General features: G+C 62.6%; 49 protein-coding genes, 1 tRNA gene and 1 pseudogene (1 of these 51 only partly in view). 17 read left to right on the top strand and 34 right to left on the bottom strand.

Annotated elements, in window-relative coordinates; genetic code table 11:
- Positions 1 to 281: pseudogene (locus tag BMX67_RS13310) on the top strand (IS5/IS1182 family transposase); the annotation flags it as partial.
- A 179-nt stretch (positions 282 to 460) separates the two neighbouring features.
- Here the strand turns inward: BMX67_RS13310 and BMX67_RS13305 are convergent.
- Positions 461 to 1,063 carry a thiamine phosphate synthase gene (locus BMX67_RS13305; RefSeq protein ID WP_090735862.1) on the bottom strand — a complete coding sequence of 201 codons (603 nt, stop codon included), beginning with the start codon at positions 1,061 to 1,063 and terminating at the stop codon, positions 461 to 463.
- Between the two features lie 72 nt (positions 1,064 to 1,135).
- On the opposite strand from BMX67_RS13305, the gene BMX67_RS13300 reads away from it, so the two are divergent.
- From BMX67_RS13300 to putP, 4 genes are all read left to right on the top strand, one after another.
- Complete coding sequence (locus tag BMX67_RS13300; protein ID WP_090735822.1) at positions 1,136 to 1,864, top strand: RNA methyltransferase; 729 nt, start codon at positions 1,136 to 1,138, stop codon at positions 1,862 to 1,864.
- A 40-nt stretch (positions 1,865 to 1,904) separates the two neighbouring features.
- A complete protein-coding gene (gene ctaA, locus BMX67_RS13295; RefSeq protein ID WP_090735819.1) occupies positions 1,905 to 3,050 on the top strand; it encodes a heme A synthase in 1,146 nt (381 codons plus the stop codon).
- Complete coding sequence (locus BMX67_RS13290; RefSeq protein WP_090735818.1) at positions 3,047 to 4,519, top strand: carboxypeptidase M32; 1,473 nt, start codon at positions 3,047 to 3,049, stop codon at positions 4,517 to 4,519. Before ctaA ends, BMX67_RS13290 begins: the two co-directional genes overlap by 4 nt.
- 110 nt (positions 4,520 to 4,629) lie before the next feature.
- Positions 4,630 to 6,096, top strand: a complete 1,467-nt coding sequence (gene putP / locus BMX67_RS13285; protein WP_090735815.1) for a sodium/proline symporter PutP — start codon at positions 4,630 to 4,632, stop codon at positions 6,094 to 6,096.
- A gap of 41 nt (positions 6,097 to 6,137) precedes the next feature.
- Here the strand turns inward: putP and preA are convergent, their stop codons facing one another.
- The 5 genes from preA to BMX67_RS13260 all read right to left on the bottom strand — a co-directional run bounded on the left by preA (position 6,138) and on the right by BMX67_RS13260 (position 11,224).
- Entirely contained in the window at positions 6,138 to 7,436 is a 1,299-nt protein-coding gene (gene preA, locus BMX67_RS13280; protein ID WP_090735813.1) for an NAD-dependent dihydropyrimidine dehydrogenase subunit PreA, read from the bottom strand.
- 14 nt (positions 7,437 to 7,450) lie between these two features.
- Positions 7,451 to 8,809 (bottom strand): NAD(P)-dependent oxidoreductase, encoded by a 1,359-nt coding sequence (locus BMX67_RS13275; RefSeq protein ID WP_090735810.1) that lies wholly within the window; start codon positions 8,807 to 8,809, stop codon positions 7,451 to 7,453.
- Between the two features lie 98 nt (positions 8,810 to 8,907).
- Positions 8,908 to 10,209, bottom strand: a complete 1,302-nt coding sequence (locus BMX67_RS13270) for a sensor histidine kinase (protein WP_090735808.1) — start codon at positions 10,207 to 10,209, stop codon at positions 8,908 to 8,910.
- Positions 10,206 to 10,868: a response regulator transcription factor gene (locus tag BMX67_RS13265; protein WP_090735805.1), complete on the bottom strand. Its 663-nt coding sequence runs from the start codon at positions 10,866 to 10,868 to the stop codon at positions 10,206 to 10,208. Before BMX67_RS13265 ends, BMX67_RS13270 begins: the two co-directional genes overlap by 4 nt.
- Entirely contained in the window at positions 10,868 to 11,224 is a 357-nt protein-coding gene (locus BMX67_RS13260; protein WP_090735802.1) for a PepSY domain-containing protein, read from the bottom strand. The genes BMX67_RS13265 and BMX67_RS13260 overlap by 1 nt, the downstream gene beginning before the upstream one ends.
- A 133-nt stretch (positions 11,225 to 11,357) precedes the next feature.
- Here BMX67_RS13260 and BMX67_RS13255 point away from each other — a divergent pair, with 133 nt between their 5' ends.
- The gene (locus tag BMX67_RS13255) at positions 11,358 to 12,137 is read left to right on the top strand and encodes a hypothetical protein (RefSeq protein ID WP_090735801.1); all 780 of its coding nucleotides are present in this window, start codon (positions 11,358 to 11,360) and stop codon (positions 12,135 to 12,137) included.
- 57 nt (positions 12,138 to 12,194) lie between these two features.
- Here BMX67_RS13255 and BMX67_RS13250 read toward each other — a convergent pair whose 3' ends face one another.
- The 6 genes from BMX67_RS13250 to BMX67_RS13225 form a co-directional block, all read right to left on the bottom strand.
- Positions 12,195 to 13,181: an ABC transporter substrate-binding protein gene (locus tag BMX67_RS13250; protein WP_090735799.1), complete on the bottom strand. Its 987-nt coding sequence runs from the start codon at positions 13,179 to 13,181 to the stop codon at positions 12,195 to 12,197.
- Between the two features lie 24 nt (positions 13,182 to 13,205).
- Positions 13,206 to 14,048 carry an ABC transporter permease gene (locus BMX67_RS13245; RefSeq protein ID WP_090735798.1) on the bottom strand — a complete coding sequence of 281 codons (843 nt, stop codon included), beginning with the start codon at positions 14,046 to 14,048 and terminating at the stop codon, positions 13,206 to 13,208.
- Positions 14,045 to 14,908: an ABC transporter permease gene (locus BMX67_RS13240; protein ID WP_090735796.1), complete on the bottom strand. Its 864-nt coding sequence runs from the start codon at positions 14,906 to 14,908 to the stop codon at positions 14,045 to 14,047. The genes BMX67_RS13245 and BMX67_RS13240 overlap by 4 nt, the downstream gene beginning before the upstream one ends.
- A gap of 12 nt (positions 14,909 to 14,920) precedes the next feature.
- Positions 14,921 to 15,700, bottom strand: coding sequence for an ABC transporter ATP-binding protein (locus BMX67_RS13235; protein WP_245739450.1), 780 nt, complete (start codon positions 15,698 to 15,700; stop codon positions 14,921 to 14,923).
- A gap of 2 nt (positions 15,701 to 15,702) precedes the next feature.
- Positions 15,703 to 17,154: a dihydropyrimidinase gene (gene hydA / locus BMX67_RS13230; protein ID WP_090735795.1), complete on the bottom strand. Its 1,452-nt coding sequence runs from the start codon at positions 17,152 to 17,154 to the stop codon at positions 15,703 to 15,705.
- Positions 17,155 to 17,220: 66 nt separating this feature from the next.
- The gene (locus tag BMX67_RS13225) at positions 17,221 to 18,486 is read right to left on the bottom strand and encodes a Zn-dependent hydrolase (RefSeq protein WP_425438984.1); all 1,266 of its coding nucleotides are present in this window, start codon (positions 18,484 to 18,486) and stop codon (positions 17,221 to 17,223) included.
- Positions 18,487 to 18,712: 226 nt separating this feature from the next.
- Here BMX67_RS13225 and BMX67_RS13220 point away from each other — a divergent pair, with 226 nt between their 5' ends.
- Positions 18,713 to 19,330, top strand: coding sequence for a TetR family transcriptional regulator C-terminal domain-containing protein (locus tag BMX67_RS13220; protein WP_090735793.1), 618 nt, complete (start codon positions 18,713 to 18,715; stop codon positions 19,328 to 19,330).
- Here the strand turns inward: BMX67_RS13220 and BMX67_RS13215 are convergent.
- On the bottom strand, positions 19,327 to 19,908 hold the full coding sequence (locus BMX67_RS13215) for a TetR/AcrR family transcriptional regulator (RefSeq protein ID WP_090735792.1): 582 nt from the start codon (positions 19,906 to 19,908) through the stop codon (positions 19,327 to 19,329). The two genes, BMX67_RS13220 and BMX67_RS13215, sit on opposite strands and share 4 nt — an antisense overlap.
- A 176-nt stretch (positions 19,909 to 20,084) precedes the next feature.
- Positions 20,085 to 20,645 (bottom strand): peptidoglycan L,D-endopeptidase MepK, encoded by a 561-nt coding sequence (gene mepK / locus BMX67_RS13210; protein ID WP_090735791.1) that lies wholly within the window; start codon positions 20,643 to 20,645, stop codon positions 20,085 to 20,087.
- A 304-nt stretch (positions 20,646 to 20,949) separates the two neighbouring features.
- Between mepK and BMX67_RS13205 the strand changes: the two genes are divergently transcribed.
- From BMX67_RS13205 to BMX67_RS13190, 4 genes are read left to right on the top strand one after another with little or no spacing between them, the layout of a single operon-like run.
- The gene (locus BMX67_RS13205; protein WP_090735789.1) at positions 20,950 to 22,539 is read left to right on the top strand and encodes a L,D-transpeptidase family protein; all 1,590 of its coding nucleotides are present in this window, start codon (positions 20,950 to 20,952) and stop codon (positions 22,537 to 22,539) included.
- Between the two features lie 24 nt (positions 22,540 to 22,563).
- Positions 22,564 to 23,664, top strand: a complete 1,101-nt coding sequence (locus BMX67_RS13200; RefSeq protein ID WP_090735787.1) for a UDP-3-O-(3-hydroxymyristoyl)glucosamine N-acyltransferase — start codon at positions 22,564 to 22,566, stop codon at positions 23,662 to 23,664.
- 12 nt (positions 23,665 to 23,676) lie between these two features.
- Positions 23,677 to 23,943, top strand: a complete 267-nt coding sequence (locus BMX67_RS13195; RefSeq protein WP_090735786.1) for an acyl carrier protein — start codon at positions 23,677 to 23,679, stop codon at positions 23,941 to 23,943.
- Entirely contained in the window at positions 23,940 to 25,217 is a 1,278-nt protein-coding gene (locus BMX67_RS13190; protein ID WP_090735784.1) for a beta-ketoacyl-[acyl-carrier-protein] synthase family protein, read from the top strand. Before BMX67_RS13195 ends, BMX67_RS13190 begins: the two co-directional genes overlap by 4 nt.
- Before the next feature lie 76 nt (positions 25,218 to 25,293).
- On the opposite strand, the gene BMX67_RS13185 is transcribed toward BMX67_RS13190, so the two are convergent.
- Complete coding sequence (locus tag BMX67_RS13185) at positions 25,294 to 25,998, bottom strand: invasion associated locus B family protein (protein WP_090735856.1); 705 nt, start codon at positions 25,996 to 25,998, stop codon at positions 25,294 to 25,296.
- Positions 25,999 to 26,462: 464 nt separating this feature from the next.
- Here BMX67_RS13185 and BMX67_RS13180 point away from each other — a divergent pair, with 464 nt between their 5' ends.
- Positions 26,463 to 28,049, top strand: a complete 1,587-nt coding sequence (locus BMX67_RS13180) for a helicase HerA-like domain-containing protein (RefSeq protein WP_090735783.1) — start codon at positions 26,463 to 26,465, stop codon at positions 28,047 to 28,049.
- Here the strand turns inward: BMX67_RS13180 and BMX67_RS13175 are convergent.
- Positions 28,012 to 28,410, bottom strand: coding sequence for a DUF6477 family protein (locus BMX67_RS13175; protein WP_175479901.1), 399 nt, complete (start codon positions 28,408 to 28,410; stop codon positions 28,012 to 28,014). The two genes, BMX67_RS13180 and BMX67_RS13175, sit on opposite strands and share 38 nt — an antisense overlap.
- 306 nt (positions 28,411 to 28,716) lie before the next feature.
- Between BMX67_RS13175 and BMX67_RS13170 the strand changes: the two genes are divergently transcribed.
- Both BMX67_RS13170 and BMX67_RS13165 read left to right on the top strand, forming a co-directional pair.
- Entirely contained in the window at positions 28,717 to 29,766 is a 1,050-nt protein-coding gene (locus BMX67_RS13170) for a DUF6456 domain-containing protein (protein ID WP_245739449.1), read from the top strand.
- 120 nt (positions 29,767 to 29,886) lie between these two features.
- Entirely contained in the window at positions 29,887 to 30,804 is a 918-nt protein-coding gene (locus BMX67_RS13165; RefSeq protein ID WP_090735779.1) for a hydrogen peroxide-inducible genes activator, read from the top strand.
- A 49-nt stretch (positions 30,805 to 30,853) separates the two neighbouring features.
- Here BMX67_RS13165 and BMX67_RS13160 read toward each other — a convergent pair whose 3' ends face one another.
- Positions 30,854 to 31,402 (bottom strand): peroxiredoxin, encoded by a 549-nt coding sequence (locus BMX67_RS13160; protein WP_090735778.1) that lies wholly within the window; start codon positions 31,400 to 31,402, stop codon positions 30,854 to 30,856.
- A 144-nt stretch (positions 31,403 to 31,546) separates the two neighbouring features.
- On the opposite strand from BMX67_RS13160, the gene lipA reads away from it, so the two are divergent.
- Complete coding sequence (lipA, locus tag BMX67_RS13155; RefSeq protein ID WP_090735776.1) at positions 31,547 to 32,506, top strand: lipoyl synthase; 960 nt, start codon at positions 31,547 to 31,549, stop codon at positions 32,504 to 32,506.
- Between the two features lie 69 nt (positions 32,507 to 32,575).
- Positions 32,576 to 32,659: transfer RNA gene (locus tag BMX67_RS13150), tRNA-Leu, on the top strand.
- A gap of 82 nt (positions 32,660 to 32,741) precedes the next feature.
- Here the strand turns inward: BMX67_RS13150 and BMX67_RS13145 are convergent.
- The 15 genes from BMX67_RS13145 to BMX67_RS13075 all read right to left on the bottom strand — a co-directional run bounded on the left by BMX67_RS13145 (position 32,742) and on the right by BMX67_RS13075 (position 39,167).
- A complete protein-coding gene (locus BMX67_RS13145; protein WP_090735774.1) occupies positions 32,742 to 33,767 on the bottom strand; it encodes a tyrosine-type recombinase/integrase in 1,026 nt (341 codons plus the stop codon).
- Complete coding sequence (locus BMX67_RS13140) at positions 33,764 to 33,967, bottom strand: hypothetical protein (protein WP_090735773.1); 204 nt, start codon at positions 33,965 to 33,967, stop codon at positions 33,764 to 33,766. Before BMX67_RS13140 ends, BMX67_RS13145 begins: the two co-directional genes overlap by 4 nt.
- A 1-nt stretch (position 33,968) precedes the next feature.
- Positions 33,969 to 34,232 carry a hypothetical protein gene (locus tag BMX67_RS13135; RefSeq protein ID WP_090735771.1) on the bottom strand — a complete coding sequence of 88 codons (264 nt, stop codon included), beginning with the start codon at positions 34,230 to 34,232 and terminating at the stop codon, positions 33,969 to 33,971.
- 2 nt (positions 34,233 to 34,234) lie between these two features.
- A complete protein-coding gene (locus BMX67_RS13130; RefSeq protein ID WP_090735770.1) occupies positions 34,235 to 34,840 on the bottom strand; it encodes a hypothetical protein in 606 nt (201 codons plus the stop codon).
- Positions 34,827 to 35,045 (bottom strand): hypothetical protein, encoded by a 219-nt coding sequence (locus BMX67_RS13125; RefSeq protein WP_090735768.1) that lies wholly within the window; start codon positions 35,043 to 35,045, stop codon positions 34,827 to 34,829. The genes BMX67_RS13130 and BMX67_RS13125 overlap by 14 nt, the downstream gene beginning before the upstream one ends.
- Entirely contained in the window at positions 35,045 to 35,242 is a 198-nt protein-coding gene (locus tag BMX67_RS13120; RefSeq protein ID WP_090735767.1) for a hypothetical protein, read from the bottom strand. Before BMX67_RS13120 ends, BMX67_RS13125 begins: the two co-directional genes overlap by 1 nt.
- Positions 35,239 to 35,544, bottom strand: a complete 306-nt coding sequence (locus BMX67_RS13115; RefSeq protein WP_090735765.1) for a hypothetical protein — start codon at positions 35,542 to 35,544, stop codon at positions 35,239 to 35,241. The genes BMX67_RS13120 and BMX67_RS13115 overlap by 4 nt, the downstream gene beginning before the upstream one ends.
- Complete coding sequence (locus BMX67_RS13110) at positions 35,544 to 35,792, bottom strand: DUF2312 domain-containing protein (protein ID WP_090735763.1); 249 nt, start codon at positions 35,790 to 35,792, stop codon at positions 35,544 to 35,546. Before BMX67_RS13110 ends, BMX67_RS13115 begins: the two co-directional genes overlap by 1 nt.
- Positions 35,793 to 35,805: 13 nt before the next feature.
- Positions 35,806 to 36,033, bottom strand: coding sequence for a hypothetical protein (locus tag BMX67_RS13105; RefSeq protein ID WP_090735761.1), 228 nt, complete (start codon positions 36,031 to 36,033; stop codon positions 35,806 to 35,808).
- Complete coding sequence (locus tag BMX67_RS13100) at positions 36,030 to 36,302, bottom strand: hypothetical protein (protein WP_090735759.1); 273 nt, start codon at positions 36,300 to 36,302, stop codon at positions 36,030 to 36,032. The genes BMX67_RS13105 and BMX67_RS13100 overlap by 4 nt, the downstream gene beginning before the upstream one ends.
- A gap of 92 nt (positions 36,303 to 36,394) precedes the next feature.
- Entirely contained in the window at positions 36,395 to 37,405 is a 1,011-nt protein-coding gene (locus tag BMX67_RS13095; RefSeq protein ID WP_090735757.1) for a recombinase RecT, read from the bottom strand.
- 4 nt (positions 37,406 to 37,409) lie between these two features.
- Positions 37,410 to 38,375, bottom strand: coding sequence for a YqaJ viral recombinase family nuclease (locus BMX67_RS13090; protein ID WP_090735755.1), 966 nt, complete (start codon positions 38,373 to 38,375; stop codon positions 37,410 to 37,412).
- Positions 38,372 to 38,650: a hypothetical protein gene (locus BMX67_RS13085; protein ID WP_090735754.1), complete on the bottom strand. Its 279-nt coding sequence runs from the start codon at positions 38,648 to 38,650 to the stop codon at positions 38,372 to 38,374. Before BMX67_RS13085 ends, BMX67_RS13090 begins: the two co-directional genes overlap by 4 nt.
- Positions 38,647 to 38,841, bottom strand: coding sequence for a hypothetical protein (locus tag BMX67_RS13080; RefSeq protein ID WP_139206525.1), 195 nt, complete (start codon positions 38,839 to 38,841; stop codon positions 38,647 to 38,649). Before BMX67_RS13080 ends, BMX67_RS13085 begins: the two co-directional genes overlap by 4 nt.
- Positions 38,842 to 38,846: 5 nt before the next feature.
- Positions 38,847 to 39,167, bottom strand: coding sequence for a hypothetical protein (locus BMX67_RS13075; RefSeq protein WP_090735750.1), 321 nt, complete (start codon positions 39,165 to 39,167; stop codon positions 38,847 to 38,849).
- Positions 39,168 to 39,328: 161 nt separating this feature from the next.
- Between BMX67_RS13075 and BMX67_RS13070 the strand changes: the two genes are divergently transcribed.
- Positions 39,329 to 39,751, top strand: coding sequence for a DUF2513 domain-containing protein (locus BMX67_RS13070; RefSeq protein WP_090735749.1), 423 nt, complete (start codon positions 39,329 to 39,331; stop codon positions 39,749 to 39,751).
- Between the two features lie 71 nt (positions 39,752 to 39,822).
- Here the strand turns inward: BMX67_RS13070 and BMX67_RS13065 are convergent, their stop codons facing one another.
- Both BMX67_RS13065 and BMX67_RS13060 read right to left on the bottom strand, forming a co-directional pair.
- Positions 39,823 to 40,185 (bottom strand): hypothetical protein, encoded by a 363-nt coding sequence (locus BMX67_RS13065; protein WP_090735747.1) that lies wholly within the window; start codon positions 40,183 to 40,185, stop codon positions 39,823 to 39,825.
- 1 nt (position 40,186) lies between these two features.
- Positions 40,187 to 40,458, bottom strand: partial view of a Panacea domain-containing protein gene (locus tag BMX67_RS13060; RefSeq protein WP_217645854.1) — the 3' portion only. It continues 205 nt past the right edge of the window; 272 of the gene's 477 nt are visible here — the last part of the coding sequence; its start codon lies off the right edge, out of view — the gene reads right to left on this strand; it ends in the stop codon at positions 40,187 to 40,189.

The following is a 40,458-nucleotide window of genomic DNA, read 5'->3' as shown; positions in this document are numbered from 1 at the left end:
CCCGCAAGAACGCGAAGCCCTGGAAGACGATCACCGCTGGAGCCGTGGCGCGAAACGAGGCCCTGCGCGCGGTGAAATACCTGGGCCGCGCGCTCTGGCGACGATGGAGCGGATACCACCGCCGAAGCCGCGTCGAGACAAAGATGCATTGTGTGAAGTTGCTGGGGCAGCGGCTCGTGGCGCGGGACTTCGACCGTCAGGTCGCTGAACTCCAGGTCCGAATCGCCGTCCTGAACGGATACACCGCGCTCGGCATACCCGTCACGGAAGCTGTGGGATAAGTCCGTCCGGGGAAGGGGGAACCTCGGCCATCACCCGATTTGTGCAACAGAGTCATCTCGCCCGGGAACTGTTCTGGAAGATAGCTAGTCCAGCCCTTGCGCATTACCGAATTCGATCCGCCTGTAACGATAATCCGCATGGCCATTCCTCTATGAATCTTGAGATCAGCCGTGCCGCTTTAGCCCCACAGCGCCGCAAGTGCCGCGATCGGGTCGTCTTCGGACCAGATTTCAGGACCGATGGCGATGAAATCGCAGGCGGGGCTGATGCGGGTGATCAGGTCGCGGGTCAGGGCGCCTTCGGCCACGACGGGGATCTCGATCATTTCGGACCACCACTGGAACAGATCCTGCGGCGCCGGTTCGCCCCGGCCCAGGGCCGAATCGCCGATCGGGCCAAAGCTGACGTAATCGGCGCCCGCTTCGCCCGCGCTCATGCCGTCATGGCGCGACGCGCCGCAGAAGGCGCCGACGATGGCATCCGCACCCAGCTCCGTCCGCGCAAGCCGTACGCCGCGTGAGCCGTCGGTCAAGTGGACGCCGTCCAGCCCGTGGCGCTGCGCCAGCTTCACATGGTCGTCGATGACCACGGCCACGTCGCGGGCATGGGCGATTTCGCGGGTCAGATCGGCGATGCGACCCAACTCATCCTCTTCGGCGCCGCCGCGGATGCGCAGGCAGGAGACCGGAAAGCGGTCCATCACCTCGGCCAGAAGCGGCCCCAGTGCCGAAGCCTGGGCACCGGCGGGGGTCATCAGATAAAGCTGCGGCTGGTCGGACATCATATTCTCCTTCGTCTTGTCCGCAGATAGCGCAGCTTGCCCGCCGCTTCCAGACGGACTATGCGAACGGCCATGTCAGACAATCGCACACCCGTCGTCATCCTCGTGCGCCCGCAGATGGGCGAAAACATCGGCGCCGCCGCGCGCGCCATGCTGAATTTCGGGCTGACCGAAATGCGGCTGGTCGAACCGCGGGATGGCTGGCCCAATCCCAAGGCGGTCGCAATGGCCTCGGGCGCGGCGGGCAAGGTGCTGGACCATGCCAAGGTCTATCCGACGCTGGCCAGCGCGATGGAGGGGATCGAATACGCCTTTGCGACAACCGCGCGCGGACGCGAATTGTCAAAGCCGGTCTTCACCCCGCAGACCGCGATGGACAAGGCGCGCGCATTGGACGGGCGCTGTGCGCTGATCTTCGGGCCTGAACGCGCCGGTCTGGAAAATGACGATGTGGCGCGGGCCAATGCCATCGTGACGGTGCCGGTCAATCCCGATTTCCCGTCGCTGAACCTGGCGCAGGCGGTATTGCTGATGGGCTATGAATGGGGCCGCGACACATTGCCGCCCGAACCGGCCCCGCATGTCCGCAAGGCCGCCGCCGAGTTGCTGGCGGATCGCGTCGAGATCGAGAAGCTGGGCGACCACTACGAAGAAAAACTGAAGGAATCCGGGTTCTTCTTTCCGGAAACCAAGGCTGAAAGCATGCGCTTGAATCTGCGCAACATGTGGTCACGCCTGACCCTGACGCAGGGCGATGTCCGCATCCTGCACGGCGTCCTGCGGCAATTGACCCGCCGCTGAGCCCGACCTAACCTCCGCCCGACGTCAGAGGAGCCCCCAGATGGCCAAGCGCCCGATTTTCGAGGAAGTCTCGGATCAGACCGTCACCCGGCCCGTCACCCGGACCGGCATTATCGACGCCGCCCCCAAGGGCGCGCGCCGCGCGATCCGGTTGTGGCTGATCGTCCTGTTCGCAATGGTGGCCGCGATGATCGCGCTGGGGGGCGCGACGCGGCTGACCGGTTCGGGTCTGTCGATCACCGAATGGGCGCCCGTGACCGGGGCTTTGCCGCCCATGGATCAGGCGACATGGCAGCGCGAATTCGAGGCGTATCAGCAGATCCCGCAATTCACCGAGGTGAACCCCGAGATGGACCTTGCGGGGTTCAAGCAGATCTACTGGTGGGAATGGTCGCATCGCCTGTTGGGCCGGGCCGTGGGGCTGGTCTGGGCGCTGGGTTTCCTGGGCTTCCTGCTGACCCGCCGCATTCCGACGGGCTGGACGCAGCGGTTGCTGGGCATCGGTGTTCTGGGCGGGATCCAGGGGGCGATCGGCTGGTGGATGGTCAGTTCCGGCCTGGTCGAGGGGATGACCCGCGTCGCCTCGTACCGCCTTGCGACGCATCTGGGCATCGCCTTTCTGATCCTTGGCCTGATCGCGTGGTACGCGCTGTTGCTGGGCCGGTCCGAGGCCGACCTGCTGCGTGCCCGCCGCGCGGGCGAGCCCAAGCTGTTCTCGATGTGCACCGGTCTGCTGCACCTGACCTTTCTGCAGATCCTGATCGGTGCGCTGGTCGCCGGGATCGATGCGGGCCGGACCTATACCGGCTGGCCGACCATGGGGGGCGAGTGGATTCCTGCTGCGATCTGGGATGGCACCCTTGGCTGGCGGAATTTCTTCGAGAACCCGGCGCTGGTTCAATTCATCCACCGCATGACCGGCTATCTGGTCGCGATCTTCGCGGTCGTCGTCTGGCTGCGGGCGCGTCGGTCGCCTCATCCGGTGACGCGCGGCGCCTTTACCGTCATGCTGGTGATGGTCGCAGCGCAGATCGCGCTGGGGATCATGAATGTCGTGCATGCCTCGCCGCTGATGCTGGCCCTGACCCATCAGCTGGGCGCGGTGGCCCTGTTCGTGCTGATCATCCGCGCGCGGGCGCATGCCCGCTTTCCGTATGAAACCTCGGTTCGGGGGACCGTGAAATGAGCGCCTTCAACGATCTTCTCGCCTTTCAGCGCCAGACCGAGGCGCTGTCATCCGTGGCCGAGCGTCTGGGATGGGATCAGGAAACGGTCATGCCCCGCGGTGCAACCGAACAGCGGGCCGAAGAAATTGGCGCCATGGAAGAGGTGCTGCATGAACGCCGCACCGATCCCCGCATTGGTGAATGGCTGTCCGTCGCCGAACCCGAAAACGAGGTCGAGGCGCGGATCCTTCAGCTGATCGACCGTGACTATACCCGCACCAACCGCATTCCCGCGCGGCTGGCGGCGGAACTTGCGCGCGTCACCTCGCGTGCGCAGGGGATCTGGGCCGAGGCACGGGCCAATGACGCGCCGCAGGATTTCCTGCCGACGCTGGATCAGGTTCTGATGCTGAAGCGCGAAGAGGCGGCGGCGCTGGCCGATGGCGGCGATCTTTATGACGCGCTGCTGGAGGATTACGAACCCGACACCACCGCCGCCGAGATCGCCCGCGTATTCGATGCCATGCGCCCGCGTCTGGTGGCGCTGCGGGACGACATCATGGGCGCGGACCGACAGCCACAGCCGCTGACCGGACATTTCCCGCAGGAAACCCAGCTGCGTCTGGCAAGGGCCTGCGCAGGGGCCTTTGGCTATGACTGGTCGCGCGGGCGCATGGACATCGCCGTCCATCCGTTCAGCAGCGGTCGCTGGCAGGACAGCCGCATCACGACGCGCGTGGTCGAAACCGACCCCTTCAACTGCATCTATTCGACGATCCACGAAGTCGGTCATTCCAGTTATGAATTGGGTATCGACCCTGATTACGCCTTCACGCCGCTGGGGCGTGGCGTGTCGATGGGCGTGCATGAAAGCCAAAGCCGCATCTATGAAAACCAGATGGGCCGGGGCCGTGCCTTCACCGGCTGGCTGTTCAACCGCATGTCCGATGCTTTCGACGGGCTGAACATCGCCAATGCCGATGATTTCTACGCCACGGTGAACCGCGTCACCCCCGGCTTTATCCGCACCGAAGCCGACGAGGTGCAGTATAACCTGCATATCATGCTGCGCTTTGATCTGGAACGCGACCTGATTTCGGGGCGTCTGGATACGGACGATCTGGTCGAGGCGTGGAACAGCCGTTTCCAGAAGGACTTCGGCGTCGCCGTCGATCGCCCTGCGCATGGCGTCCTGCAGGATGTTCACTGGTCGGTCGGGTTGTTCGGCTATTTCCCGACCTATGCGTTGGGCAATGTCTATGCCGGATGCCTGAACGCCGCGATGCGCAAGAATGTCCCGGATCTGGCGCAGGCGCTGGCCGAAGGCGATGCCGCACCCGGCGTCGAATGGCTGCGCGAGAATGTGCAGCGTCATGGCGGTTTGCTGCCGCCGCGCGATCTGATCGAACAGGCGACAGGCGCCGCGATCAGCCCCGATCCGCTGCTGGATTATCTGGAAGAGAAATTCGGCGCGATCTACGGGCTGTAACTGCCCTCGGCAAGGCGTGACACACCGCGGCCATGCAGGCGCATGGCTTGCACATGCTGCGATGTTCTGTCACGGCAAGGTGATCATAACAGCTTTACTGAGGAGGAAGCATGGCACTTGGTGTCTGGATCAGTCTGATCCTGTATTTCCTGCTGATGCTTGCCATCGGCGTCTATGCATGGCGCAAATCGACTTCAAGCTCTGAGGAATATATCCTTGGCGGCCGCAACCTGCCGCCCGCCGTCGCGGCCCTGTCTGCCGGTGCATCGGATATGAGCGGCTGGCTGCTGCTGGGTCTTCCCGGCGCACTGTATGCCACGGGCCTGGTCGAGGCATGGATCGGCATCGGCCTGTTCGTGGGTGCGCTGCTGAACTGGATCATCGTCGCGCCGCGACTGCGCGAACAGACCGAACGCTATGACAACGCACTGACAATCCCCGGTTTTCTTGCCAATCGCTTCCCGTCGCGTGCGCTGATCCTGCGGGTGGTGTCGGCGATCGTGATCGTCGTGTTCTTCGTGGTCTATACCGCCTCGGGTCTGGTCGGCGGCGGCAAACTGTTCGCCAGCGCCTTTGACGGCAGCTATCAGACCGGGGTCTGGCTGACGCTTGGCGTGGTTCTGGCCTATACCGTCATCGGCGGCTTTCTGGCCGTCAGCCTGACCGATTTCGTGCAGGGCTGCATCATGATGCTGGCGCTGGTCATCATGCCCGCTGTGGTGCTGATGGGGCCGGGCGGCGGCGGTCTGGAACAGGCCCGCGCCACCCTGTCCGAAGTTGATCCCAATTTCCTGTCGCTGACCCAGGGCCTGACGGCTGTCGGATTCCTGTCCGCCGTGACCTGGGGGCTGGGCTATTTCGGCCAGCCGCATATCATCGTGCGCTTCATGGCCGTCCGCAGCGTCCGCGACGTGTCGACCGCGCGCAATATCGGTATGGGCTGGATGGCGATCTCGCTTCTGGGTGCGGTCGGTGTCGGCGTCTTTGGCCGTGCCTATGTCGTGCGCAACGGGCTGACGATCGAGGATCCGGAAACGATCTTCATCGTCCTGTCGAATCTGCTGTTCCATCCGCTGGTCACCGGTTTCCTGTTCGCCGCACTTCTGGCCGCGATCATGAGCACGGTGTCCAGCCAGCTGCTGGTATCATCCTCGTCCCTGACCGAAGACTTCTATCGCCTGTTCCTGAACCGCGAGGCCAGCGAACAGCAGGTGGTGATGGTCGGCCGCATCGCGGTGCTGGCCGTCGGCGTGGTTGCGGCCTTCATCGCGGGTGATCCGAACTCGAACGTGCTGTCGCTGGTGGCCCATGCCTGGGCGGGCTTCGGTGCGGCCTTCGGTCCGCTGATCATCCTGTCCCTGATCTGGTCGCGGATGACGGGTTCGGGTGCGGTGGCCGGTCTGGTCGTCGGCGCAGGCACGGTCATGGTCTGGACCTGGGCCGGGCTGAATGCCAGCTTCATGGGCGGACCGGGGGTCTACGAGATCATTCCCGGCTTCACCCTGGCCGGTCTGGCGATCATCGTGGTCAGCCTGATGACCACAGCCAAGGGTGAATTCCGCCCGCTGTCCCGCTGACCTGAATGAGGCGCGGGGCCGATCCGGCCCCGCGCCACGCCTTATTCCGCGGCAGTCGCCGCGGGGTTGTTCGGGTGGGTCGTCCAGTTGGCGTAATCCCCCCGCGCGATACCGGTCCGCAGATCGGTTTCCCCCGGCGCAAGTTCGCGCATGGTGATGCAGTCCTGAACGGGACAGACATCGACGCAAAGATTGCAGGCGACGCATTCCTCTTCGACGACCTCGAAAACGCGTCCGGACTTCATCGCGATGGCCTGATGGCTGGTATCCTCGCAGGCGGCATAACAGCGGCCGCATTTGATGCAGGCTTCCTGATCGATGACCGCCTTGGTCACATAGTTCAGGTTCAGTTCCTGCCAGTCCTTCACATTCGGCACCGCGCGACCGATCAGGTCGGACAGGGCCATGTCATGTCTGTCCAGATAGTCGTGAAGGCCGGTGATCATTTCCTGAACCACCTTGAACCCATAGGTCATGGCGGCCGTGCAGACCTGCACATTGCCTGCGCCAAGCGCCATGAATTCGGCCGCATCGCGCCATGTGGTCACGCCGCCGATACCGCTGATCGGAAGGCCTGCGGTGGCCGGGTTGCGGGCGATTTCGGCGACCATGTTCAGGGCGATGGGCTTGACCGCCGGACCGCAATATCCGCCATGACTGCCTTTGCCGTCGATCGTGGGTTCGGGTGCGAACAGGTCCAGATCGACCGAGGTGATCGAGTTGATGGTGTTGATCAGGCTGACCGCGTCCGCGCCGCCGCGTCTGGCGGCCTCGGCGGGTTTGCGGACATCGGTGATGTTCGGCGTCAGTTTCACGATGCAGGGCATGCGCGAGTATTGCTTGACCCAGCGCGTGACCATTTCGATATAATCCGGCACCTGACCCACGGCGCTACCCATGCCACGCTCGGCCATGCCATGAGGGCAGCCGAAGTTCAGCTCGACCCCATCGGCGCCGGTATCCTCGATCCGTTTCAGGATGTCGCGCCAGCTGTCCTCGTCGCAGGGAACCATCAGGCTGATGATCAGGGCGCGGTCGGGGTAGTCGCGCTTGACCTGCTTGATTTCACGCAGGTTCACCTCCAGCGGGCGATCGGTGATCAGTTCGATATTGTTCAGGCCCAAGACCCGGCGGTCGGGACCATGCACCACGCCATAGCGCGGGCCGTTGACATTGACGACGGGCGGACCTTCGGCGCCCAGGGTTTTCCAGACGACACCGCCCCAGCCGGCCTGAAAGGCGCGGCGGACGTTGTATTCCTTGTCCGTGGGCGGCGCCGAGGCCAGCCAGAACGGGTTGGGGGATTTGATCCCGATGAATTCGCTGCGCAGATCAGCCATGGCCGTGCCCTTTCTCAACCGGGGATTTCAACGGGACGTCCGGTCAGCCGGGCGTCGATATCCTCGGCCGCATCGCGGCCTTCGGCAACGGCAGTCACGGTCAGATCGTCCCCGCCCATGGCGCAGTCACCGCCGGCCCAGACGCCATCCAGACTGGTGCGACCGGGGCCGGTGACGGCGATCTTGCCGCTTTTGGCCAGATCAAGATCGGCAAGCGGCGCTTCCAGACGCTGACCGATGGCCTTGAACACCTGATCGGCGGGCAGCTGGAAGCCGTTCTCGGACAGATGCAGCTGACCCTCGCGGATCTCGGTATAGGCGAATTGCACGGCCTCGACCTTGCCCTTGCCCAGCACCGCGATGGGGGCGGCACCGTGGATGATCCGCACCCCCTTGCTGGTGGCGTGATCCTGTTCGTGTTCGGACGCGCCCATCTGATCGCGGCTTCGGCGATAGACCATCGTGACGTTTTCCGCGCCCAGCAGCTTTGCCTGAACGGCGGCGTCCACGGCGGTCATCCCGCCCCCGATGACCACGACATCGCGGCCGACGGGCAGGGCCCCGCGATCATCCGCCTGCCGCAGTTCCGAGATGAAATCGACCGCATCGCGAACATTCTGAAAGCTCTCGCCCTCGGTCCGCAGGGCATTGACCGCGCCCAGCCCGATCCCCAGAAACACCGCGTCATATTCGGCCCGCAGGGTGTCCAGCGTCAGATCGCGGCCAAGCGCGCGCCCGGTTTCCATGGTGATGCCGCCGATGCCCATCAACCACGCGACCTCGGCCTGTGCGAAACCGTCGACCGTCTTGTAGCTGGCGATGCCATATTCATTCAGCCCGCCGGGTTTTGCCCGCGCATCGAAGATGGTGACGTCATGGCCCTTGGCCGCAAGGCGATGGGCGCAGGACAGGCCTGCCGGGCCCGCGCCGACGACCGCGATACGCTTGCCGGTCGGCTCGGCGCGGCGAAACGGGTGGGCGCCGTCAGCGATCAGACCGTCGGTGGCATAGCGCTGCAATGCGCCAATGCGGACCGGCTGACCCTCGGCGTCGTTGCGGACGCAAGACCCCTCGCACAGGTTTTCGGTCGGGCAGACACGGGCGCACATGCCGCCAAGGATGTTGGCGTGGAAAATCGTCATGCCGGCCGCATCGGGCGTATCGGTCGCGATCTGGCGGATGAACAGCGGAATGTCGATGCCGGTCGGGCAGGCCGTGATGCAGGGCGCATCATGGCAGAAATAGCAGCGATCGGCCTCGACATGGGCTTCGTGCCGGTCCAGCGGCGGGGCGACATCGGCGAAATTCACCGCCAGCTCATCCGGTGTCAGTCGACCCGGAACGATTCCGGGCGACAGCGTTGCTTGGGACATTTTCGTCTCCTGGCTCACCTGTTGGTAAGAATCAGGCTGGCACAGGTCCAAAATTTTATCAAATGGTAAAATCAGGGCGATCGCAGTTTGCCAAGATTTCAGGCGGGCAGGTCCAGTATTGCGGCAAGTCCCCCGATATCCGCCCGTTCCAACCGCAATGCGCCACCGTGAAGCGCGGCCAGATCAGCCACGATGGCCAGCCCAAGCCCCGCGCCGGGGGGGCCGTTCTCGTCCAGCCGTGCGCCGCGGATCAGCGCGCGGGGCGTATCGGTTTCGGCCATGCCGGGGCCGTCATCGGCAATCTCGATGCGCAGGCGGTCTGCGTGGCTGGTCACCGAGACCCGCAACTGGCTGCGGCCCCATTTGGCGGCATTTTCGGACAGGTTGCCGATCATTTCCTCCAGATCCTGCCTTTCGCCCGCAAAGCGCGCATCATCGGGGCAATTGATCGCGGTCATGATCCCCTTGTCCTGAAGGGGACGGCGCAGCACCAGAAGAATGTCCTCGATGACCGGGCGGACGGCGCTGTACTGACCCAGAACGCGCGGTTGCGCAGATCGGGCGCGGCGCAGATGCCATCCGATCAGCCGGTCCATCCGCGCAATCAGCGTCTGACCTTCATGTTCCGAGGGCAGCGCATTCGACAGCGCGGCCAGCGGCGTTTTCAGTGAATGTGCCAGGTTGCCCAGATGTTGCCGCGAGCGGGTCAGCAATTCCGCGTTCTGATCCAGGGCCGCGTTGATCTCTGCGGCCAGCGGGCGAAGTTCCCGGACATCGGGACGGGGCAGGCGGTCGGACCTGCCGGCCCGCACGCGGCGCAGATCCTGGCCGATGCGGTCCAGGCTGCGCAGCCCGATGGCCACCTGAATGACGCTGGCCACTGCCAGCCCAAGTCCCAGGACGATCAGCGACACGGCCAGCGGGCGGCGCACCTCGCGCAGGCTGGCGCGGATCTGCTGGGCGGGGGCAGTCACGGTGACGGCGATGGTCGCGTCGCTGTCGGGAATGGTGATTTCGCGGCGCATCACCCGCAGCGGCGCCTGATCGGCCCCGCGCCCCGCGCCGCCATCGTAATTCCCCGTGGGTCCGGACAGCACGCCATCCAGCAAGGACGCCGACCGCGCGATCACCCGATCATTCGCCGCGATCTGCCAATACCAGCCGCTGAAGGGCAGGTTGAACCGGCTGTCGGGCGGCGTCGCCCCGATTACGATCTGACCTGCCTCATCCGCCGAGATCACCGCAAACAGCGCATCGGTGATCGCCGCGCTTTCGGCGTCAAAGCGGCTGGTGACGAAATCGTCCAGAAGCTGCGAGATGACCAGAAACGCGGCCAGCAGCGCCGCCGTCAGCCACGCCGCAGCCAGAATCAGCAATCGCGCCCGGATCGAATGGATCACGCGCCCACCCGCAGCACATAGCCTTCGCCCCGGCGGGTCTGGATCAGCCCGTCGCCCAGCTTCTTGCGCAGCCGCCCGATCACCACCTCGATGGATTTGAAATCGCGATCCGTGTCGGCCTCGTACAGATGCTCGGACAGTTCGGTCCGGCTGACGATACGGTTCTGATGGTGGATCAGATAGGTCAGGATGCGCGTTTCGAACGCAGTCAGCTTCAGTGCGACCCCGTTCAGCGTGATGACCCCCAGCTGACTGTCCAGTGCCAGCGGCCCCGCCGTGATCGCGGCCCGCGCATGCCCCGCCGCGCGACGCACCAGCGTTTGCGCACGCAAAACGACCTCGTCCAGCCGAAAGGGCTTGACCGCGTAATCATCCGCCCCGGCACGAAACCCCGCGACCTTGTCGGTCCAGTCGCCCCGCGCGGTCAGGATCAGCACCGGCATCGAAATGCCCTGATCGCGCCAACGGGTCAGAACCTCGATCCCCGGCATGGTGGGCAGACCAAGATCCAGGATCGCGACATCGTAAGCCTCGGTCGCGCCCAGAAATTCGCCGTCTTCGCCATCTGCGGCATGGTCGGTCACAAAGCCCGCCTCGGACATGGCGCTGCGCAACTGGTCCGACAGGACGGGATCGTCCTCGACAATCAGGGCCCTCATCAATCATCTTCCTTGTCTGTCATGCGACGTGCCGCCGTCTGCCCCCGACCCGCGATTTCCAGAAACCGGCCGCTGCGCGCGTCCAGCCGGATCAGCAGCAAGTTGCGCTGCGGCGTCAGCAGGCGGAACTCATAGACCAGCGCCGCGCCCAGCATCCGCTCATGCGGCGTCGGCGGCGCCATCTGCGCCCCGATCAGCCGTCCGCGATACCGGTCCGTGACGCTTTCGGCCAGTTCGTGGAACGGGCGCGGGCTGAAATCCTGCGCGACGGCCTTGGTGGCAGGGCAGCGCGGCGCGATTGCAGGCGGGGCCAGCAACGCGGCACAGGTCAGGGTCAGGATCATCAGGCGTTTCATGTCATGCCCTATGCGCTATCCAAGCCAAACGAATACCAAATGCGCCATTGGCCTTTGGTTCAGGGTGAGGAATGTAAAAGCGATTCGTGAGGCGGGACAAGCCGCCGCAAAAGACACGATGAAAGGACAAGACATGAGCAGTTACAGCCTGACCGCCGCCTCGATGGCACTGATCGCGATCATGGGCAGCCAAGCCGTCGCGCAGGATGCCCCGGCCGATGCGCAGGATCTGCCGCAGGCGCTGACGACGCTGAACCTGCAGGATATTCAGATCGAGGACGCGCGCCGCGGCGGTCGTAAGATCGAAGGCGATCTGCCCGATGGTGGCGAGATCAGGGCCTTTGTTGATGCCGATGGCAATATCCGCATGATCGACGCTGATGACACCGCGATGCCGCAGGCGCTGATCGACGAACTGCTGCCGCAGGCGGTGCGCGACAACGACATCCTGTCGCAATTCGCCGTGGTCGAAAAGTTGGGCACCTTCCATGGCAGGGTAATGGTCGGCGGAAGTGACAGCGACGGCGAAGATCTGCGCGCCGCCTTTGACGAGGACGGTCGGCTGATCCGCTTTGGCCGTGGGGATGACGACATGAAGGGGCCGCGCGGCATGAAGGGCCATGAGCGGGGTCACGACAAGGGCGATCATCGTCGGGGCCCCGATGGCGAGCGCCACGGTCACAAGGGCCATCATGGCCACAAGGGCGATCACGGCAAGGGACCGCGTGGCGACATGCCCCGGATCGACCGTGACGCGTTGCAGGAAAAGCTGGGCGAGGCCGGCTACACCGATCTGGACAATGCCCGCCACACCGGGCCGCGCTTGGTTCTGGACGGAACCAATGCCGCGGGCGAGGCCGTCACGATCGAGGTCGATCCGGCTGGTGAGGTCGTGCGCGAAATCGCCCGCTGATCGTCTGTCGGATAACATGGAAGGGAGGGCACCGCCCTCCCTTCGCGTCGATGCGGATCAGTCGAAGGCGCGATCCGTGATCAGATGGGTAAAGGCGCCTTCCGGCACGGCCGAGATTACCGGATCCGAGCCGCCCGACATCAGCGTATCGACGGTGCGCTGATAATCGGCTTCGTCCAGGGTGCCGTTCGATCCAGCGGTCAGCTTGGCGATCTCGCCCATCATACGGGTCTGATGCTCGATCGTCTGGGCGCCCGTTTCATCGTTCTCCAGAACGATTTCGGCGGCCTCTTCGGGGTTCTCTTCGGCATATTTCCACCCCTTCATGCTGGCGCGCACAAAACGGACCAGCGCGGTGACCTTGGCTTCGTCCTCAAGCGTGGATTCCAGCGTGTAAAGCCCGTCTTCCAGCGTGGCGACGCCCTGATCCTCGTATTTGAAGGTGACCAGATCATCCTCGGACAGGCCGGCATCCAGAACCTGCCCATATTCGTTATAGGTCATGGTGCTGATGCAGGCCGCCTGTTTCTGCAACAGCGGATCGACATTGAAGCCCTGTTTCAGAACGGTCACGCCATCTTCGCCGCCCTCGGTGGACAGGCCAAGCGTGCTCATCCAGGACAGGAACGGATATTCGTTCCCCGCGAACCAGACGCCCAATGTCTTGCCCGCGAAATCGGTGGTCGGGTCGCTGATGCCGCTTTCCTTCAGGCAGGTCAGCATCATCCCCGACGATTTGAACGGCTGGGCGATATTGACCAGCGGCAACCCTTTTTCACGCGCCGCCAGCGCGGCAGGCATCCATTCGACGACCACATCGGCACCGCCCCCGGCCAATACCTGCGTCGGTGCAATATCCGGCCCGCCGGCCTTGATGGTGACGTTCAGATCCTCTTCGTCGTAAAAGCCCTTGTCCTTGGCGACGTAATAGCCCGCGAACTGGGCCTGCGTGACCCATTTCAGTTGCAGGGTCAGGTCATCGGCGGCATGGGCCCCGCCGGACATCAGCGCAAGGGCGGCTGCCGTCAGCATCATCCGTTTCATTCATCACTCTCCTGTTGGGGGGCGTCAGCCCCGTTGATTGCGCTGCGACGGATGCCAGAACGTCACCTTCTTTTCGATCAGCGCGACAATGCCATAGAACAGGGAACCCGCGATTGCGGCCACACAAATTTCGGCCCAGACAAGGGGCAGGTCCAGACGCCCCACCGCTGTCGAGATGCGAAAGCCCATTCCCTTGGTCGGGCTGCCGAAAAACTCGGCAACGATTGCGCCGATCAGGGCCAGGGTGGTGGTGATTTTCAGCCCGTTGAACAGGAATGGCATGGCGGCGGGCAGGCGCATCTTCCACAGCGATGCGCGATAGGGTGCGGCCCAGGTCGCCATCAGGTCCCGCTGCATCGCGTCGGTGGCGGCAAGGCCCGCAACCATGTTCACGAGGATCGGAAAGAACACCATCACCACGACAACAGCGGCCTTGGAGTGCCAATCGAAGCCGAACCACATCACCAGGATCGGGGCAAGGCCCACGATCGGCAGCGCCGCGACGAAATTCCCGATGGGCAGCAACCCGCGTTGCAGGAACGGGCTGCGATCGACCGCAATGGCCGTCAGCGTCGCGGCCAGAGCGCCCAGCACCCAGCCCGTCAACGCGCCCTTCAGGATGGTCTGGACAAAATCGGTCCACAAGATGCCCAGATTGCTGCCAAAGCTGGCCGCGATCTGGCTGGGCGCGGGCAGAATGACCGATGGCACCTGATACAGGCGTACGATCATTTCCCACAGGATCAGGATCGTCGCACCAAAGATCGCGGCCACCAGAAACCGCGTCAGCCGCGTGTCACGGCGCGACAGCCAGATGTTCAGCGCCCAAGCCGCCAGCCACACCCCGATGATCAGAACTGCCTTCATCCGCCCAGCCCCATGCGTTTCAGGACCAGCCGCTGGATCAGATCGATCAGCATGACCAGCAGCGCGGCCAGCGCGGCGGCGGTGAACAGCGCAGACCAGATCTGGACCGTTTGTCCGTAATAGCTGCCCGACAGCAGCCGCGCACCCAAACCCGCGGTCGCACCCGCCGGCAGTTCGCCGACAATCGTGCCGACCAGCGCCGCGGCCACGCCGATCTTCAGGCTGGCAAACAGATAGGGCAGGGATGAGGGCAGCCGCAGCCGCCAAAAGACTTGCGGGCCTGATGCGCTCCAGCTTTTCATCAGGTCCAATTGCATCCCGTCAGGGGTCCGCAGCCCTTTGACCATGCCCACCAGGACCGGAAAGAAGGACAGCCAGGCGGCGATGATCGCCTTGGGCAGCAGGCCGGTGACGCCCGCACTGGCAAAGACGACGATGACCATGGGCGCGATGGCCAGGATCGGCACGGTCTGACTGGCAACGGCCCAGGGCATCACCGATTGGTCCATCGCGCGGCTGTGCACGATCCCGACGGCCAGCAGGATCCCGGCCAGGCTGCCGATCCCGAACCCCGCCAAGGTCGCAGACAGCGTGACCCATGCGTGATAGATCAGGCTGCGCTTCGAGGTGATCTTCTGACCGGCGATTCCGTCCCAAAGCCCCGCCGCGACCTGATGCGGCGCGGGCAGCACCGGCCGGTCCTGCGTCAAGGTGTCGGCGATCAGCGCGCTGGTGGTCAGCTGGGTCTCGGCCCGCGCCGCCTGATCGCGTGCCCATTGCGCATTCATGCCGATCGCACCCAGATACCAGACCAGCAGGATCGCGGCGACAACGGTCAGAACGGGTAGGGTGCGGCTCATCCGGTCACGGTCCTAGTCATCGCCATGCCCCTCACGCAGCCCCTCGCGAACCTCATGCGCCAAGGCGATGAATTCCGGGCTGTCACGAATATCCAGCGGGCGTTCGGGTGGCAGCGGGCTGTCGATGACTTTGGTGATCCGCCCGGGACGCGGCGACATCACGACGATCCTCGTCGAAAGATAGACGGCTTCTGGGATGGAATGTGTCACAAAACCAATGGTTTTCCCGGTTTTCCTCCAAAGTGTCAGTAGCGCCTCATTCAGCCGGTCGCGCACGATTTCATCCAATGCGCCAAAGGGTTCATCCATCAGCAGGATATCGGCATCGAAGGCCAGCGCACGAGCAATGCTGGCCCGCTGCTGCATCCCGCCGGACAGCTGCCAGGGGAACTTGCCCCCGAACCCCGCCAGATCGACCAGATCCAGCACGCGGGCGATCCTCTCTTGCCGGTCGGATCTGGAAAATCCCATGATCTCAAGAGGCAAAGAGATGTTCCCAGAAATCGTGCGCCACGGATACAGGCCCGGCGCCTGGAACACATAGCCATAGGCCCGCGCCCGCTGCGCCGCGTCGGGGGTCATCCCGTTCACGCTCAACTCGCCGCCGGTCGGGGTCTCCAGCGCAGCGATGGTGCGCAGGAACGTGGTCTTGCCGCAGCCCGAAGGGCCGATGAAGCTGACGAAATCCCCCTTGCCGATGGTCAGATCCACATCCTTCAACGCGTGAACCGGTCCATCGGCGGTCTGGAAGGTGAGGCTGATCTTCCTGGCCTCGATCACCGCAGCTGACAAGCTCAGACCCCCGTCGCCGGAATGCCCGACCGCTGGACCGGGCGCGGCGCGGTCAGTTCCTTCCACTGCGACAGCGCACGGTTCACGGTGCCCCGCGGCTCGCGGGCGACGAATTCGCCGTGACCCTCGCGGCTGTCCACCTTGCCCTCGGTGACGGCAACCACGCCGCGCGTCAGCGTGTAGCGCGGCAAACCCTTCACCTTTTTCCCTTCGAAGACATTATAGTCGATCGCCGATTGCTGGCTGCCCGCCGAGATCGTCTTTTCCGCTTCGGGATCCCAAACCACCAGATCGGCATCCGCGCCGACCAGAACCGCGCCCTTCTTCGGGTACATCCCAAGGATCTTGGCGATATTGGTCGAGGTGATGGCCACGAATTCGTTCGGCGTCAGCCGCCCGGTGCCCACGCCATTGGTCCACAGCATCGGCATCCGATCCTCCAACCCGCCGGTGCCATTCGGGATCTTGGTGAAATCGCCCAGACCGTAACGCTTCTGATCGGTCGTGAACGCGCAATGATCCGTCGCCACCACCGACAGGCTGCCAGATTGCAAGCCTGCCCAAAGACTGTCCTGGTGCTGCTTGTTGCGGAACGGAGGCGACATCACCCGCCGCGCCGCATGATCCCAATCCGCATTGAAATATTCGCTTTCGTCCAGCGTCAGGTGCTGGATCAGCGGCTCGCCCCAGACGCGCTTGCCCTGCTGGCGTGCGCGGCGGATGGCTTCGTGACTGTCCTCGCAGCTGACATGCACGACATACAGCGGCACGCCCGCCATATCCGCAACCATGATCGCGCGGTTCGTGGCCTCGCCCTCGACCTGGGGGGGGCGCGAATAGGCATGCGCTTCCGGTCCTGTATTCCCTTCGGCCAGCAACCGCGCGGAAAGCTCTGCCACGACATCGCCATTTTCAGCATGAACCATCGCGATACCGCCCAGATCACCCACGCGGCGGAAACTGGCGAACAACTCATCGTCATTCACCATCAGCGCGCCCTTATAGGCCATGAAATGCTTGAAGCTGGTGATCCCGCGCCTGACCACGGCGTCCATCTCGTCAAAGACCTGCTCACCCCACCAGGTGACCGCCATGTGATAGCTGTAATCGCAATGCGCGCGACCCGATTTGTTGTCCCACATCTGCAGCGCATCCAGCAGCCCCTGACCGGGCGAGGGCAGGGCGAAATCCACCACCATAGTCGTCCCACCGGCCAGTGCCGCTCGGGTTCCGCTTTCGAAATCATCAGCCGAATAGGTGCCCATGAAGGGCATTTCCAGATGCGTATGCGGGTCGATTCCGCCCGGCATCACATAGCATCCCGTCGCATCCAGTGTCTGGTCGCCGACCAGGCCCTCACCGATCGCGACGATCTTGCCGCCCTCGATCAACACATCCACCGCATAGCTCAGATCCGCAGTGACGATGGTTCCGTTCCGAATGACCGTGCTCATGGGGCCCTCATCTTCTGTGTTCAAATATCCCGGGGGTCCGGGGGCTGGCCCCCGGCATCGTCCGCGTCAGCGGACAATCCCGGCTGTGTCCAGCACCGACTGCAGCAACACATCCGCGCCGGCCTTGGCCCATTCCGGGCTGATTTCTTCCGCCTCGTTATGGCTTAGCCCATCGACACAGGGGCACATGATCATGACCGTCGGCGCAACGCGGTTGATCCAGCAGGCATCGTGGCCCGCGCCGCTGACGATATCCATATGCGAATATCCCAACCGCTCGGCAGCCGTTCGAACGGTCCCGACCAGTTCCGGATCGAAGGTCACGGGATCGAAATGCCCAACAGGCTCTATCTCGACATCAAGGCCAAGTTTTTTTGCGATAACAGCAGCTTCTGATTCAAGATCAGACCGCATCGAGGTCAATTTTTGCAGATCCGGGCTGCGAAAGTCGATGGTGAAAACCGCCTTGCCGGGGATCACATTGCGGCTGTTGGGGTAGACATTGGCCTGACCGACCGCGCCGACGGCATTGGGCTGGTGATCCATGGCGATGCGATGCACGGCCTCAATGATCCGCGCCATGCCAAGACCGGCATTCACGCGCATGTTCATGGGTGTGCTGCCGGTATGTGCCTCCTTGCCGGTCAGCGTCACCTGCAACCACCACAGGCCCTGGCCATGGGTCACGACACCGATCTGCTTGCCCTGGGCCTCAAGGATCGGGCCTTGCTCGATGTGGTATTCGAACATCGCGTGCATCGGACGCCCGCCGACCTCTTCGGTGCCGCGCCAGCCGATACGATCCAGTTCGTCGCCGAATGTCTTGCCTTCGGCGTCTTGGCGGGTGTTCGCATAATCTTCGCTGTGCATCCCGGCATAGACCCCGCTGGCCAGCATTGCCGGGGCAAAACGCGTTCCCTCTTCATTGGTCCAATTCACCACGACGATGGGCCGACGGGTCCTGATTTCCATGTCCCGGATCGAGCGGATGACTTCCAGCCCGGCCAGCACGCCCAGCACGCCGTCATATTTGCCACCGGTCGGCTGCGTATCCAGATGGCTGCCGATATAGACCGGGTCCAGCGTCGGATCTTCTCCCTCATGCCGCATGAACATATTGCCCATACGGTCGACGCCCATGGTCATTCCCGCGTCTTCGCACCAACTTTGGAACAGGCGGCGCCCCTCGGCATCGGCATCGGTCAGGGTCTGGCGGTTATTGCCACCGGCAATGCCGGGGCCAATCCGGGCCATCTCCATCAGGCTGTCCCACAGCCTTTCACCGTTTACGGCCATGTTGCCAGCCGCAGCCAGCCCACTGCTGTCGGTCATCATCAGTCCTTCCTGTCTGACCTCCCTGTCTTTTTGCAGGGTCGGCGTGATGGGTCGGGGGCATCCTTGCCCCCGGTCCGGTCAGGTTTGCACCCGCTGCCGGATAATTGACCATTTAGTCAGGTTCACGCTAGCACGGGGCTAAAACCAGTCAAGCTTTCTCACGGCCAGGGTGACAAAACCCGAATCTCTGCCCAAAAAGGGACCAACAAGCCCAGAGGATGCCATGTCGGATAACCCAGATCAGCCCCTGACCCGGATTCAGCGACAGAATCGCCAGATCATTCTTCAGGGCGCATTGACGGCCTTTTCGACGAACGGCTTTCGCGGTGCGACGATCGACCAGATCGCCGAGGCGGCCGGTCTGTCAAAGCCGAATGTCTTCTACTATTTCGGATCGAAGGACGAAATTCATCGGAACCTGTTGACCGGCCTGCTGGATATGTGGCTGGCGCCGCTTGTGGCGATCAACCCGGATGGTCAGCCGTTGGACGAGGTTCTGACCTATGTCCGCGCCAAGCTGGACATGTCGCGCGATTACCCGCGTGAAAGCCGGCTTTTTGCCTATGAGGTGATGCGCGGAGCGCCGCATCTGACCGAAATCCTCAGCGGTCGCTTGCGGAACCTGGTCGAGGATACGGTGACCCTGCTTCGGCGCTGGATGGATGAAGGCCGCCTGGCACGGGTCGAGCCGCATCACCTGATCTTCTCGATCTGGTCCATGACCCAGCATTACGCCGATTTCGAAGTTCAGGTTCAGGCGGTGCTGGGTCCCGGTCACGACCCCTATGCCGAGGCGGGCGAGTTTCTGGACCAGATGTATCGCCGCATGCTGGCGGTCTAGTTGTTACGCAGCAGATCCGCTGCCGGGATGATCATGTCCAGATATTCATGCGCGGCCTCGACGAAATCGGTGCGCGGACCCTGGGCCCAGTCCTTGGTCGCGCTGTTTGTCGCGGCAATGACGGCAGAGGCAAGGATATCCAGCTTGCGGGGATGTTCGTTTGGCATCCGGCTGCGCAGCAATTCGGAAATCTGGCCGCGTCGCGAAATCACCATGCTGTTGCGCAATGCCTCCAGCTTGGGGTCGGATTCGGACAGGCGCAGGACATGGCCCAGCATCTCGCGTTCATCCACGAAACGCGACAGATGTGCGGTGATCAGGATCTTGAGATCGTCCATCAATGCGCCGCGACCGGTCAGAAAGGCCGCCACCGCATCGGTGGGGTAATCCGGTGCGGGGCCCATCAGGGCGGCTTCCTTGTAGGGGTAATAATTGAAGAATGTCCGTGCGCTGACGCCTGCCGCCGTTGAAATCGCCTCGGTCGTGATGTTCGACAGGCCGTGGCGCACGGCCAGTTCGACCGCTGCGGCCTGGATCTTCTTTGCGGTGCGATAACGGCGGGTGGCAAGCTGGGGCATCAATTCTCCTGGATCTGACCGGTGCGACAGCACGGTCCTATGCGTCAAGAGTCGCCAAATATTGCAATCTGTCAATACATTAGGCGGTTCATCTTGCCGATGACTGAAATCGAAAAGCTGCCCGCAGGCGAGGCAGGCAGCTTGTCAGGACAGGTTTTGCCGAAAGCGTGGCGCCCTCAGGCGCCCCAACTGCGGACCGGTCCGCAATCCATGTGAACAAAGTTCGAGCGGCTGTACTTACCGACCCCGCCCGCGCGGCAGGACATTGCCGCCTGATACATCTGCCCGACCGAGCGCGACTTCAGCCGAAGATCCGCAGCCTTGCCCTGTACATGCAACGAGTTCTTGGCAACGCCGCTGGACGTGCGACGCAGCATCGCATTGGTCTGCGGCGAGCGATAGCCCGACAGCATCATGTAGGGTTCATTCGTCTGCAGCAGCCGGTGCGAGGCCGCGGCGACATCGATCATGCGGGGGTCGATGCCGATGGCCGTGCCCGTGCGCCAGTCGCGCATGAAGATATTGATTTCGTTCAGCGATTCGCGAACGTACTTGCCGTTGACCCAATAAACGGTGTCGATGCTCTCGCCCGTGCGGCCATTATACATCCGGATGCGTCGCATGTCGCCCGCGCCGCGCAAGAAACCGAAGGCATTCGCCATTACCGGAGCGGCCGCCACCGAGGTTGCCGCAAAGGCACCCAGGATTCCCCGACGGGAAATAAAATCCATTGTCATGTCTGATCGCCTGTCCTGCTTCGTTCTTGTTGCCGCGTCATTCGGCGGCGCCCCAAGGTTAACCCCTGGTCCTTAACAATATGTCAAAACCCTGTGCGTGCGGGAACAAGTTTCTTCGCGGGAATATGGGTAATACCCCTTATGCGCGAAAAATTGCCGAGTGACGGTTCTGCGACGGTTTCCGGCGGGCGCCGTTGCTTTTTCGTCACAGGCCGCGTTGCAGATCGGGCGCAGTTCGGCGGTTCATGGACGCTTAACCCCCTGAATGTCAGTATGATGACAGCAGTGATAACCGAGTACCAAGATGCGCGCGCTTTTCCATTTCCTCTGTGCGGCAAGCCTTGCACTGGCGGTGCCGGCCGCCGCGCAGATTGGCGGTGCATCGGTCGCGGTTGCGCCGCGACTGTCCTTTTCCGCGGAAGAGATGGCCTTGGCCGAGGCGGTCGCAGGCGATCCGGTCCTGGCCGAATTCTATGGCACGAACGGCTTGCGGCGTATTTTCACCGCGTCCGAGAAAACTGCGCTGCGTGACGCGATGGCCGCGACATTTGCGGCGGCCGGTGATCATGGTCTGCCAACCGGGCGTTATCAGATCCCGGCAAAAGCCTCGGGGCTGGCGGATGAGATCGCACATGCACGCAGCCTTTCCAGATATCTGGGCGATCTGGGTGGTGGGCTGATCGATCCGGGCAGCGCCGATGCCCAAATTCATCGGCAGGCACGCCGCACAAAGGTTGCCGCGGCGATGCATCAGGTCGTCGCCGCCGAAGATCCGCGCGACGCGCTGGCCGATCTTGCCCCGCAAGACCCTGCATATCGTGACCTGCAAAAGGCGCTGAAGGCACAGGCACAACTGGTCGTGTCCGCGGATCTGCCAAAGGCGCCCGAGGCCGTCTGGCGCGTCGGCATGTCCGGCCCCGGCGTGATTCCGCTGCGTGACCGGCTGCGCAGCATCGGTTACGACAGCATCGCATCCGATGCCGCGATCTATGATCTGGCCCTGTCCGAGGTCGTTGCACGCTATCAGGACGCGGTTGGTCTGCGCCCCGATGGGGTCGCCGGACCGAACACGATACGCCGGTTGAATGCCGGTCCCGGCGCACAACAGCGCGCCATCCTTGTCGCGCTGGAGCGGATGCGCTGGCTTGGCGAACAGGATCTGTCGGCGCGGATGGTCTGGGTGAACATCCCCGAATTCACGGGGCGCATCAAGGAAGGCGGTCACGAGGTATTTCGGACCCGCGTCGTCGTCGGAAAGACGGATCACGACATGCGGACGCCGGAATTCTCGGATCTGATGGAATATGTGGTCGTCAATCCGCGCTGGAATGTCCCGCGTTCGATCACGGTGCGCGAGTATCTGCCGCGCTTGCAGGCAAACCGTCATGCGGTGGCGCATCTGGATGTCGTGGACGGGCGAGGGAACATCATTCCGCGCGACCGGATCGACTTCGGGCGCTATACCGCCGCGAATTTTCCCTATCGGATGCGGCAGAAGCCAAGCGATGACAATGCGCTGGGGCTGGTGAAATTCATCTTCCCGAACCAGTGGAACATCTATCTGCACGACACACCGACCAAGCATCTGTTCGCCAACAATCGCCGCGCCTATTCGCATGGCTGCGTGCGCGTGGGCGATCCTTTTGATTTGGCCACGGCGCTGCTGTCGCGGCAAAGCGATGATCCGCATGGTCTGTTCCACCGAACGCTGGCCACACAGAATGAACGCTGGCTGAAGCTTGAGCCGCCGGTCCCGGTGCATCTGGTCTATTTCACGGCCTTCCCCGACCAGACGGGTCGCATCCGCTATTTCGACGATATTTACGGGCGTGACGCCGCGGTCTGGGAAAAATTGGCGCAGGCCGGACTGGATTTGAACGCCGGAAAGGACTAGATCGCGGTCAAAAGGAGGGCGCTTATGTCCGTGACGATCGGTGATCTGGCCAACGCATTGCAGGCCGAGGCGTGGGGTGACCTGTCGCTGTGCGTGACCGGTGCCGGAGAGCCTGCGCAGGTCGATCCTGTCGGGCCACAGGGCGGTCTGATCGCCATGGCGATGGCGCCGAAATACGCCGAAGCGCTGAAACCCGGCAGCATCGCCATTCTTGCGGTGGGCATGGATCCTGCGGCCTATGGGCTGCGCGCGGCAATCTTTGCGCCGCGGCCACGTCTGGTGATGGCGGGACTGACGCGGGCCTTCGACAAGGGGCCGCAGGTTCAGCCGGGCATTCATCCCTCGGCCGTGATCGACCCCAGCGCAGTGATCGGCGAAAACGCGGCCATCGGCCCGCTGGTTGTTATCGGGCCGAATGTCCGGATCGGCAGGAATGCCCGGATCGCCTCGCATGTCAGTATCGGGCGCGACTCCGTCATCGGTGATGATGCCCTACTGCATCCGGGTGTGCGGGTCGCGCATGAGGTGCGGGCCGGTGATCGGCTGATCTTGCAACCGAATGCCTCGATCGGGGGGGATGGGTTTTCCTTCGTGACACCCGAGGAATCGGGCATCGAGGAAATCCGCCGTACCCTTGGGACGCGCGACGGGATCACCCAGCAACACTGGACCCGGATCCATTCCCTTGGCGGCGTCGAGATCGGCGACGATGTCGAGGTCGGCGCGAATACCAGCATCGACCGTGGCACCATCCGCGCCACCCGCATCGGATCCGGCAGCAAGATCGATAGTCTTGTTCAGATCGGCCACAATGTCATCATCGGCGAGGATTGCCTGATCTGCGGCATGGCGGGGATCGCCGGATCGGCACGGATCGGCAATCGCGTGGTGCTGGCCGGTCGGGTCGGCGTGAACGACAATATCGAAATCGGGGACGACGTGATCGCAGGCGGGGCATCCAAGATCTTCACGCGCGTTCCGGCGGGGCGCGTCGTTCTGGGCAATCCGGCGGTCAAGATGGAAACCCAGATGGAAATCCAGAAAGCCATGCGCCGCCTGCCGCGTATTGCACAACAGCTATCAAAACTTCAGGAAACTGTTACACGCCTGTTGGAAAAGGGCTGAACAGGAGGCCGTATGACAAACGACATCAAAACCCGGATCCGCGAAATCATTGCCGAACAGGCGATGCTGGAACCCGAACAGGTCACCGACAGCGCGACGCCGGAAGACCTGGGCATCGACAGCCTTGGGCTGGTCGAATCCATCTTTGCCATCGAAGAGGAATTCGACATCTCGATCCCCTTCAACGCGAATGAACCCGAGAAGTCGGATTTCGATATCACCAGCATGGGCTCGATCATTTCAGCGGTCGAGCGGTTGGTGTCGGAAAAGGCCGCATGACCTCGAAGAAATCTCCGAAGAAAAAGGCCGCCATCGCCAGTTTTCAGCCCACTGACCAGAACGGTCAGCGGCGCGTCGTGATCACGGGGGCGGGCACGATCAACGCGCTTGGCCATGACGTTTCGACGACGCTGGAGGCGTTTCGCGAAGGCCGCTGCGGTATCACGCAGCTGGATTTCCGCGATGTCGAGCGTCTGTCGATCCAGATCGGCGCTCAGGTCCACAATTGGGAACCGGCTGATTATTTCAATCGCCAGCAGATCCTGCTTTACGACAAGTTCACCCAGTTCACGCTTCTGTCCGCCAAGCAGGCCGTCGCGCAATCGGGTCTGAATTTCGAAGGGGCGCTGGGGCTGCGGTCCGGCGTCATCCTGGGCACTGCGGGCGGTGGTCTGAACACCTGGGACGAAAACTATCGCGCCGTCTATGAAGAGGGGAAGAACCGCGTTCATCCCTTCGTCGTCCCAAAGCTGATGAACAATGCCGCCGCCAGCCATGTCAGCATGGAATTCGGTCTGCGCGGCCCGTCCTTCACCGTGGCGACGGCCTGCGCCAGCTCGAACCACGCGATGGGCCTGGCGCTGCAGATGATCCGCTCGGGCGCGGCGCAGGTCATGCTGACCGGCGGGTCAGAGGCGATGCTGTGCTTTGGCGGCGTCAAGGCGTGGGAAGGCCTGCGCGTGATGTCCAAGGACGCCTGCCGCCCGTTCAGCGCCAATCGCAACGGAATGGTGCAGGGCGAAGGGGCCGGGGTTTTCGTCTTTGAAGATTACGAATTCGCCCGCAAGCGCGGCGCCGAGGTGCTGGCCGAGGTGGTGGGCTTTGCCATGTCCTCGGACGCGCAGGATATCGTCATGCCTTCGGCGCAAGGTGCCGAACGCGCGATTACCGGTGCGTTGCAGGACGGTCACCTGAACCCCGATCAGGTCGGCTATATCAACGCCCATGGCACGGGCACCGCGGCAAATGACAAGACGGAATGTGCCGCTGTTGCCCATGCGTTCGGCCATCACGCGGATCGGCTGATGATCTCTTCGACGAAATCGATGCATGGTCACCTGATCGGTGGCACGGGCGCGGTCGAGCTGTTGGCCTGTATCATGGCGCTGCGCGACGGTGTGGTCGCGCCGACGATCAACTATCAGGAACCCGATCCGGAATGCGCGCTGGACGTGGTCCCGAACGAGGCGCGCGACGCCGATGTCGAGGTGGCGCTGTCCAATGCGTTTTCCTTCGGTGGGCTGAACGCCGTGGTTGCGCTGCGTCGCGTCTGATCCTCGTCGCGCCTGACCATAATGACAAAAAAACCGCGCCGGATTGGCGCGGTTTTCATTTTGGCAGGATGGCGGATCAGTTGCCGTCCTGGCTGACCGTGGCGGCCAGTTCGCTGAGTTCGTCGAACGCGGCTGTGAAGCCCGACAATGACAGGTTCAGTTCGACGGGCTTTTCCGGATCGGCGCCGAAAGGCAGCAGGCTGACGGTCGCCTTGCCGCCACGCTTCAGCTGGGTCAGCTCGGCCTCGGTAAAGCCCATGCGGGACACGCAGCCGACGGGGGCGCAGAAGCTGAACGGGTAGCCGCGCGCCTTGCCGCTGTCGACGACAAAGCCCAGCCCCTTGATCAGATCGGTTTCCAGCGGCGCAACAAGGGTCGCGCCCGCGGCAACGTCACCATTCTTCAGCGGGATCATCGTCAGTTCGGCGACCGAATTGCCGTCGCCATCCTTCATCAGCTGATACAGTTCGCAGGGATCGGTGTCGCGATCCGACTTGATGCAGCGAATGGTCCAGTCCTGATGCGTGGTCCGGGCGTAATATTCGCCGGCCTTCGGGCCTGGATCGGCGGCTTCGGCTGCGGCTTCTGACGCGGTTTCGGCCTGATCTGCCGCTGGGGCCTGTTCGGTTTCGGCGGCGGGCGCCTCTGCAGCTTCGGGCTGAGCCTCGGCGGGGGCGGCATCGGCGGCCGGTTCCTGGGTCGCAGGGTCTGCTGCCTCTTGTGCGAAAGCCGGCGCGGCGATCATGGCCAAAGCAGCCAGAAGCGCGTGCGAAGGTTTCATGGACATATCGTTTTTTCCCTTTGCTCAATGCTTTGCAGGCACTACCACGTTGCCGCTTGGATGTCAGGCTGCAACGGATTTCGACAGCATCACCTTGGCTTGACCTTGGGGTGACTGCAAGCATCCTGTGTCTTGGGCTGGCAAAGAAAAAGGGCCACGGTTTTTCCGTGACCCTGATCGCGTTTTTGAACGCTTGCTCCCTGCCGGACTGGCCGGTCATCATTGGTCGCCACGCTAGTCGCGAGATCGTGAGACGTCAACTGTCCAATCAGGCAAATGCGATCACAAAAAAAGCCGCGCCCAAGGGGCGCGGCAGTCCAACAGGGAGGAAGGTTCGTTATGCAGGATTTGCATCCCGAACAGCTTCATACTGGCACAAAGCAGTTAACTTTGTATTGTCCAATCGTACGCAACGGCAACATTTTGCGCGAAATGATCGTGCAACGCACACGCGAGGGGTGAAAATGCAACAGGTTCTGGACTTGGCATCCGGCACGGTTCTTGTCGGCGGAGCAGGGCAGGGCTACGGTTCGGCGCAGTCGTTGCTGTTGAAATATGCCAATCGGCACGGGTTGATCGCGGGTGCTACGGGGACCGGCAAGACCGTTACGTTGCAAACCCTGGCCGAGTCGCTGTCGCTTGCGGGCGTGCCGGTCTTCCTGGCGGATGTGAAAGGCGATCTGTCCGGTCTGGCGCTGTCCGGCACGCCACAGGCGAAGCTGCATGATGCATTCGTCAAACGTGCCGACCAGATCGGGCTGACGCTGGACTATCAATCCTTTCCCGTCACCTTCTGGGATGTCTGGGGCGAAAAGGGACATCCGGTGCGCACCACGCCGGCCGAGATGGGCCCTTTGCTGCTGTCGCGACTGCTAGAATTGACCGATGTGCAAGAGGGGGTGATGAACATCGCCTTCCGCGTCGCGGACGAACAGGGGCTTGCGCTGCTGGACCTTAAGGATCTGCAGGCGATGCTGGTCTGGGTCGGCCAGAATGCCGAGGATCTGTCGCTGCAATATGGCAATGTCAGCACCGCCAGCGTCGGGGCCATTCAACGTGCATTGCTGGTTCTTGAAAATCAGGGCGGCAACAACCTGTTCGGCGAGCCGGCCTTGGAACTTGCGGATCTGATGCGTCAGGATCAATCCGGTCGCGGGGTGATCAACGTTCTGGCTGCCGACCGGCTGATGCATTCGCCGCGGTTGTATGCCACGTTCCTGTTGTGGCTGCTGTCTGAACTGTTCGAACAATTGCCCGAGGTGGGCGATCCGGACCGGCCCAAGATGGCGTTTTTCTTTGACGAGGCGCATCTGCTGTTCGATGACGCGCCCAAGGCGCTGATCGACAAGGTCGAACAGGTCGCCCGCCTGATCCGGTCAAAAGGTGTCAGCGTCTGGTTCATCAGCCAGAATCCGACCGACATTCCCGAAGATATCCTTGGACAGCTTGGGAACCGGGTGCAGCACGCGCTGCGCGCCTATACGGCCAAGGATCAGAAGGCGCTGCGGATGGCGGCGCAGAATTACCGCCCCAACCCGGATTTCGACACGGCCGAGGCGATCCAGAATGTCGGCACCGGCGAGGCCGTCACCTCGCTTCTGGAAAACAAAGGCATTCCGGGCGTCGTTCAGCGCACGCTGATCCGGCCGCCTTTCAGCCAGCTGGGGCCGCTGACGGCGCAGGAACGCTCTGCCGTGATCGGCGCGTCGATCATGGGGGCGAAATACGACACGCCGCTGGATCGCGAATCCGCGCAGGAATTGTTGGCCAAGCGTGCGGAAGAGGCCGCAAAAGCCAGCGCCGAGGCTGAAAGGCAGCAGGCCACGGATGACGGGCTGTTCGACATGGATCGCGAGGATTATCGCAACGCCCGCCGCTATGACCCGGATGCAGGAAACCGGACACGCCAGTCCCGCAGCAGCGGCGGACGAAGCTCTCGCTCGGACAGCATTGCCGTAACCTTCGGAAAAAGCCTTGCGCGACAATTGGGAACAAAGTCGGGGCAAGCCTTGGTCAGAGGTGTGCTGGGATCGCTGTTCCGCGGACGTTGATCAGATCCTTGGCCGCAGTCAGGATGCCACCAAGCGGAGCGGCGCTGACTTCGGGGGTGGCGGCGACCGCGGCGCGCATCTCGGCCAGAATGGCGATCATCAGCAACACGTGGCGATGCATGTTATAGTCATCGCGCTTCTCAAGGCGCGCGGCGTTCAGCATCTCTTCTTCCGCGCGCAGTCGGGCAAGGGCGAGGCCGGGGCGCGGGGCGCTGTCGCTGCGCAACAGACGCGCCAGATCACGATCGCGGCGCCAGGCCGATTGCCCTTCGCGGGCGGCACGGATCAAGGTGCGGGGACGACGCAGGCTGGGATTTTCGCTGCGGGGACGAAAGGCGATGACATTGGTGGTGGCGGTCATGGGAAATCTCCGTTCCTTCTGTAAAACCGACTGTGACACAACCAATGCGTGTGTTGCCCGTTGCGCTAACGCAGCGCTCGGATAGGCAACGAATCTTTAGTTTTTGTTAGGGAATGTTGCGTCTGTGTTTAGGAACACGGTCGCAGATGACGCGGCCCACGGATCAACCCAGGGTGGTTAGTTTTGCAGCCACCCGAGGATCACAAGGGACAAGATATGACCATACTGAGCGGAGATTTCGCGATCGATTGCAAGGCGGCAGACCAACGATCGGAAATTCCCGTAAGCCTGCCCAAGCATCTTGATATGCCTGAAGATGCCCGCCTTTATCTGCGCCATGTCGAAGACGGTGTTTCGATCCGTGCGCTGGCCCGCGAGATGGGCTGCCATGCCTCGACCGTGCTGCGCCGGATCCGTCGTTTCGAACAGCGGCGCGACGATCCACTGGTCGATGATGCGCTGTCGGCACGTCAGGACCTGCCCGAAGATGGATCGCGCGATGGCAAGCAACTGCTGCGGGTGTTGCGTCGTCTGGCTGAACCGGGTGCCGTGATGGCGGTGGCCGAAGGTATGGAAAAGGCGATTGTCACCCGGGACGAGATCCGCACCGCGATCCTGGATCGTCGGCTGGCTCAGGATCTGGCGCTGCGCGGCTGGGTCGGGCAGACGGGCAAGGGCGGTCGGATTCAGCGCTATGTGCTGCTGTCGGGTGGCCGCGATGCGCTGCGCAAGATGCTGCGGTCGCCGCGACAGCGGAACGCGGTTCCGGGGCCCGGCGATTTCACCGACGCCAGTCCCGTGGCCTCGGACCAGGGCATGGCCGAGGCGCAAGCCGGGTTCGATCATGCCGATCAACACCGCGTCTGGGAAGATCGCGTCATTCAGGACCCCGAGGATGGCAAACGCCGCCGTACCCGTGTCAACATCGCGGAAAGCCCGCTGCTGCTGCTGGCCCGCCGCCGCGATGTGAATGGTGAGGCGTTCCTGACGCCGGGGATGGTCACCGCAGGTGAGCGCCTGCGCGAGGATTTCGAGCTTGCGCAGATGGGGCCGCGCGTCACCCAGAACTGGGACGGGTTCATGACCTCGGGCATCGATGTCAGCCGCAATGGTGGTGGTCTGCGCGGCGGATCGGAATCGGCGCGGGACCGCGTTGCCGCCGCGCTGCGCGAACTGGGTCCGGGCATGGGCGATATCGTGCTGCGCGTCTGCTGCTTTCTGGACGGAATCGAGTTGACCGAGCGCCGCCTTGGCTGGTCGGCGCGGTCGGGCAAGATCGTGCTGCGGCTGGCCCTGATGCGGTTGGAACGTCACTACGAAGAGGTCTATGGCGGCGGCTCGCGTCTGATCGGCTGACCACAAGGCAGTAGTCACCAGTATGCGGGCGCCGTTTCGGGCGCCCTTTTTCTTGGCGTTTCGGGATCTGTGCTGATAAGTCACGTCCTGAAATCGGAATGCGCCGGATCAGTCACGTTTATGAACATCACCCTGCGACAGTTGCGGTATTTTCTGGCCCTTGCCGAACAGGGGCATTTCACCCGTGCGGCCGAAACCATCCACGTCACCCAGCCTGCCTTGTCGATGCAGATCAAGGCGCTGGAGGATGTGGTCGGTGCGCGCCTGGTGGAACGTACCCCCAGCGGCGTTGTCCTGACACCGCAGGGACGGGGATTGGCCGATCACGCGCGCAAGGTTCTGGCGGCGATGGCGGGGCTGGAACAGGGGCTGCGAAAGCCGGGGCAGGGTGGCCGGCTGATGTTGGGCATGATCCCGACCGTCGCGCCCTATCTGCTGCCGCAGGCCCTGCCGATCCTGCGCGCGCGCGACATCGGACGCGACCTGCATCTGCGCGAGGCGCAGACCGACCGCCTGATCGAGGAACTGGCCCTGGGCCGACTGGATGCGGCCGTCATCGCCTCGCCTCCGGGGGACGAAGGTCTGGTGGCCATGCCGCTGTTTACCGACCGCTTTCTGCTGGCGGGCAGTGCGCAACGGATCGGGGATCTGAAGGCGGGCGGCCCGGGCATGGTTCAGCCGCGCGCGCTGGACCCCGGTCAATTGTTGCTGCTGGACGAGGGGCATTGCCTTGGCGATCAGGCGCTGGAAGTCTGCGGCCTGAACCGGCGCAGCGGTCGGCTGGATCTGGGCGCGGCGTCGCTGTCGACCTTGTGTCGTCTGGCGGGGCAGGGAATGGGGCTGACCTTCCTGCCCGAGATTGCCCTGACACAGGAAATGGCCGCCGCGCCCGGACTGACCGCGATGCGCTTTCCCGATCCCCAGCCCGCGCGCGAGGTGATCTTGCTGCGTCGCAGCTCGACCCTGCCGGATGGCTGGTTCGAGGATCTGGCCGGTATCCTGCGCCAGGCCGGACGGGCGCTGCTGACCGCGGCATGAAAAAGGCCGCCCGATCGGCGGCCTTTCCCCAAACTTCGATCCTTGCGGATCAGGCCGGTTCAGCGACCTTGGCCTGTTGCAGCCATGCCAGAACCGTCTCGGGCGAGCTTTCGCCATAGGGGTCGTCCGCGCAATCGTCACAGCGGCCGGGCTCTTCAAAGAACGCCTCGACGACGCCGTCATTGACGACGGCCGCATAGCGCCAGCTGCGCGGGCCAAAGCCCAGATTGTCCTTGCGCACCAGCATGCCGACCTTGTCGGTGAATTCGCCCGACCCATCGGGGATCACGCCGACATTCTGCAGACCCTGCGCCTTGGCCCATTGGTTCATGACGAAGCTGTCATTGACCGACATGCAATAGATCGCATCGACGCCCAGATCCTGCATCTCGCCAAAGGCTTTCTCAAAGCCCGGCAGCTGGTAGGTCGAGCAGGTCGGCGTGAACGCGCCCGGCAGCGAGAACAGCACGACGCGCTTGCCGCCGAAATAATCTTCGGTGGTCATGTCCTGCCAACGGAACGGGTTCGAACCGCCGATCGATTCGTCACGGACGCGGGTCCGGAAAGTCACCTGGGGAAGCTTGTCGCCGATTTTCATCTGTCTTTCCTTCTCAACTCGGTTTTCTCCTCCCACCCGCCGATGCCGCACTGCGGCAACGGCCATGCGGATGCATCATGGCTGGCTGCATTGATCAAGCCCCAAAATAGGACTAGGTAGGGGGAAACCATTCAGAGATCGGACATGACCGACACGACGATCCCCCAACCGCCCCGTCTGCGCCATCCCGAAAAGGCCCATCGCGCCGATCAGGCACAGCCGAAAAAGCCTGACTGGATCCGCGTGAAGGCACCGACCTCGGCGGGATACAAGCAAACGCGCGACATCATGCGCGAAAACAACCTTTCGACCGTCTGCGAAGAGGCCGGTTGCCCCAATGTCGGCGAATGTTGGAGCCAGGGTCACGCCACCATGATGATCATGGGCGAAATCTGCACGCGGGGCTGTTCCTTCTGCAACGTGATCACCGGCCGCCCCAACGAACTGGACGTGTTCGAACCGGGCCGCGTGGCCCATGCGGTGCAAAAGCTGGGCCTGAAGCATGTCGTCATCACCAGCGTTGATCGTGACGATCTGGACGATGGCGGGGCCGAACATTTCGCCCAGACGATCCGCGCGATCCGTCACCGCAGCCCCGATTCCACGATCGAGGTTCTGACCCCGGATTTTCTGAAATCGAAGCCCGGCGCATTGGAAACCGTGGTCGAGGCGCGTCCCGACGTGTTCAACCACAATCTTGAAACCGTGCCGGGCCTGTATCCGTCCGTGCGCCCCGGCGCGCGCTATTTCCACTCGCTTCGTCTGTTGCAGCGGGTCAAGGAACTTGATCCGTCGATGTTCACCAAATCGGGCATCATGGTCGGTCTGGGCGAAGATCGTCAGGGGGTGTTGCAGGTCATGGACGACATGCGTGCCGCCGATGTGGATTTCATGACCATCGGTCAGTATCTGCAGCCGACATCAAAGCACCACCGCGTCGACCGCTTCGTGACGCCCGAAGAATTTGCCAGCTATGAAAAGGCGGCCTTCGGCAAGGGGTTCCTGATGGTGTCAGCCACGCCGCTGACCCGGTCCTCCTATCATGCGGGCGATGATTTCGCGCGGATGCGCGATGCACGTCTGGCCCGGTTGGGGATGGCCTGACTTCCAGCGCGGAAGGTCAATTCCGGGTCTTGCAAATCCCCGCGTGTGGCCTTACCGCAGTCCAAGGAAGCCCGAGTGGCGGAATGGTAGACGCAGCGGATTCAAAATCCGCCGGAGCAATCCATGCCGGTTCGAGTCCGGCCTCGGGTACCACCACATAAACAACAGCTTAGCCGCAACCTCGCGGCGGGCTGTTGCGGCAAGGGGCGCCGCGTCCCACTGGCCCGGTCCACTTTCACTGTTCACCCCCTGTTCGTTCCGTCAGTGAATGACCGGCCCGTGAAAGAATTTTCCTGCTCGCACGGCGGCGATAATACGCGACCATTTCCGGGCTTTGATTCGTGATCGCCTGGATCTGCGCATCGGAGCATCCGGCTTCGGCCAGCCTGACGATTGCCAGCTTGCGAAGACCATGCAGACTATAGGGCGCGGCGCGGTCGCCCAGGCTCTTTCGCCACTGCCTGAACGCTTTTTCCACCGTGTCATAGCCTGACGGCTGGGTGAGATTCTTGCCAATCACATAGGCCCCCGAGACCGGCAGGCTTTCGATATAAGCCCGTAGCTGGGCAGGGCAGAACACCTCATAGGCCTCATCGCTCTTTTCGTCGGTGACGGTCATCCATTCGCCTTGGAACTGATCGCGGCGCATCAGGATTGCGGCTTGCGGTCGCTGGCCGGTGCCAAGGATCAATTCGGCGGCGCTGCGAACGCGCTCCGGGGCGGTGTCCAACTTCTTGACCATCCACGCGGGCCATGGCTCAAATTCCCGCTGCTTGCCGTATAGGTCGATGCCGGATGCCGCGTTCTCGATCTTCCAGCCAAGCTTTCGGATCGCGAAGTTAAGCAACATCCGAACCACCTGAATATACCAGTCCGCCTTGCGCGGCGTCTCGGCGTATTTGGCATGCACCTGCAAGAGCGCAGCGCGGGTCATCGTCTTGACCGATTTGTCCGCGTTCTTCTCAAAGATACGCTCCATGATCCGGTCGTATTCCTTGCGCGTGCTGGCCGCCAGCTTGCGGTACTTGGCAGAGGACCGATAGGCGGTGACCAGTTCCCGCCATGTGTCGCGCTGCTTGGGCTTCACCCTTTCAGACGTGCCCGACCGCACCGCCCAATATTCGGTGGCAAACTCGGGGCTGTCGATATCATCGGGAAGGCGAACAAATCGTTCCCGACGCTTGCCGCCATCGGTCCAGACCTTGCGGAAATAGACGCGCCCAGACTTGATCGCGACATATGGCGGCAGGTTCTTCCTCAAAGGTCAAATTCCTCAGATGGGCGAACGAACTCGCCCCGCATGATAGCGCGGATCTGTTCTACGTCCCAACGCTGGTGCCGAACGGGTCCGGGCAGCGCCCCGGACTCGACCAGGCTGCGAAACTCGGCTGGCTTCATATCCAGCATCCGCGCTGCGGTGTTGGCGCTGGCAAACATCGGCTGAATATCGGGCCGTCCCATGCTATTCCCCCTTTGCCTGTTGGGTGGGCCCATCATCGCGAATTTCAAACTCGCATGGCATCCCGTCTTCGTCCCACTCGATAATACGGGCGGTCCATTTGCCGCGCCGCCAAAGCGAGAATGCTTCATCCTCGTTGTCTGCGACCACATATGTTCCGCAGCCGTCTTCATGGCATTCGATCTGCCACTGGAAAGGCGGCGCGGAATATCCCCATGAAAGTTCATCAGAACCGCAGTTTGGGCAGTTCGCTGGTTGATGTTCCACGGCTATTCCCCCTTCTGTGCGAGGGCGCGGTCAATCTGCGCTGTGACAACATCACCCTCGTTCATCCAGTAGAGGCGGGTGTCGCCCCGATTAATCAAATCCCGCCCCGCTGGCGTATCCCGAAGCGCCGCACGCATCTGATCCAGTGTTGTTCCATCTGCGGGGATCGCCCGCGCCAGCATCGTCTGCGCCGACTCTCTGACCGGATCGGCCTGCGGGGCTTTCGGCTCATCCACTGTCGTCAAACTGGCTTGATGACAGTGGTTCGGAGCTTTACTAGCATCAACGGACGGAGCGGGGGATAGGGCGCGGATGCCATCTGCAATGTCCATGACGGCGTCACATGCGTATTCGCGGGCAGAGGTTCGCTGAATTTCTACGCCCTGAAATGCAGCCAGCCAGCCAGAGGCCACCTTCGCCGCCGCCTCGATCCCCTGCGCGAAGCCCTCGGCGCGGGCTGCATCGCGTTCTTCAACCAACTTGCGGACCGCTGCTTTGCTCAAGACCATAGGGCCATCGCCGTTGATGATAGCAGCGATCTTCCGGCCTTTAAGTTCGTCGTGTTCATCCGTCAGCGTCGCGATGGTGGCGTCTTTATCCTCGGTCATCTTCCTGCCCCTCCTGATCTTCCTGCGCAGCGTTGATCGCGCTGCAGATGATTTCGCAGATCGCGGTCTGCGTCGGCCGGTCGCGCAGGGCGTCCGATTGGCACATAATCGCCACCTGGCCGAGAAACTTCCCGTCAGCCGCCAGCAGATGAACGCTCTGCCCGACAACGCTGGAATAGCGGCCCATTTCCGCGCGCATCTTCATCAGACGAGCCCACGATCGACGGCCAGCCATTCGGGGAGGCTGATTTCGCCCACGCCGCGGTGCAGCTGGCCGACCTCGACATGCGCCAGCGGAAGCCACACCGCGCTCTCCTTGTCGCCGTCATCGCTGAACAGGATCGCGCGATCCGTCCGCGTGTGGATCTGGCCGCGAAGGTCAATGATATCGCTGCGGGTCATGCCGACCTCCGAAGAATGGCGTCGATCCGCGCTTTCCGTTCCGCATTCATGCGCTCCTCTTCTTGCCAATCGAAGAAGCGCACCGTGACGATGCCGAACAGTAGGTCGAGCATAAGTGTCTGGCCGCTGAAGGCGAGCCCGACCTTGTATTTCCAGCCGCCGCCAAAGCGCGGGGCGGCTTTGTCGCCGCGCCGGGGCTGATTGAGAGGTGCGCCACTGCCCGTCATGCCGTGCCAGTTGTAGCCAGCCTGCCAAGGGAAGCGGCTGGCCTTCGCGGTAACTTGGAACCTTCCGATCTTCATCACGCCATCCCCAAGGACTGCTTGTAGAGGTCGAGGATCGCTTCGGCCTCGGCCACGTCATCCTTGTCACGCTTGCGCAGCGCCACGATGCTGCGCAGGGCGGGCGCGTCATAGCCACGGCCCTTGGCCTCGGCATAGACTTCCTTGATCTGCTCGCTGATATCCTTCTTTTCGGATTCCAGATGCTCGATGCGCTCAACGAAAGAGCGGAGTTCATCGGCTGCGACGGTGTAAGCTTGGTCGGTCATTGGTGTTTTTTCCTTAGAATGCGGCTTCTTCTTCGGGTGCGGCGCACATTCGGATGAAGTCTTTGAAAAGCAGTGCGTTTCCGAACCTGGTTGGCTTTAGACTGACGACGCACCAGCGGATCGCGCTTGGCATTTTCCGCACCCGATCAATGCAGGCATCGTGGTCGCCATTCTCAGTTTCCAAAAGGATCGGCGCTTGGTCCTTCATCTCCACAATCACGCCATAAGCTTGGTCGGTCATTGGGGGCGATCCTCGGTTTTGGGATTGAAGTTTGTGAAGCCCGGAAGCTTGCCGGCCATCCAGGTCTGATACTTGCGCTTAATCTCACCAGGTGACTGGCAGGGCAGGCTCTTGTCGTCAGTCAGCGCGCTCAATGCAGCGACATGATCGCCATTGCGCAGGTGCGACACGGCTTCATCGACCATCTTTTGCAGGGCTTCCGCTTCCTGTGCGGACTCGCAATCCCCGTCGCATCCCAGATCATCGACCCAAACATTTACGTAAGGCATATCCGTTCCTTTTGAGAAAAGAGGCGGGGGTCAGGGGATCGCCCCCGCCAGTTGCCGCGCGCGGGACAGTGCGTCGCGCGGGGGAGGATGGGTTAGGCGTCGGTGCCGTCGCGCTCGGCCACGATTTTCTCGTATTCGGCCATCATTGCGCTGTGTTCTTCAGGTTCTTCGCTGGCGATGCGGTCGATCTGTTCCTGATAGAAGGCGAGGGTGGCCTCGTAGGGCGCGCCGTTTTTCAGTTCGCGCTGAATGCCGGCATCGACGTTCTTAATGAGGTCAGCGATCGGGGCCGGCGCGTTGCGAAGCTGATCCAGCTTGGTGCGGTATGCCTGGCGGGCCTTATCCTTTTCGTCGGGTTCGGCAATCTTCCCGCAATCGGCGCCAACCGTGTTCAGTTCTTCCTCGGTGCTGGCTGCGCCGATGCGCTCAAGAACCTCGGTCAACTTGGGCGCGGCATCGTCTTTCTTCTTTCCGATCTTGTTCCGAACTCGGCCGCTCGCGGTCTTGGCCTCTGCCGCGTCCTCGGCGGGCGTCACGTCGCGCATGACCGGGCTGTCCTGGGCTTCTTCTGCGATGGCCACGCCGCGCAGCACATCGGCAAAGGCATCGCGCAGCGCAAAGCCTCGGGCGCGCAGCTGCAACATGCGGCGGGGATATTGCTGCCAAGGCCCCTGCTTACCCGCCAGACCGGCCTTCTTGGCCTCGGCCATTGTGAAGGTGCGGACAACCGGCGCGGCTTTGCCCTTCCGCTTGACGGTGCAGGTGGCTTCCTCGCCATCATCCGAGATCTCTTCGGTGATATCGACCAGCAGGCCCGAACCCTGAACAAGACCAAGCATCGCATCACCCCAGATCGCGGGGCGACCGTTGATAACCGCGATCGACTGCATCGCCTGCAAAGGCTGCAGGCCGAGTTCCATCCCCCACTGGCAGGCGATCAGGACGTTGCCGGGGCGCCCCTGAAAATCCTTCGGGACGATGCTGGAGTCCGCCAGAATTTCCGCCATCTTCATCGCTTCACCAAGATTGGCGGGCGTCAGGATGCCCATGCTCGGGTGGGATTGCGGCGCGGCGCGATCTTCTACTTTCGTCAGTTCATTCATCTGGTCAGTCCTTCCGGGATTTGAGGCGCAGGACGCGCGTGCTTGTCGATTTCGTGTAGAGGGTGGCGATATCGGGGTGGTCTTTCCGCAAAGCCTTGCCGTCGAGGCGGTCGGCGGTTTGGGTTTTCCAGGTCGCGATCGGGCTTCCCATGTCCTCAAGAATCTCGGCATCGCCCATCGCGGACATGACCTGCAGTTTCAGCGCATCTTCCTGCGCCTTCATTTCGGACATGCGTTCTTTCAGTTCGGCCAGATCATCGACGGCACGGGCGACCGATCCGCCCGCCATGATGCTTTTGGATGCGAGGTGCTGCGGCCATCGGGCCTGCGCGTCAGCGACGGTCTGCGGGTCCGGGGCGATGCCGTTCTCGACCAACTTCCAGAAGGCCTGCGCCTCTGTCATGAGATCCGCGAACAGGTCGGAATGCGCTTCGATCGTGTATGTGCGGTAATCGTTACCGCCGATCAGGACGGCAAGATCGGCGTGGCTGGCGCCGGTGATGCCCATATACCACTGCACCTGGCACAGATAGGTTTCCGGAATTTCGTCGCTTCCGTCCGGGCCCCAAAGGCTGGCTGCAAAGCCGTTGGCGGTCTTGCATTCAAGGATGCGGTCTGTCGTCAGGCGGCCGTCCTTCCAGCGCACATTGCCGGAGATGTCAGGGTTAACGACAGCACGGTCGATATTCGCGATCGCGCGATCCCAATCGGGGTAGATCAGCTGGGCGTTGACGCGCTGAACCTTGGCGCCGGTGCGCAGCCCGTATTCTCTCGCAACGACATCTTCCAGCACCTGCCCCCAATAGAGCCAAGGCTTGTCATCGTCGCTTTCAGGTTCGCTGGCACCGGTCTTGTCGGCCCAAACATCATAGGGCGTTCTGAATTTCGACAGGCCGACGATGGCCGCGATATCCGATCCTCCGATGCCAGCCTTGCGGCCAGCAAGAAATTCGCTTCGCTGAATGTTCATACATCCTCCGCTGAATAGCTCGCCGAGGCCCAAGCCTCCTGGCGTTTGATTTCATCCTCGCCGTAGAGGCGGACGGCATCTTCGCGGGTGCGATTGCCGCCCCAGCGGATCAGGTGCGCGCTGACTTCAAGTTCGGTTCCACGCGAACCGCCGTGGCTAAACGGCTCTGCCGGGTATTCCTCGCAGTCGAGGCGCCATTCGGCTTCTGCCTCAACTTCTCGCCCGTTCGGGTGGATGTAGAGCGGGGCATCGATAAATTCGGTCCAGCGGGTCATCGCGCGCCCCCCTGCGTTGCGGCCACGCATTCCGCGCCGCGAAGGTCGCCGCAGATGCTGGGATGCGTGGGACGATTGATTGCCCAAAGGCCGATCGCGATCATGGCAACCGCCGAGATGACAACCAGCGCCACGACGCGGCATCCGCTGGCGATTTCGTCGCTGATGTCGAGATGTTCGTCGCAGCGCATGGCGATCACCCGCAGCTTGCGGTGCGGGCTTCGAGGGCGATGACCTTGCCCTTCGAGGTCGCGATATGGCCGGCCACGTCGCCGCCGCTCAGCGACGAGACGGGCACGCCGATCAGAAGGACGCCGATTGCGTCCCCGGCGACTGCGCCTTTCTGCTTGCCTTCAAGCGCGGCCAGGGTCTGCCGTTCTGCGATCAGGTCGGCGCGGGCCTGCTGGCACGACACGCTGGCATAAGCGTTGCCCATGCTGACAGGCGCGATGCTGCTGGGCGACTGCGCGCAAGCCGCGATCAGCGGCAGGGCGGCAAGGGCGAGGTAGTGTTTCATCTGGCTTCCTTCATCTCGGGTTGGCGCGGGCTCCTGTGTCGCCGCTGATGAGATGAAGCTAGTTCAGATAAAATGGACCGTCAATATAAAAGTTCAGAAAACATGGACCGCCTGATTCGCCCGTGCTATCGTCGCGGTGCAATCGACGCAGGACCAACCGAATGAAACTGGCAGAATCAGAACGCGCCGTAGACCATCCCGGCATTTGCACGGGAGGTGATTGGATGCAGCGTGACGACGACTATTTGCGCGAGCTGATGTTGCGGATGGAGGCAAGTGACAGCTGGCTGCACGATTACCGCCTGGTCGAACGGACTTGGTGCCAACCGATTAATTCTCGCGAGTTCTATCACAAGAAGCTGCTGGTGCAGGCTGGACTTCTGGAAGTTCAGCCTTGCGGCACAAAGGTCTGGATGACCAATGACGGGCATGACTTCTGCGCGAACACGCGTACCAGCGAGATCTGGAATGGCGCGAAAGCGGCGGCCGGCCAAGCCACGGGCGCGAGCGTAAAGGTTCTGGCCCGAGTTGCCGAAGCGCTGGTGATCCAGAAGATACGGGACCTGACCGGCCTCGATATCTAAGCCCGCGCCGGTCATCGGCGCATGAAAAAGCCCGCGCGAGGCGGGCGGTTGGAGCAATTTTGCACGGTGATCTAGGCGTCGCTAAGGAGTTCCCTAAGCGCAGCCTTGTCTCTCTCGCGCACGATCGGCATGGCTAGGTGGGCCTCTAGTATCGCAGTGCGGTGAACAAGGTTCAGCTTCCCGACGACGCCACCCCGTTGAACCGCATCTTCGACCTCATACTCGTCGACCTCTAGTATCCCGCACTCAGCGTGACTATCGTGGTCAAGGAAGGGGTTTTGCTCTTTGGAGATAGCGACACTTGGGCGTGGGTAATTCTTTGTATTAATCCGCAGAAACCAGCCCCGATCAAAATCAAGGCAGATATACATCTTCATCTTTTGCGGGCGCGTTGTCTGGTCGTAGATCCAGATCACATCGAACAGCGACAGCAAGTCACAACCTTATATGGCGGGCTGTTTCTTGAATAAAAGCAACGGCGTCATTCATGTCGTCGCGTTCGTCCAGCATGTGCTCGTAGCGCATTGTCCCGCCGTTCGCTGCTTGCCAGTCGTGGCCGTGAGTTGCGGCTGTGCGCTCAGTGAAACTCATCTTGCAAGACCGACTGAACGCCCGCTCCAAGTGATCGATTTCGCTGATCGAGAGGGCGTCTACGTTAACCGGCTCGTTCGCTAGCAAACGAATGTTGTAGCCATCAAGTGTCCATG

Source organism: Paracoccus homiensis, from assembly GCF_900111675.1.
GTDB classification, from domain to species: Bacteria; Pseudomonadota; Alphaproteobacteria; order Rhodobacterales; family Rhodobacteraceae; genus Paracoccus; species Paracoccus homiensis.
Note: the sequence above shows the minus strand (reverse complement) of the source record. Positions and strands in the feature narration are given on the sequence as shown.

Excerpts from the sequence above, each read along its gene's own strand:
- BMX67_RS13125 (WP_090735768.1), bottom strand. The coding sequence starts at position 35,045 with ATGAAGATGCGCGCGGAAATGGGCCGCTATTCCAGCGTTGTCGGGCAG.
- BMX67_RS13080 (WP_139206525.1), bottom strand. The coding sequence starts at position 38,841 with ATGCGCTGCGACGAACATCTCGACATCAGCGACGAAATCGCCAGCGGA.
- BMX67_RS13160 (WP_090735778.1), bottom strand. The coding sequence starts at position 31,402 with ATGAAAATCGGCGACAAGCTTCCCCAGGTGACTTTCCGGACCCGCGTC.
- BMX67_RS13095 (WP_090735757.1), bottom strand. The coding sequence starts at position 37,405 with ATGAATGAACTGACGAAAGTAGAAGATCGCGCCGCGCCGCAATCCCAC.
- BMX67_RS13255 (WP_090735801.1), top strand. The coding sequence starts at position 11,358 with ATGAGCAGTTACAGCCTGACCGCCGCCTCGATGGCACTGATCGCGATC.
- BMX67_RS13225 (WP_425438984.1), bottom strand. The coding sequence starts at position 18,486 with ATGACCGACAGCAGTGGGCTGGCTGCGGCTGGCAACATGGCCGTAAAC.
- BMX67_RS13075 (WP_090735750.1), bottom strand. The coding sequence starts at position 39,167 with ATGAAACACTACCTCGCCCTTGCCGCCCTGCCGCTGATCGCGGCTTGC.
- mepK (WP_090735791.1), bottom strand. The coding sequence starts at position 20,645 with ATGACAATGGATTTTATTTCCCGTCGGGGAATCCTGGGTGCCTTTGCG.
- BMX67_RS13275 (WP_090735810.1), bottom strand. The coding sequence starts at position 8,809 with ATGTCCCAAGCAACGCTGTCGCCCGGAATCGTTCCGGGTCGACTGACA.
- hydA (WP_090735795.1), bottom strand. The coding sequence starts at position 17,154 with ATGAGCACGGTCATTCGGAACGGAACCATCGTCACTGCGGATCTGAGC.
- BMX67_RS13070 (WP_090735749.1), top strand. The coding sequence starts at position 39,329 with ATGAAACTGGCAGAATCAGAACGCGCCGTAGACCATCCCGGCATTTGC.
- BMX67_RS13205 (WP_090735789.1), top strand. The coding sequence starts at position 20,950 with ATGCGCGCGCTTTTCCATTTCCTCTGTGCGGCAAGCCTTGCACTGGCG.
- putP (WP_090735815.1), top strand. The coding sequence starts at position 4,630 with ATGGCACTTGGTGTCTGGATCAGTCTGATCCTGTATTTCCTGCTGATG.
- BMX67_RS13120 (WP_090735767.1), bottom strand. The coding sequence starts at position 35,242 with ATGACCCGCAGCGATATCATTGACCTTCGCGGCCAGATCCACACGCGG.
- BMX67_RS13165 (WP_090735779.1), top strand. The coding sequence starts at position 29,887 with ATGAACATCACCCTGCGACAGTTGCGGTATTTTCTGGCCCTTGCCGAA.
- BMX67_RS13200 (WP_090735787.1), top strand. The coding sequence starts at position 22,564 with ATGTCCGTGACGATCGGTGATCTGGCCAACGCATTGCAGGCCGAGGCG.
- BMX67_RS13290 (WP_090735818.1), top strand. The coding sequence starts at position 3,047 with ATGAGCGCCTTCAACGATCTTCTCGCCTTTCAGCGCCAGACCGAGGCG.
- BMX67_RS13175 (WP_175479901.1), bottom strand. The coding sequence starts at position 28,410 with ATGACCGCCACCACCAATGTCATCGCCTTTCGTCCCCGCAGCGAAAAT.
- BMX67_RS13300 (WP_090735822.1), top strand. The coding sequence starts at position 1,136 with ATGTCAGACAATCGCACACCCGTCGTCATCCTCGTGCGCCCGCAGATG.
- BMX67_RS13180 (WP_090735783.1), top strand. The coding sequence starts at position 26,463 with ATGCAACAGGTTCTGGACTTGGCATCCGGCACGGTTCTTGTCGGCGGA.
- preA (WP_090735813.1), bottom strand. The coding sequence starts at position 7,436 with ATGGCTGATCTGCGCAGCGAATTCATCGGGATCAAATCCCCCAACCCG.
- BMX67_RS13085 (WP_090735754.1), bottom strand. The coding sequence starts at position 38,650 with ATGACCCGCTGGACCGAATTTATCGATGCCCCGCTCTACATCCACCCG.
- BMX67_RS13185 (WP_090735856.1), bottom strand. The coding sequence starts at position 25,998 with ATGAAACCTTCGCACGCGCTTCTGGCTGCTTTGGCCATGATCGCCGCG.
- BMX67_RS13195 (WP_090735786.1), top strand. The coding sequence starts at position 23,677 with ATGACAAACGACATCAAAACCCGGATCCGCGAAATCATTGCCGAACAG.
- BMX67_RS13105 (WP_090735761.1), bottom strand. The coding sequence starts at position 36,033 with ATGACCGACCAAGCTTATGGCGTGATTGTGGAGATGAAGGACCAAGCG.
- BMX67_RS13265 (WP_090735805.1), bottom strand. The coding sequence starts at position 10,868 with ATGAGGGCCCTGATTGTCGAGGACGATCCCGTCCTGTCGGACCAGTTG.
- BMX67_RS13260 (WP_090735802.1), bottom strand. The coding sequence starts at position 11,224 with ATGAAACGCCTGATGATCCTGACCCTGACCTGTGCCGCGTTGCTGGCC.
- BMX67_RS13240 (WP_090735796.1), bottom strand. The coding sequence starts at position 14,908 with ATGAGCCGCACCCTACCCGTTCTGACCGTTGTCGCCGCGATCCTGCTG.
- BMX67_RS13115 (WP_090735765.1), bottom strand. The coding sequence starts at position 35,544 with ATGAAGATCGGAAGGTTCCAAGTTACCGCGAAGGCCAGCCGCTTCCCT.
- BMX67_RS13250 (WP_090735799.1), bottom strand. The coding sequence starts at position 13,181 with ATGAAACGGATGATGCTGACGGCAGCCGCCCTTGCGCTGATGTCCGGC.
- BMX67_RS13170 (WP_245739449.1), top strand. The coding sequence starts at position 28,717 with ATGCCTGAAGATGCCCGCCTTTATCTGCGCCATGTCGAAGACGGTGTT.
- BMX67_RS13190 (WP_090735784.1), top strand. The coding sequence starts at position 23,940 with ATGACCTCGAAGAAATCTCCGAAGAAAAAGGCCGCCATCGCCAGTTTT.
- BMX67_RS13305 (WP_090735862.1), bottom strand. The coding sequence starts at position 1,063 with ATGTCCGACCAGCCGCAGCTTTATCTGATGACCCCCGCCGGTGCCCAG.
- BMX67_RS13140 (WP_090735773.1), bottom strand. The coding sequence starts at position 33,967 with ATGGGACGGCCCGATATTCAGCCGATGTTTGCCAGCGCCAACACCGCA.
- BMX67_RS13130 (WP_090735770.1), bottom strand. The coding sequence starts at position 34,840 with ATGACCGAGGATAAAGACGCCACCATCGCGACGCTGACGGATGAACAC.
- BMX67_RS13245 (WP_090735798.1), bottom strand. The coding sequence starts at position 14,048 with ATGAAGGCAGTTCTGATCATCGGGGTGTGGCTGGCGGCTTGGGCGCTG.
- BMX67_RS13110 (WP_090735763.1), bottom strand. The coding sequence starts at position 35,792 with ATGACCGACCAAGCTTACACCGTCGCAGCCGATGAACTCCGCTCTTTC.
- BMX67_RS13220 (WP_090735793.1), top strand. The coding sequence starts at position 18,713 with ATGTCGGATAACCCAGATCAGCCCCTGACCCGGATTCAGCGACAGAAT.
- BMX67_RS13100 (WP_090735759.1), bottom strand. The coding sequence starts at position 36,302 with ATGCCTTACGTAAATGTTTGGGTCGATGATCTGGGATGCGACGGGGAT.
- lipA (WP_090735776.1), top strand. The coding sequence starts at position 31,547 with ATGACCGACACGACGATCCCCCAACCGCCCCGTCTGCGCCATCCCGAA.
- ctaA (WP_090735819.1), top strand. The coding sequence starts at position 1,905 with ATGGCCAAGCGCCCGATTTTCGAGGAAGTCTCGGATCAGACCGTCACC.
- BMX67_RS13215 (WP_090735792.1), bottom strand. The coding sequence starts at position 19,908 with ATGCCCCAGCTTGCCACCCGCCGTTATCGCACCGCAAAGAAGATCCAG.
- BMX67_RS13090 (WP_090735755.1), bottom strand. The coding sequence starts at position 38,375 with ATGAACATTCAGCGAAGCGAATTTCTTGCTGGCCGCAAGGCTGGCATC.